The organism is Herbaspirillum rubrisubalbicans (assembly GCF_003719195.1).
Taxonomy (GTDB): domain Bacteria; phylum Pseudomonadota; class Gammaproteobacteria; order Burkholderiales; family Burkholderiaceae_D; genus Herbaspirillum; species Herbaspirillum rubrisubalbicans.
The window spans coordinates 3,105,683-3,162,173 of record NZ_CP024996.1 but is presented as its reverse complement, the minus strand read 5'-3'; the positions used below and the strand labels follow the sequence as shown (position 1 = coordinate 3,162,173).

The window sequence follows — 56,491 nt, the reverse complement described above, 5'->3', positions numbered from 1 at the left end:
CCGGCGCCAATATCCGCTCGGTGCGCATGAGCCCGGGCGTGGATTTTTTCGATGAGCTGGAACGCGCGGTGCGCGAGAGCTACCCCAAGCCCAAGATGATGATCCTGGGCTTCCCCTCCAATCCGACGGCGCAATGCGTGGAGCTGGAATTTTTCGAGCGTGTCGTCAAGCTGGCGCGTGAACACCAGATTCTGGTGGTGCATGACCTGGCCTATGCCGATATCACCTTCGATGGCTGGAAAGCGCCGTCCATCATGCAGGTGCCGGGTGCGAGGGAGGTTGCGGTGGAATTCTTCACGCTTTCCAAGAGCTACAACATGGCCGGCTGGCGGATCGGCTTCATGGTCGGCAATGCGCGCCTGGTGGCGGCACTGGCGCGCATCAAGAGCTATCACGACTATGGCAGCTTCACGCCGGTGCAGGTGGCGGCGATTGCCGCGCTGGAGGGCGACCAGTCTTGCGTGGAAGAGATCCGCGCCAATTACGAGAAGCGCCGCAACGTGCTGGTCAAGGGCTTGCACGAGGCCGGCTGGATGGTCGATGTGCCCAAGGCCTCGATGTACATCTGGGCGCGTATCCCGGAGCCGTATCGCCAGTTCGGTTCGCTGGAGTTTTCGCGCATCCTGCTGGAACAGGCCAAGGTGTGCGTTTCGCCCGGTATCGGCTTTGGTGACTACGGCGATGAATACGTGCGCTTCGCCCTGATCGAAAACGAATCCCGCATCCGCCAGGCCATTCGCGGGATCAAGACCATGTTCAAGAATGCCAAGGGCAATTGAGGCCGGCAGGCCGGGCTGGAACTGTACAGGCCCGGCTGAGGTCACAGCAATATCTTCACCTCCTGACTGCTCTATATGATGAAAAAAATAATACTCACCGGCCTGGTGGCGCTGGCGGCCTCTTCTGCCGTGTTGCCCGTTGCCCAGGCGCAAGTGTCGGTCAACATCAACATCGGCGCACCGCCGCCGCCGCGCGAGGAGATCCTGCCGCCGCCGCGCCATGGCTATGTCTGGGTACCGGGATTCTGGGATTGGGACGGCCATCGTCATCTCTGGCGCGAGGGTCACTGGTTACGCGAGCGTCCCGGTTACGTCTATGCCCAACCGGTATGGCGTCAGGGGCCGCGTGGCTGGGAGCTGGATCGTGGTGGCTGGCGCGGCGGTCCGCCTCCGGGACGCGGTCCGGGTCCGCGCGATTGGGATGATGATCGTCGCGGACCAGGCCCCGGCCCTGGACGTGATTGTCCCCCCGGTCATGCACGCAAGGGAGAATGCTGAACCGAGCAACAAGCAAAACGGCCGCAACGTGAAGACGTTGCGGCCGTTTTGCTGGGCGAGCCCGGACAGGATTCAGGTCTTGTCCATCAGCGTCGAGATCGCGAAGGAGACGATGCCGGCGGTGATGCAGATCACGGCCAGGCGGTAATGCGGAATCAGCTTGCCCACGAAGGGCAACAGGAAATACAGGACGATGGCGATCAGGATGCTGGTCAGGAGTCTTTTCATTGTCGGGGCGAAGAAGGTTGAACGCTGGTCGTTATGATAGTGCGATTTGCTCGGGCTGGCAGCTTCAGCGTGGGGCTTGGCCTTTCGTGCCGGGCGGCATCGGCGTGGGGGCAGGCGAGACCGGGGCAGTGCTTGCGGGCGTCTTGGTCGCTGCACCGGCTGCAGCCGGCAGCGGCGTCGCGCCCGGTGGCAGGTCGTCGTCTTCCGGTTCGCTCTTGCGCCCGCCGCCGTGCGCGTTGAAGAAGTTGATCACGGTGCGCGAGGTATCCAGGTTCTGCGAAGACTTGCCGCCATTGATGATGGGGACCACGCCACCGGGCCAGGCATGACCACCACCCTTGACCTCGTAGAGCACCACCGCTTGCGGGTCGCTCTTGCTGGCATAGGTGTATTGGCGGATGGTGGTGCCGTCATTGGCGGTATCGGGGATGTCGGTCACGCTCGGGCGCGGTGCGGCGCCATCGGCCTTGATGAAGGCTTCGATACTGCGCGCCACCGACAGGCGTGGCAACTGCGAGACTTCCTGCTTGCCGATGCCGCCCAGGAAGGGGATGAAAGGATCATCGCTGCCGTGGATGTGCAGCAGCGGCATGGGCGCCTTGACGGTCTCGGGCGGCACGTCCAGCACGGCGCTGACTACGGCCACCGCCTTGAACAGTTCCGGTGCCTCGGCCGCCATGCGGTAGGCCATCATGCCACCATTGGAGACCCCCACCAGATAGACCCGCTGCGGATCGGCCAAGCCATCCTTGACCAGCTTATCGATGAGCGCGCGCAGGAAGGCCACGTCATCGACCTTGTGCATCTGGGCGTAACCGCAGCAGCCGCCCGAATTCCAGGTGCGGGCATCGATGGCCAGGCCAGTGCCGTTGGGATAGACGATCATGTAGCCGGCCGCTTCGGCAATCTCGGTCAAGCCGGTGGCGCGCGCCATGAGCGAACCGCTGGAGCCGCTGGCATGAAGCGCGATGATCAGCGGGCGCGGCTCGCCAATGCTGTTGCGTTCGGAGAAATAGGCGCGTGCCAGATTGCCCACGCGGATGGTCTTCAGCGACAGGTCCACGGCGTTGGCGGGCAGGGCGCTCAAGAGAGAACACCCGCACAGCGCTGCCAGCAGGAGCCGGCGCATGGGTGCCAAGGGACGACGGCAGGAAAAGGCAGCAGGGGCGAGGGCGGGGCGCGACGGAAAACGTATCGTCATGGCAGGCTGGTTGCGTTCGCGGAGATGGGCGCCATGTTAACGCGCCGGTTACGCCGAGGCAAAATGATTTACACCCTGCATCGGCATGGCGCGTGCTGACTTAGCCGCTTAGCCGCGGGCCGGAATATTGAGTCCGCGCACCACCGCTGGCCGTGCCACGAAAGCCTCCAGTGCGCGGGCCACATGCGGGAAGTGGTGGAAACCGACCAGTTCGGCCGCTTCATAGAAGCCGATCAGGTTGCGGATCCACGGGAAGGTGGCGATGTCGGCAATCGAATAGGCATCGCCGCCCAGCCACTGGCTCTGCGCCAGGCGCTGTTCCATCACGCCCAGCAGGCGCTTGCTTTCATTGACGTAGCGGTCGCGCGGACGCTTGTCTTCGTAGTCCTTGCCGGCAAAGCGATGGAAGAAGCCCAACTGGCCGAACATCGGCCCCACGCCACCCATCTGGAACATCACCCACTGGATCACCTGGTAGCGCGCCGCCGCGTCGGCGGGCAGGAACTGGCCACTCTTTTCGGCCAGGTACAGCAGGATGGCGCCGGATTCGAACAGCGGCAGCGGCTGGCCACCGGGGCCGTTGGGGTCGATGATGGCGGGGATCTTGTTGTTCGGGTTGAGCGACAAGAACTCCGGCGACATCTGGTCATTGCTCTCGAAGCTCACCAGGTGGGCTTCGTAGGGCAGGCCGGTTTCTTCCAGCATGATCGAGACCTTCACGCCATTGGGCGTGGGCAGCGAATACAACTGGATGCGCTCGGGGTGTTGCGCCGGCCATTTCTGGTTGATCGGGAAGGCGGACAGGGCATGGCTCATGAAGGGCTCCTAGGCAACGGATAGATGAAGATCGCGGTCCTGGGTGAATTTCTCGAAGGCTTCCACCGCCACTGGCCGGCAGAAGTAGTACCCCTGGTAGGCATGGCAGCCGGCATCGGCCAGGAAACTGCGCTGGGCATCGGTTTCCACGCCCTCGGCAATGACCCCCAGCCCCAGGCTCTGGGCCAGGTTGACGATGGTCTTGGCAATCGAGGCGTCGTTGGGATCGATCAGGACATCGCGCACGAATGACTGGTCGATTTTAAGCTGATTCAAGGGCAGCCGCTTGAGGTAGGACAGCGAGGAATAACCGGTGCCGAAATCGTCCAACGAAAACTCCACGCCATAGGCCTTCAAGGCGAACATCTTCTGGATGATGTCTTCCACATTGTCCACCAGCAGGCTCTCGGTCAGTTCCAGCTTGAGGCGGCGCGGATTGGCGCCGGTGCGTTCGATGATGTCCAGCACCGTCTGCACGAAATCAGGTTCGCGCAATTGCGGCGCGCTGACGTTGACGGCGATGCTCAGTTCATCCATGCGCGCCCGCTTGGCCCATTCGGCCAGTTGCTTGCAGGCGGTTTCCAGCACCCAGTTGCCCAGCGACAGGATCAAGCCGGTTTCTTCTGCCAGCGGGATGAAGTCGCCCGGCGGCACCATGCCGCGCTGTGGGTGCTGCCAGCGCACCAGCACTTCTGCACCGGTCACGCGACCACCATCGACCACCTGCGGCTGGTAGTGCAGCAGCAACTGGTTACTCTCGATGGCCTTGCGCAGTCCGGCTTCCAGGGTAGCGCGTTCCAGCACCGCGGTCTGCATGGCCGGGTCGAAGAAGCGCAGTGAGTTGCGGCCGGTTTCCTTGGCCTTGTACATGGCCAGGTCAGCCTGCTTCATGAGTTCATCCACCGAGGCCGCACGGCCCAGGAAGACGGTGGCACCGATGCTGGCGGTGGTGCGGTATTCGACATCGTCGAGCTGATAGGTCTCGCCCAGTGCCGCCAGGATCTTCTCGCCGATGGCGCGGGTCTGGGTGGCGGCTTCCTGCTGGGTATCGTTCAGGCCTTCCAGTACCACCACGAATTCATCGCCGCCCACGCGCGCCACGGTGTCGTTTTCGCGCACGTTGGCCACGACGCGCTGGGCCACCTGTTTCAGGAGCACATCGCCCTTTTCGTGGCCGACGGTATCGTTCAAGGTCTTGAAGTGATCCAGGTCGATGAACAGCAGCGCGCCGCAGGTGCGGGTGCGCAAGGACAGGGCGATGGCTTGCTTGAGGCGGTCTAGCAGCAGGGTGCGGTTGGGCAGGCGGGTCAGGGCATCGAAGAAGGCCAGTTCGCGGATGCGTTCCTCGGCCAGCTTGCGGTCGCTGATGTCGTGATGGGTGCTCACGTAGTGGGTGATCTGGTGATCCTTGTTCTTGACCGCCGAGATGGTCAGCCATTCGGGATAGACCTCGCCATTCTTGCGGCGGTCCCAGATCTCGCCTTGCCATTTGCCGAAGCGGCGGATGCTCTCGCGCATTTCCTGGAAGAAGGCCGGGCCGTGGCGGTCCGAGCGCAGCAGGTTGGGGTGCTTGCCGACGATTTCCTCGGCGGTGTAGCCGGTGATCTCGGTGAAGGCCTTGTTGACGCGCAGGATGCGGCTGTTGGCATCGGTGATCAACATACCCTCGCGGGAATCGAAGGCCACCGCCGAGATGCGCAGTTCGGCTTCGATCTGCTTGCGGTCGGTGATGTCGCGGCTGCTGGTACGAAAGCCCGTGAAGCGTCCCTGGGCATCGGTGATCGGGGCTGAGGACAAGGCCAGCCAGAATACCGAACCGTCCTTGCGCACGCAGCGCAATTCCACGTCTTCGCGTTTCTGGCCATCCATGCAGCGCGCCAGCTCGGCGCGGATGCGGCGTTCGTCGTCGGGGTGGACGATACTGCCGATGAAGTCCGGCATGGACAGGCATTCGGTCACCGTGTAGCCGGTGTAGTCGTAGACCGCATGGTTGATCCAGCGCGGCCGCCCGTCCAGGCCCCACCAGACTTCCCAGTTGACGGTGCAGTCGGCGATGGCGCGGAACTGTTCTTCGCTGGCACGCAGCTCGGCCGTCATCTTTTCGGCCAGGCGCACCGCGCGCACGCGGCTGGACATCATCAACCAGGCCAGCAGCGCCAGGGTCACGCTCATGCCGATGCCGGTGGCGGCAATGAGGGGCTCGGCATTGCGACCGAACTGGGCGGTGAAGGCATCGGTGGTGCTCAAGGACAGGGTCCAGTTGTGATTGGCCACCACCAGGTATTCGTCGGCGTGCAGGCGCGGCGAGCGCTGCCGGAAGCTGCTGGGGGCGGAGCTGTAGAGCAGGGCATCGGGCTCCTGCACCACACCGTCATAGAGTGCAAAGCCGATGGTGTGGTTGCTCTCGCCATAGAGACTGGCGATGACGTCGCTCATGCGGAACACTGCATGGACCCAGCCCACCAGGCTGGCGCGCCGTTCGGCAATGGTCGATTGTGGCTTGCCGCGCTGGTACAGCGGCAGGTACATCATGAAGGCCGGGATGGACGGCTCCGTGTTGGACAATTGGACCTTGCCGGAGATGGTCGCCATGCCCGAGTCGCGCGCTTTTTCCATGGCCGCGCGGCGTACCGGATCGGCCCACTGGTCATTGCCGAAGGGCATACGATTGCGCCCCATGTAGGGCTCGCGCAGGATGGTGGGAGCATAGGCGTCGCGTGCACCCGAGGGGCGGATCGCGTAGTCGGCCAGACCCTGATGCGCCATGCGGGCCAGGTGCGCATCCAGTTGGGTGGCGGGAATCCACTCTTCGATGGCAATGGCCTGGATGCCGGAGAAGTTGGCGTCCAGGTTGAGCGCCTCGACATAGTCACGGAACTGGCTGCGGTCGATATTGCCGGTGGCCGAGATAAGCCCTTGCACGCCGTGCAGCATCTGTTCGTAGGACGCCATGCGCTGCTCGATGCGGCTGACCGTCTCGCGCAGCACCGAGGCGAACTGCGTATGCAATTCCTTGGCAGCGGCCTGGCGTTCATGGTCCCAGGCAGTCCAGGTCACGCCCAATCCTGTGACCAGGATGAGCAGGGGCAGCAGGATCAGGCGTATCCAGTTCACGGTTTGCTCTGGAATTGGACCATGGCCGCTGCCAGTTCCGCATTGAAGTATTTCTGGAAGATGCGCAAGACGGTGCCATCGGCCAACATGCCATTGACCAGGGCCCGCCATTTTTCCTGCTCGGTTGCAGGCAGCGCGCGCCGCGACATGATGAGCCCATGCAGCACCGATGGGTCTTCGAAGCTGATGATGGTGGTGGCGTCACGGATGCGTTTTTCTTCCACCACCGGGTAATCGAAGGGCTCCATGATCATGCCCTGGATACGGTTCTGCAGCAGGGCTTCGTAGAGCGGTTCCAGACCACCAGCCTGGGTCACGCGGTTGGCGGCGCTGAGCTGGTCCACCATGCGGTTGGCATTGTTGCTATAGCGGAAGCTGCGGATGACGCCCAACTGGAAGCGCGGGTTGCGCGCCACATCGGCCAGTTGCGCGATGCCGGCATCCTTGCGCACCAGCAGGTAGTACTTGTTGCTGAAGTACCAGGCGAAGGAGGCGAACTTGTCGCGATCGGCATTGGTGATGCCTGACAGGCTGAAGTCCAGCGCGCCGGACTCGATCAGTTGCCAGATGCGCGCACGCGACATCAGGCTGACATTGACCTTACATCCGCTGCGACGGATCAGCTCATCGGCGAAATCCTTGTCGATGCCGGTATCGGTGGCGGCCGAGTAGAGCAGGCCATGGTCGTGCAGGGCCAGGGTATAGGGGCGCGAGCAATCAGGTCCGCCCGGTACGGCGGGGCTGGCGGCGTGGACAGCAGGGCCCGCCAACAAGGTGGACAACAGCATGGCTGCGCTCGCGCAGCGGCGCACTGCGCCAATGCGAAAGAGTCGACTGAAAATACTGCCCCCTGTGAATACGCCATCTTCTGGACGCCAGCGGCGGCGCCCTGTTGCGCCAGTCATGCCAATCATGCCGGTGTCTCATCCTTTCCGAAAGCGCCGCACCCGGGGCGGCGCCCTTGCTGTTGTTCTGTTGCTGCTGCCGGACCGGTGGGTTACCAGGCGCCGAGCGATGTTACCCGAGCAGATTCCATTGCGCAACAGAATGCGAAGGATGTGATCGCGGCAGGCTGGGAGCGGGTCTGCAGCCGATGTGGCGAGGCAGACGAAAAGCCTCGGGGAGGTGATCAGGATGGCATGAAAAATCACAGACAATACCGGCATGGCAATGGACGCGAGCAGGGTTCCCACCCGCATCCATCAGCCTTATCAGCCTTAGATGAACATGCCGCCCGAGACTTCCACGCGCTGGGCATTGATCCAGCCATTGTCGGGGCGCAGCAGGGAGGCGATGGCAGCGCCGATATCATCCGGCCGGCCAGCCCGGCAGCGAGAAGCGCGCCAGGCCGCTGGAGATGTTGATGATGCGACCACCCTCGGCCAGCCGCCACGTGCCGGCACGGCTGCTGGAGTTCATGGATTGGCTACATGCGCTGATCTTCCCGCTCACGCAGGAAGGTGGATTGGTCGCGTGAATGGAGCCGGAGGCCAGGGGCCAATGGTTCAGGCCAGCATGGTCTGGCCGACCGGATCGATGGTGACGGTACCGCGCCCGATCTCGATGACCCGGCCACCCACCTGGATTGCTCCCGCTGCGCTGACATCGAGGTACAGGAGCGAAGGACGATCCACCGCCGCGCCCTGGGAGATGGCATAGCGGGCCGGTAATGCATGGCCGGTGGCCATCAGCCAACCGCCCAGGTTGGCGCAGGCCGAGCCGGTGCCCGGATCTTCGGCTACGCCGCCGCCCTGCTTGGTGAAAAAGTAGCGTGCCAGCACCTGGTCCGGTGCTTCTTCGTCGAAGGCGAACACATACGCCGTCCTGCGTCCCAGGCTGCTGGTGGGCCAGCGTTCCAGCAGTGCACTGTCGGGTTGGGCGCGGCGCACGGCCTCGGGTGAGCGCAGCGGGATCAGGAACTGGTCGGCCCCGGTATCGACCCACAGTGGATCACTGGCCAGGTCGCTGACTTGCAGGCCCAGCAAGGCGGCTACCTCGGCGCGGGTGAGCGGGGAGGGGGCGGTTTTGGCTCCACCGGGGCAGGGCGCGGTGAAGGTCCAGACATTGTCGCGTGCGTTGACCGGCACCACCCCAGCCTTGAATTCCAGCGTCAGCGCATCGCCGCAGCCGCGCAACTCGCGCACCACCTGTGCCGTACCCAGTGTGGGATGGCCGGCAAAGGGCATTTCATAACCGGTGGTGAAGATACGTACCCGCGCATCGGCCAGCGTCGAGGGAAAAATGAAGGTGGTTTCCGAAAGGTTGAATTGCAGCGCCAGCGCCTGCATGGTGGCCTCATCCAGGCCGCGTGCGTCTTCGAACACGCACAGGGGATTGCCGCCGAAGGTCGATTCGGCGAAGACGTTGAGCAGGCGGTAGGTGTAAGTAGCAGGCATGGCAGTCTCGCAGCAGTGGAGTAGGAGCGCTTGATTGTAGCCACGCTCCCCGCTGCCAGACAGATACAGTTCACTCGTCCACGGCGATACAGTTACGGCCCAGTTGCTTGGCACGGTACAGACGGCGGTCGGCCAGTTCCAGGAAGTCAATGCGCTGGTCCATGGGCGAAGGCACGATGGTGCTCACGCCCTGGCTGATGGTGATGTGTGGCGCCACCTGTGAGCCGGCATGGGGAATGGCGGCTTGCGCAATCAGGCTACGGCAGCGCTGGGCCACTTGCAGGGCGGCCTTTTCATCGCACTCCGGCAGGATCAGCACGAATTCCTCGCCACCATAGCGGGCGAAGAAATCGCGGCTGCGGGTCGCGGTCTGGCTCAGGAGCTGGGCCACCTGTTTCAAGCATTCATCGCCGCGGATGTGGCCGTAGTGGTCGTTGTATTGCTTGAAGTAATCGATGTCGAGCATGATCAGCGACAGCGGCGCGCGGGTGTTTATCGCATTGGCCCACTCCACTTCGAGTGCGGAATCGAACATGCGGCGGTTGGCCACATTGGTCAGGCCATCCCGGTAGGACAGCGCTTCCAGTTCCTTCTGCAATTCGATTAGACGCGCCTCGGTCTTCTTGCGCTCGGTGATGTCGAACATGAAGCCGATCAGCGCATTGGGGCTGCCATCGGGATTGCGTACCACGTGCACCACGTCGCGGATCCAGACGTGTTCACCATCGCGGGTCAGCGCCCGGTAGTCGGCCTCATGATCGGCACCGGCCTTGGATTGCGAGATGCAGAAATTGACCACCGCTTCACGCTCGTCGGCATGGATGCGCATGGCCCAGTCGTCGGCGCTCTTCCAGCTCTCCGGTGTCCAGCCCAGCAATTGTTCGATCTGCGGGCCGATGTAGGTGAATTGCATGGTGCTCCAGTCGATCTTCCAGGGAATCGCCTTGGTCGATTCCAGCAAGGTCTTGTAGACCGCACTATCGGGTTCCATTTGTTCTTGTGTGTGGTTGGTCATGGCTGTCGAGGGGGGGGGCGAGATAGGTTGTAAGAGGACTGCCTGGCCCGGTCAGAACGGCCATTGCAGGCAGTGTGCGCAAGCATAACGCCTCTTGCTGTCAGGCAGATGAAAAATATGCCTACGGCAGGCAAACGTTTCATTGCCTTCCGGCAATGCTGTTTGATCGGTCATCGTTTTTTCTTATATCCCTATCCTCATTCGGTATTTGTGCCTCTTCGCGCCCTGCGGATAGACTTCAGTCACAGCAGTTTTCGAGACGGAGATTGTTGTGTTGACCGCTACCACGGTCGATGTGTCTGGCAGTGATGTGCCGTACCCGGCGCAGTAATGGCAGACGCTATCTGAAACAAAAATTTTGGAGACAAGCAATGCACATCCGTTCGGCAGCTGAGCCTGCCGCAGCGGCGACGCCTACCGTAGAGGGCGATCGCAACTGCGCACAGGCTGCGACCCAAGTGAGCGCTCACTGGCCGGTCCTGCAAGAGGTATCACAGTCACAGCAGACACCCGGTTCCCCCGCGACAGACGGCTTGCCTACCGTCTGCGCACACTCTACCGATACAGTTGCTGACACTTCCGGGCTGGCGCCTGTCAGTCTGGACGACAAATACACCGCTACCGCAGGCAGCATCTATCTCTCCGGCATCCAGGCCCTGGTGCGCCTGCCCATGTTGCAGCAGATCCGTGACCGCGCCGCGGGCCTGAATACAGCCGGTTTCATTTCGGGCTATCGCGGCTCGCCCCTGGGCGGGCTGGATGAAGCACTGTGGCAGGCCCAGCCGCACCTGGCCGCGCAGCGCGTGAAGTTCCAGCCGGGCGTGAACGAAGACATGGCCGCCACGGCCGTCTGGGGCACGCAGCAGATCAAACTGATCGGGCCCTCCGACTACGACGGCGTCTATGCCATGTGGTATGGCAAGGGGCCGGGCGTGGACCGCTGCGGCGATGTGCTCAAGCACATGAACCATGCCGGCACCTCGGCCCACGGCGGCGTGCTGCTGGTGGCTGGAGACGATCATGGCGCCTATTCCTCGACGCTGCCGCACCAGTCCGATCACATCTTCTCGGCCTCGATGATCCCCATGCTCTATCCCTGCAACGTCCAGGAATACCTGGACCTGGGGCTGCATGGTTGGGCCATGTCGCGTTACTCCGGTTGCGTGGTTGGCTTCAAGGCGCTGGCCGATACGGTCGAGTCGAGTGCTTCGGTGGATGCCAATCCGTTGCGGGTCGAGATCCGCTTGCCGACCGATTTCGTCATGCCCCCGGGCGGCTTGAATGCGCGCCTGTCCACCGACACCCTGGGCGTACAGGCGCGCAAGCAGGAAGCGCTGATGCAGGACTACAAGATCTATGCCGCGCTGGCCTATGCGCGTGCCAACCAGCTCAATCGCGTGATGATCGACAGTCCCCGTGCGCGGCTGGGCATCATCGCTTCTGGCAAATCCTATCTCGACGTGTTGGAAGCGCTGTCCGAGCTGGGCATCGATGAAGCCTTTGCCGCCGAGATCGGCTTGCGGCTGTTCAAGGTCTCCATGCCCTGGCCGCTGGAACCGGAAGGCGTGCGCGAATTTGCGCAAGGCCTGGATGAAATCCTGGTGGTGGAAGAAAAACGCCAGATGGTCGAATACCAGTTGAAGGAACAGCTTTACAACTGGCGCGACGACGTGCGTCCGCGCGTGATCGGCAAGTTCGATGAAAAGGGGGAATGGGTGGCCCCGCGCGGCGAGTGGCTGCTCACTTCCAAGGCCGATTTCTCGGTGGCCCAGATCGCCCGCGTGATCGCTGCGCGCATCGCGCGCTTTCATACCAGCGACCTCATCAAGGCGCGCCTGGCCTTTCTCGATGCCAAGGATGCGGTGCTCACCAAGGCGGTCAATACGCCGCCGCGCCCGGCCTACTATTGCTCGGGCTGCCCGCACAATACCTCCACCCGCGTGCCCGAGGGCAGCTTTGCGCTGGCCGGCATCGGCTGTCACGTCATGGCTACCGCCATCTATCCCGAATTCAACAAGCTGACCACCCACATGGGCGGCGAGGGTGCGCCCTGGATCGGGCAGGCGCCTTTTTCCAAGGTGCCGCACGTGTTTGCCAACCTGGGCGATGGCACCTATTTCCATTCCGGTTACCTCGCCATTCGCGCCGCCGTGGCGGCCAAGGTCAATATCACCTACAAGATCCTCTACAACGATGCGGTGGCCATGACCGGAGGCCAGCCGGTCGACGGTACGATCTCGGTGCCGATGATTGCGCAGCAGATGGCGGCCGAAGGCGTGCAGCGTATCGCCCTGGTGTCCGAAGACATCGCGCGCTATGCCGAGCGCACCCAGTTGCCGTCCATCGTGAGCGTGCATGATCGTCAGCAGATGGATGCGGTCCAGCGCGAACTGCGCGAGTGGCCGGGCGTGAGCGTCATTATTTATGACCAGACCTGCGCGGCGGAAAAGCGTCGGCGTCGCAAGAAGGGACAATTGCCCGATCCCGATGAACGTCTCTTCATCAACTCCGCCGTCTGCGAAGGCTGCGGCGATTGCGGCACGCAATCGAACTGCACCGCTATCCTGCCGCTGGAAACCGAGCTGGGCCGCAAGCGCGTCATCGATCAATCCTCTTGCAACAAGGATTATTCCTGTGTGAAAGGCTTCTGTCCCAGCTTCGTGACGGTCACCGGCGGCAAGCTCAAGAAGTCGCGCACCGGCACCACCAGGCAGGGCGCCGAGTATGATTTCGGCCCACTGCCGCAGCCGGTCCTGCCCTCCTGCGACACGCCCTTCAACATCCTCATCAACGGCATCGGCGGCACCGGGGTCATCACCATCGGCGCCTTGATGGGCATGGCCGCACACCTGGAAGGCAAGGGCGTCTCGGTGCTGGACATGACCGGCATGTCGCAAAAGAATGGCTCGGTGACCTCGCACGTGCGCATCGCCGCCCGGCGCGAGGCCATTGGCGCGCAGCGCATCGCCACCGGCGAAGCCGACCTGGTGCTGGGCTGCGACATGCTCACCGCAGGCGCCTTCGATGCCATCTCCAAGATGCGCCCCGGTCGCACCCGCGCCGTGGTGAACCTGCACCAGCAACCCCCGGGCCAATTCGCACGCAACCCGGACTGGCAGTTCCCCCTGGAGGAGGTCAAGGCCCTGATCATCGAATCGGTGGGCCAGCAGGCCGACTTCATCGACGCCACACGCCTGGCCACGGCGCTCATGGGGGATGCCATCGCCACCAATCTCTTCATGCTGGGCTATGCCTGGCAGCGCGGTGAATTGCCGCTGACCGAAGCCGCACTGCTGCGTGCCATCGAACTCAATGGCGTGGCGGTGCAGGCCAACCAGAGCGCCTTCGGCTGGGGGCGGCGGGCTGCGGTCGATCTGCTGAAGGTGGAAAATATCGCTGTGCCGGCGCAGCCGGTGGTGTTGCACATGCCGCTCTCGCTGGAGCAATGGATCAAGCGCAGCGTGGCCTTGCTGACCGATTACCAGGATGCCGCCTATGCCGCCCAGTATGCCGAAGTGGTGGAAGCAGTACACGCCGCCGAAGCACCGCTGGGCAGCGACAAGCTGAGCATGACGGTGGCCCGACAGCTGTCCAGGTTGATGGCCTACAAGGATGAATACGAAGTGGCGCGGCTCTATACCAATGGTCAGTTCCAGCAGGCGCTGGCGCAGCAGTTCGAGGGAGATTTCACGCTCAGCTTCCACCTGGCACCGCCGGTCCTGGCGCGCAAGGATGGTCAGGGGCATCTGCTCAAGGCCCGCTATGGTGGTTGGATGATGACGGCCTTCAAGCTGCTGGCGCGCATGAAGGGCTTGCGCGGTGGTGTGCTGGACGTCTTTGGCCGCACGGCGGAGCGTCGCATGGAGCGCGCCCTGATCGTGCAATATCGCTCTCTGGTATTGGGCCTGTTGCCGCGCCTGACGACTGACAATCTGCCTACCGCCATCGAACTGGCACAGTTGCCGCAACTGGTACGCGGCTATGGTCACGTCAAGCAGCAGGCCGTGGAGCACATGCACGCCCGTCAGGCGAGCTTGCTGGCGGCCTTCGAACGGGCGGGCCAGCCCTCGGTGGAAGCGGCGGCCTGAGCCTGCTGTCTTGCTGCGCGCCAATGTCGCGCCGGTGACAACTGCCCGGCGCGAATTCCATTAAGCTATGGCGCCAATGCAATGCACGCAGAACGACAATGAACCGGAGACAAGCATGGATTTTGAACTCAACGAAGACCAACTGGCCTTCCAGCAAAGCGCCCGCGCCTTTGCTGCCGGCGAGATGGCGCCCTTTGCGGCCAAGTGGGATGAAGAGGCGCATTTCCCCCTGGACGTGATCGCCAAGGCCGGCGAACTGGGCTTTTGCGGCCTCTATACCCCCGAAAATGAGGGTGGCCTGGGGCTGTCACGGCTGGATGCGACCATCGTCTTCGAAGAACTGGCACGCGCCTGTACTTCGACTGCCGCCTATCTCACCATCCACAACATGGTCAGCTGGATGGTGGCCACCTGGGGGCAGGGCGAACTGAAGGAAGAATGGTGCGCGCAATTGGCGGCCGGGCACAAGATCGGTTCCTATTGTCTGACCGAACCGGGCTCGGGTTCGGATGCCGCCTCGCTCAAGACCACCGCGCGCCGGGTCGACGACTTCTATCTCATCAACGGTTCCAAGGCCTTCATCTCGGGCGCTGGCAGCACCGATCTGCTGGTGGTGATGGCGCGCACCGGTGGCCCCGGTGCGCGCGGCGTGTCGGCCATCGTGGTGCCCGGCGACACTCCCGGCATCAGCTATGGCAAGAAGGAAAGCAAGATGGGCTGGAACAGCCAGCCCACCCGCACCATCAGCTTCGACAACGTCAAGGTGCCGGTGGGCAACCTGCTGGGCGAGGAGGGCGAGGGCTTTGTGTTCGCCATGAAGGGGCTCGATGGCGGGCGCATCAACATCGCCACCTGTTCGGTCGGTGCGGCCCAGGCGGCGCTGGATGCGGCCCATGCCTACATCAAGGAGCGCAAGCAGTTCGGCCGTCCCATTGCCGATTTCCAGGCGCTGCAATTCAAGCTGGCCGACATGCAGACCGAGCTGGTGGCGGCCCGCCAGATGGTACGTCTGGCAGCCACCAAACTGGATGCCGGCTCACCCGAGGCCACCACCTATTGCGCCATGGCCAAGCGCCTGGCCACCGACCTGGGCTTCAACATCTGCAATGAGGCGCTGCAATTGCATGGCGGCTATGGCTACATCCGCGAATATCCGCTGGAGCGCTATTTCCGCGACGTGCGGGTACACCAGATCCTGGAAGGCACCAATGAAATCATGCGCGTCATCATCTCGCGCAATCTGTTGGGCCGCGACACGCTGGACGACATTCGCTGAGCCAACCCCTTTCAAGGAAGAACATGAGCACCTATACCAACCTGAAGCTGGAAAAACACGGCCACACCGCCGTACTGACACTGTCCAATCCACCGGCCAATACCTGGACCCGCCAGGCCCTCTCGGACCTCACGCGCCTGGTCAAGGAGCTCAATGCCGAGCGCGAAATCTACACCCTGGTGGTCACTGGCGAGGGGGAAAAATTCTTCTCCGCCGGCGCCGACCTGAAACTGTTTGCCGATGGCGACAAGGCCATGGCGCGCGAGATGGCGCGCCGCTTCGGCGAAGCCTTCGAGACGCTGTCGTCCTTCCGCGGCGTCTCCATTGCCGCCATCAATGGCTATGCCATGGGCGGCGGTCTGGAATGTGCGCTGGCTTGCGACATCCGCATCGCCGAGGAGCAAGCCCAGATGGCCTTGCCGGAGGCAGCGGTGGGCCTGTTGCCGTGTGCCGGCGGCACCCAGAACCTGCCCTGGCTGGTCGGTGAGGGGTGGGCCAAGCGCATGATCCTGTGCGGCGAGCGGGTCAATGCCGAGACGGCGCTGCGCATCGGCCTGGTGGAAGAAGTGGTGCCGCGTGGCCAGGCGCGCGAACGGGCGCTGGCGCTGGCGCAGCAGGCGCAAAAGCAGAGTCCTTCCTCGGTAGCGGCCAGCAAGAAGCTGATTCAAGGGGCGCGTCACAATCCGCTGGGCACTATCCTGCAGACCGAACGCGAACTGTTCGTCGATCTGTTCGATACCCAGGACCAGCAGGAGGGCGTCCAAGCCTTCCTCGAAAAACGTCCGCCACAGTGGAAAAACGCCTGATGCCCGATTGAACGAAGCGGCACATCGGCTGACGTTTTCTGCACCATGACCTGATGCGGCACGGATGTGGGGCTGCCTATGGCCTATTGTCTATAGGCAGCCGTTTTATGTTAACGTGGGCGGTTTCGACTGACCGACAGTGAGCCGCGCATGTCCATCGTGTACCGCACCGATCTTCGTCTTACGGCGGAGCAATTCATCGATGTCCTTTCCCGCACGTCACTGGGGCCGCGCCGTCCACTGGAGGACCGCGATTGCATGGAAGCGATGGTCAGCCATGCCAGCCTGATCGCGACCGCCTGGGACGGCGATGTGCTGGTCGGCGTGGCGCGTTGCGTGACCGATTTCGTCTACGCTTGCTACATGTCGGAACTGGCCGTGGATGAGCGCTACCAGCGCCAGGGCATCGGCAAGGAACTCATCCGCGCTGCTCGCAGCCGCCTCGGGCCGCGTTGCCGCCTGCGCCTGCTGGCCGCACCCGATGCCACCGACTACTACAGTCATATCGGCTTCGCCCACAGCCCGCGTTGCTGGGAGCTTACGCCCGGGCATGAACTGAAATAATGCTATAAATCATTTATCAAGATACGCCATGATCGAAATACTCGCCTTTGCCCCGCAACACGCCCAGGGCGTGGTCGACCTCATCCTGCCCATCCAGCAACAGGAGTTCGACATTCCCATCACGCTGGAGGGCCAGCCGGATCTGAAGGATATCGCCGGCTTCTACCAGAAGGGCTTGGGCAATTTCTGGGTGGCGCTCGATGCCGGCAAGGTGGTGGGAAGCATTTCCCTGCTCGACATCGGCAACCAGCAGGTGGCGCTGCGCAAGATGTTCGTGGCCGCCAGCCATCGCGGCAAGGAGCATGGCACCGCCGTGCGCCTGCTGGAGGGGGCGCTGGCCTGGGCCAGGGAACAGGGCGTGCGCCAGGTCTTTCTCGGCACTACCGCCAAGTTCCTGGCGGCACATCGCTTCTATGAAAAGAATGGCTTCCGCTTGATCGAAAAGAGCGACCTGCCCGCCGCCTTCCCGGTGATGACGGTCGACACGCGCTTCTACGCGTTGGATTGCTGAAGCCCGTTCAAAGCTTGCGCTGACTGTCTTCTCCGAAGTAGAACCATTCATTTCCCGGCAGGGCGCGCGGGTTGGGGAAGACAATATAGCCGGCAGCAGGCGCGATGACAGCCTGGCCGTCATGCCGATGGCCGATCACTTCACCCTGCTGCACGCGGTCGAAGCTGGACCAGTCGCGGCTGAAGCGGTCTTGCGGGTGCTCCATGTCGATCACGTCGACCAGCCGGATAAGCTGGATATCGGCCACCGGGGGCTGCAGCGGCAGGTCGATCATGTCATGCAGGGCCAGCGTCTGCAGGATGGCCCGGTAGGCCACCTCGGGGGCTTGCGGGTCATCGTGCTGGCCGCATTCCAGTGTTACACCATACAAGCCCTTGCTGCGCGCATATTCGGTGGTGCCCACGCCATACTGGCGGTCCAGCAGGTCGGGGGACATGGCGCGACCCTGCTGGCGGCGCCGTTCCACGCCGCGCACATAGGCGCCCATCCATCCTTCCACCACGCGCTGGCAACCCAGGTGGGCCACCATGCGCTGTTCGGCTGCGGCATGGGCGAAGGGTTCGATGTCATCGTGGTTGTCTTCCGGTCCCAGCATGGCGAAGGGCTGGCCGCCGGTGTGGAAGGAGTGCAGGTCCAGCAGGACGTCATGCTCATCGATCCAGGGACAGAGCAGGTTGCAGAGCTGGTCTTCGAAATTGGCGGGGGCCGGATGCGCACGCAGATTGCGATTCAGATTGCGTTCCCCTTGGCGCTGCTGCAATTGGTAGGCCAGCGGATTGGTGACCGGCACCAGCGTGAGCAAGCCGCGCTGGATGCGCAGCCGGCCGCTGTCGAGTTCGCGTTGCAGGCGGCCGATGGCCTGGGTGCCGCAGGTTTCATTGCCATGCACCGCCCCCAGGATCAGCAGGCGCGGACCGGGGGCGAAGGCGGCATATTGCAGGCGTTGCAGGGAAGAAGGAAAGGGAGCGGACATGATGGGCAGCTTGGATACACAAGAACACGAAAGCGGCAACGATACCCCGGTTCGGGGTAGCCTGCCACTGCCCTCCCGCACCATGGACAAGTTTCGTCTGCCGCATTAACGCACGCGGTCTTGCCAGCCTGGCGTGGCAGTGGCTGCCACGGCGTCATGGGCATGAAGGCTTTCCAAGTGTGCCACCCGTACCGCGCAAGCGCCAAAGCGGGTTTCCAGCGCCTGCCGCAGGCGCCGCGCGGCATCTTCCACGTACATCAGGTTGGCGCCATTGGCCAGCGCGAAGGCTTGTTCATCGGCACGCCGCACCGCCGTCTGCACTGCCGTGCCCAGGGCCGCTTCGGCGGTATCGATCAGGGCGGCAATGGGTAGCTGCTCGGCCTTGGGCGACACATTGATGCTGAGTTCGGCTTGGCTGCGCTGGCTATGCGGCGTGGCCAGGCTGGCGTTGCGCTGCAGCCAGGCCAGGGCGGCTTCGCGCTCGATGGCCGGTTGCCCGGCGAAAGCCTGGGCGAAGGCATCCTGCAGCGCCTGGCGCGACAAGGCGGCCGAACAGGGGCAGGTGGAGGAATAGGCGATGCTCACCCGCAGACTGATCTCCAGCACATCGTCATGCAATTCGGCGGAGAGGGTGACTGGATAGCTCTTCCAGCCGTCGAGGTCAGGGGTGACCAGTGCCGCGCGTTGCTGCAGCAAGGCAAAGTCCAGTCGTAGCGCGGCGGCGCGGGAATGGCAATCGGCATGGCTTTCGCGCAGTTGGCGCAGCAGTTCGTGCAGGGCGACGGGTGTGAGTCGCGCGCGGCTGGCGAAGGTGTCCAGCAGCAGGTACAGGCGCGACATGTGGATGCCCTTGGCGTGCGGATCAGGCAGATCCACCGCTACCTCGGCGCTGGCCGCTACCGTCTTGCCGCTGTCCAGTTGCAGCGGCAGGGCGATGCCGCGCATTCCGACCCATTCCAGCGGCAGCGCGATGGCCGGGCGCTCCTCGCGGGCCACGTCAGGCAGCGGGCGCTTGTTGAACTCGGCCATGCGCATCACTCCCAGGCGGGGAAGGGGTCGGCCATGCGCGACCAGCCCAGCGGGCCTTGCGCCATCTCGGCATCCGACAGCAGGCAGGCGTCGAGACGGGCGCGCAGGGCTTGCTGGTCCATCTCGATGCCGATCAAGACCAGCTCCTGGCGGGCATCGCCCACGTTCTCATCCCATTGCTGCAGGATGAAATCGATGGATTCCTGTTCCTGCGGCCATTGCTCACGTGGCACTGCGGCCCACCACTTGCCGGCCAGTCCATGGCGGCACACGGCCCCGGCCTGCGACCAGGAGCCGGCATGGGCTGGTCGCGTCGCCAGCCAGAAAAAGCCCTTGGAGCGCACCACCCCCGGCCATTCACGGTTGACCAGGTCAAAGAAACGCTGTGGATGCATGGGTCGACGCGCACGCCAGGCGAAGCTGGTAATACCGTACTGTTCGGTCTCCGGCACGTGCTCGCCGCGCAATTCCTGCAGCCAGCCGGGGGCCTGGCTGGCTTGCTCGAAGTCGAACAGACCGGTGTTCAACACCTGGTCCAGCGCAACCTTGCCGAATTGCGCCGTGACCATGCGCGCGCGCGGGTTGAGCTTGTGCAGGATGGCGTGCAGGCGTTCCAGGTCGGCCGGCGCGACCAGGTCAAGCTTGTTGAGGACGATCACGTCGCAGAATTCGATCTGCTCGATGAGCAGATCGACCACCGTGCGGCCATCTTCCTCGCCCATCGATTCGCCACGCTCCTGCAGGCTGTCCTGGGAGCTGTAGTCCTTGAGGAAGTTGAAGGCATCGACCACCGTCACCATGGTGTCCAGGCGTGCCACATCCGACAGGCTGGCGCCCTCTTCATCGGTGAACGTGAACGTTTCGGCCACCGGCAGCGGCTCCGAGATGCCGGTCGATTCGATCACCAACTGGTCGAAGCGGCGCTCGCGGGCCAGCTTGCGCACTTCCATGAGCAAGTCTTCGCGCAGGGTGCAACAGATGCAGCCATTGCTCATCTCCACCAGTTTTTCCTCGGTGCGCGAGAGGTCGGCGCCACCGTCGCGTACCAGCGCGGCATCGATGTTGACCTCTGACATGTCATTGACGATCACCGCCACGCGGCGGCCTTCGCGGTTGTTCAGGATGTGGTTGAGCAAGGTGGTCTTGCCGGCACCGAGGAAGCCGGAAAGCACCGTCACGGGAAGCCGGCGATCGCCGGGCTGGCGTTGGGTGGTGGTCATGAAAAGAGTGGAAATGGTGGGCTGGGGGAAGTCCGGGCAATATGTACATGCGGTCGCAAAAAATGCAACTTGGTTGCAAATATCGCACAAATGCAACAATGTTGCAAATTTGTGCGGACCAGGTGCTCATTGATGGGCCTCGCTGCAGGGGGGCGCTCCGGTGCGAAAGCCCGGCTTGTGCTAGCATTGCGCCTCGCAACAAGGAGGTTTCATCACATGTCCCAGATCTTCCCGTACAAGGGAAATGCCGTCATTCCAGAGATCAAGACGCTCGATAACGGTAAATTCATGGCTTGCTTCGTGATCCACGAGGGCAAGGATGGCAGCGGCAAGCTGCGCTACCAGCGCAAGGCGCCTACCAATGAATTCGATACCGAAGACGAGGCCATTGCCTACATCCTCGATTTTTCGGGCGACTGGATCGACGAAAACCCCATGTGATCCGCTGGATGCAGCCTACCGGCAGTCGGGCTGCGCTGCCAAGCACCTGGTATAGAAGAGCCGCACGGTCACTACCGTCGGCTCTTTTTTCATGGGCGCCTGGCTGCGACAAATTGCCACATTCGCAGCCGCGGCTGCGCAGCCTACAATCGCGCACCTGATGATCCTTTGCGTCCGCCTTGCGCGTCGACCTTGCCTGCATGACTACCCACTCCCTCCAGCCCGCCGCTGATGGCGCTGCCGTCACCGCTGCCAGCCGCGCCCGTCCAGCGGTCTCTGCCGTGCAGGCGGTGCTGCTGCGCCTGCATTTCTACATCGGCCTGTTCGTCGGCCCCTTCATCCTGGTGGCCGCGCTCACCGGCACGCTGTATGTCCTTACGCCGCAGATCGAGTCGCACCTGTATGCGCAGCAGCTCTACAATCGCACCTCCGGCGTGGTCCGACCGCTGGCCGACCAGGTGGCAGCAGCCCAAGCCTTTCTGGGGCCGGATGCGCGCCTGTTCGCGGTGCGTCCGGCCAGAGCAGCCGGCTGGAATACGCGGGTCATGTTCAGCCAGAGCGGACTGGGTGACTCGGAAAGCCGCGCCATCTTCGTCGATCCTGTGAGCCTGCAGGTCAGGGGCGACCTGATCGTCTATGGCACCAGCGGCGTGCTACCGCTGCGCACCACCCTGGACTACCTGCACCGCAATCTGATGCTGGGCTCACTGGGCCGCAACTACAGCGAACTGGCCGCCTCCTGGTTGTGGCTGGGGGCGCTGGGCGGTGTGTGGCTGTGGTGGCGGGGACGCCGGCCACAGCGCGCGCTGCGGGTAGCGCGCCCTCTGAACGTGCGCCGCCTGCATACGCTGCTGGGATTGTGGATCGTGATCGGGTTGGTGTTCTTCTCGGCCACCGGGTTGACTTGGTCGCGCTGGGCCGGCGAGCGGGTCAGCCAGATGCGCGCGCAATTGGGCTGGATCACGCCGTCGGTCTCGACCCAGTTGCAGCCGGGCGCACCGGCCATGAACATGGGCGAGCACGCCGACCACATGGCCGCGCATGGCATGAGCATGTCCATGCCACAGGTGGGTGACCCGGCGCGCTTCGACATGGTGCAGCACATCGCCCGCGCCGGTGGCATCGATGCCGCCGACATCGAGATCCGTCCACCGCGCGCGGCCGATCAGGCCTGGGTGGTGCGCGAGGTGGACCGTTCTTGGCCGACCCAGGTCGATACGGTGGCGATCGATGCCGATCGCATGGTCATCACCAGCCGCGCCGATTTCGCCAACTTCCCGCTGGTCGCCAAGCTGGTGCGCTGGGGCGTGGATGCGCATATGGGCGTGCTGTTCGGGGTGGCCAACCAGATCCTGATGGCGCTTTTTGGGTTCGCCCTGAGCGGCTTGATCGTGCTGGGTTACCTGATGTGGTGGCGCCGCCGTCCGGCTGCCGGTGCCAGCCTGGCGCCGTTGATGGAAGCGGTCATGCGCTTGCCACCCCTGCAGCGCATCACATTGGCCGTGCTGGCCTTGCTGCTGGGCTGGAATCTGCCGCTGATGGGCGTGAGCCTGCTGGTGTTCCTGCTGGTCGATGTGATCCGCTATCGGCGCAGCCTGCGTTGACGTGCCGCCATTGACGGTGGCTTATTCGGCGAGCTGGCCATCCGGTTTTTGCTCGAACCATTCACTGCCGCGTTGCACGAAGGTCTGCGACGCGGCCAGTGCAAAGCTGTTCTGCTCCGATTCCCAACCCAGTCTATGCACCACGATCTGGTGCGCTTCCACCTGCAGCACATTGAAGGAATTATTTTCTCCCCGGCCACGGGTGGAGGTGGCCGTGCCGGCCTGCACCACCAGGGCCGAATAGCCGGGGATGTGATAACGCCCGGCACTGCTGGCGGCCGAGCTGGTATGCACGTGCCCGGCCAGCAGCAGGTCGGCGCCGCACAGCGCAAAGGCGCGCATGGCCGGCACCGCCTGACCGACCAGGCCGTGATGCTGCGGTCCCGCTGGCAGGTCGAAGGGGTGATGGGTGACGATGATCTTGACCAGATGCTCGCCCACGGCGGCCAGCTCGCGCCGCGCCAGCTCGATCTGGCGATCATTGACGCGGCCATCCTTGATGGTCAGTGAACGGGCGGTATTGATGCCGACCACTGCGATCTCTTCATCCACGTACTTCGGTTGCAGGTCCGGGGTGATATGGCGCTTGTACTGGCGTAGCGGTTGCAGCAGCCGGGCGGCGACATTGAACAGCGGCACGTCATGATTGCCCGGCACCACCAGTTGCGGCTGGGGCAGGGCATCGAGGAACTGGCGTGCCTGCTTGAACTGCTTGCTGCGCGCACGCTGGGTGAGGTCGCCGGAAACCACGATGAGATCCGGGCGCAATTCGTGGATCTGGGCGATCAGGGGCTCGATGATATGCGCATCGATACGGCCGAAATGCAGGTCCGACAGGTGGATGAGCTTGCGCATCACGGTTCTCCCAGCAACTTGTCCAACAGGCCGGCCTGGCCATTGCGCGGTTGCGCGGCCACCTGCGGCACGATCACTTCCAGCGAGGCCGGGCGGATGCGATAGTGCAGCGGCGTGGCCATCAGGTTGACTTCGCCATCGGTGGCTACGCGCATCCGTTTCCTGTGGGTTTCGATGAGGATCTCGGTGGCGGTCAGCACATCGAAGTCGTGCGCCTCGTGCAGGCGTCCGAACAGCGCGTGCAAGGCCAGGCGCAGCAAGCCCCAGCGCCCTGTGTGGTGGCAGGCATAGAGGCTCAGGCGGCCCTCGGTCAGGGTGGAACGCTTGCCGATGTCCAGCCCGCGCATCAGATACGCGTTATTGCCGATGAACACGAAGGGTGTGCGCCGCCAGTGCTCCTGGCCATCGATGGACAACCGCACGCGCAGGAAGGGATAGCGCCGCAAGGCCCCCATCGCAGCCCAGGTAAAGGCCAGCCATTTGCCGCGGCCCAGGCGCGCCTGCTGTTTTTCGCGCTCGCGCACGATGTCTGGATACAGGCCCAGGCTGGAATTGTTGATGAAGGCTGCGCCATTGACTTCACCACTATCGACCTTGATACGCCGTCCGCTGGCGATGTTGGCAATCGCTTCTTCCAGTGCCAAAGGGATATTCAGATCCTTGGCGAAGTGGTTCAGCGTGCCCAGCGGCAACACGCCCAGCGCGCTTTGGCACTGCGGTTCGGCCAGCAGGATCGAAGCCACGGCATTGATACTGCCATCGCCGCCGCCAGCGGCCACCACCGGCACCTTCTCGCGCACCGCCTGGCGTGCCACTTGCAGCATGTCCTGGCCGCTGTGTGCCAGGTGTACGCGGGCGCGCAGGCCATGGCTGGCGAATTGGTCGGTGATGTGGTTGGCCAGTTTCTCGGCGTGTCCGCCACCGGCCTTGGCATTGATGACGGCAACTACGTCCGGGCGGCCATTGTTGGCGGGAAAGTCCGTGGTCGGGTGTTGGTCTGGCATCCGCAGGCGAGGGTGGATTCAAAGCCTGTTGGAGCGCGGCAGGCCGTAATAGTGCCGCTGCCACGTGAAAACCAGCGTGCTCCACAGCGCAAACCAGGCCGTGCCCAGCAGCATGGCGCCCAGCACGTCGCTCAGGAAATGCGCGCCCAGATAGACCCGGCTGAACCCGGTCAGCACCACCAGCAGCAGGGCCACGCCGATCACGCTCAGGCGCACACCGGACTCACCGGTCTTGAGGCGCGCACCGATGGCTGCCAAGATGCTCGGCTGATTGAGCAGATAGGCCGCCAGCATGGCATAGAGCAGGGTGGCGCCGATGGTGTGGCCGCTGGGGAAGCTGTAGCTGTGCAGCACCAGGATGGGATCGTCGAAGCTGGGACGCAGGCGCGCAAACAGATGCTTGAGGATGAAATTGCACAACATGCCGCCCGGCAGCACCAGCAACAGGTCGATCACCCAGGCCCAGCGCCGCTGTTGCAGCATATGCCAGAGCAGCGCCAGGCCCATCACCAGCACCCCGATGGTGCCATGCAGATGGGTATAGCCCAGCACCAGTTCGGTCAGCGGCGAGAAGGCGTGCTGGTTGAACCAGTCGGCCAGTTGCTGGTCCAGGCGCGTGAGAGCGCCGTGGGTGCTGACTTCGTAGGCAATCAGGGCGAACAGCAGGACGGTGGAGACGACCGCCATCAGGCCCGTGGTTAGCGGCAGGCCAAGATGATGGTCGCGTGCCAGGCGAGCGCGCAGGAAGCGAGTGAGCGTGGCAGAGGGGGCAAGCGTGCGATCTGGACGATCAGTTGGGTGGGGTCGGTCTGTCATCCGGGCATTCTACCCTCAGCTACCCCGGCGCCGGCAAGGCGCGCTAAGGGGGCAGCAGGGGTCAACTGTACGGGCCGCCTCAGGCGCAGGGATCGTTGCCCAGCGCAATGGCGCGCAAGGCTACCAGGTCGCACAGTTCGACGTCGCGGTGGCTGACTTCGATCACGCCGGTCTTCTTGAAGTTGGTCAGCAGGCGGCTCACGCTTTCCACCGCCAGGCCCAGATAGTTGCCGATTTCTTCGCGCGTCATGCGCAACTGGAAGCGGGTGCTCGAATAGCCCCGGCTGGCGTAGCGCGAGGACAGGTTGAGCAGGAAGGCGGCCATCTTCTGCTGGACCGTCATGCTGCCCAGGGTCAGCATGACGCGCTGTTCGCGCGAGATTTCCAGGCTCATCATGCGATGGAACTGGCGCAGCAGGGTGGGCATGTCGCGGAACAGGTCTTCCAGGCGGGCGAAGGGGATTTCACAGACTTCACTGTCTTCCAGCGCTACCGCCTCGCACAGGTGGTGACCGGCGCCGATGGCATCCATGCCCAGCAGTTCGCCGGCCATCTGGAAGCCGGTAATCTGCTGGCCGCCGTTGGGGTTGCCCTGGAAGGTCTTGAAATGCCCCAGGCGGATCGCGTAGAGCATGTCGAACTTGTCATTGAGCCGGTACAGGCTTTCATCGCGCTTGACCTTGCGGCGGCGGTTGATGACCTGTTCCAGCCGCTGCATGTCACCCTGGTCCAGTCCCATCGGCAGGCAGAGCTGGTGCATACTGCAGGCCGAACAACTGGCACGCAGCGCGTGCAAGGTGAGCGGAGGTGGGGCATGGACGGGGCTGTGGGCGGGTAGACTGGACATAAGCGTTTGGTTTTCCTCTTTGTTGTGGCGGCGTCGGCTGGCCAGGTTATTGGCGTAATGATCTGTGAATGCGCCACATTGTCATGCGGCCACGCAGCTATTTTTTCCAGTACTTTTACCACAGTTTCGCTTGCGGAATGCATTCAGCAGACGGGCGAGCAAAAACTTTCATCAGTTTCAGTGCTGGTGTGCTTTTTAGTTACGTAAGGATTTTCCTATCATTTTTTTCATTTCTTTTATTTCCTTCATTTTTTCTTCATTTCTGCCCGCCGAATGGCTATTTGATCAGCTTCAACACCGCCCGGAACTGCGGATGTTGGCTCTCGCGCAACCATTCATAGGCCACCATTTCCAGCGTGACCGGGGTGGCACCGGCGGCTCGCAGGCGCTCGAAGGCAGCGTCGCGGTCTACGGCCCGGCGCGAGCCACAGGCTTCCAGTAGCGGTAGCACCCGATAGCCTTGTTGTAACAGGGAAAGTGCGGTTTGCAGCACGCAGATATGGGCTTCGCACCCCGCCACCACGATCTGCCGCACGCTAGCGGGGATGAGCGGCAGCAAACCTGCGGCGCAGGCATCGAAATGGTGCTTGGAGAGCGTTACCTCGCACAGCGGGCGGATGTCGGGGTGATTGGGGCCGAGCTTGTCAGGCATTTGCTCGGTGCCAATCACGGGGATGCCGAGCAGGCGGGCAATCGTCGCCATGCGCACGGTCTGGGCCAGGACAGCCTGGCCGTCATGGATGGCGGGCAAGAGTCGTTCCTGGGGATCGATGACCAGCAGGGCGGATTCGTTGGCCTGGATCAGCATGGGTTTGTCCTATCGTCGAGGCTTGGCAGGAATTGACGGTGTTGTGTCATTGACGCCAAGCGGGTGGGAATTCGACAATTTTCTCCTCAAATGACCGCCAGGAGCAAATCTCATGCGTCACACTCCCGCCATCCCCTCCACCATCCCGCCCGGCAGCCGCAACGCCGCTATCCTGGCCCTGTGCCAGGGCTTGTTCACCTGCGCCATCTCGATCGACCTGACCCTGACCGCGCTGACCGGCTGGCAACTGGCCCCTGACAAGGCGCTGGCCACCTTGCCGTTTGCCCTCATCACGGTGGCCGGGGCCGTGGTGACCTGGTTTGCCGCCTTCCTGATCCAGCGCCTGGGACGACGCTGGGCCTTCGTGCTGGGCGCGGCCAGTTGCTGTGTGGGCGGGCTGATTTCGGTGTGGTCGGTGTTTCATGCCCAGTTCTGGAGCTTTTGCGCCGGTACCGCCCTGGTCGGGGTGTTCCAGGCCTTCGCCCAGTATTACCGGCTGGCCGCCGCCGATGCCGTCAGTGAGGCCGCCAAGAGCCGCGCCATCTCCACCGTGCTGGCCGGGGGCGTGATTGCGGCCCTGGTCGGCCCGGCCTTGGCCGCCTGGAGCAAGGACTGGTTCCCGACGGCCTTGTTTGCCGGCGCCTACCTGGTGGTTGCAAGCATGGGCCTGCTGTCGGTGCTGGTGCTGCTGCTGTTCTACCGCGACCAGGAGCAGCCGGGTGCTGCGGCAGCGATGACCAGCGCCGAGGCGGCCCCGCCCCGACCCTTGACGCGTATTGCGCGTACGCCGGTCTTTCTGGCCTCGGTGGCCAATAACGTGGCCGGCTCGATGGTGATGATGTTCATCATGACCGCCGCACCGCTGGCCGCTGTGGCCTGCCATCACGGTATCGACGATGGCGCGGCCATCATCCAGTGGCACCTGATAGGGATGTATGCCCCATCCTTCTTTGCCGGTCGGCTGATCCAGCGCTTCGGCCTGGGTTCGGTATTGCTGGCCGGGCTGGGGATGAACCTGGGGTGCGCGCTCATCGCCATGTGCTCCACCACGCTGCCGGCGTTCTATGTGGCCTTGCTGCTGCTGGGCGTGGGTTGGAATTTCATGTTCGTCGGTGGCACGACCTTGCTGGCGCAGTCTTACACCCCCAGCGAGCGCGCCAAGACCCAGGGCCTGGCCGAACTGATGCGCTATGCCGCCACCGCCCTGGCCACGCTCGGGGCCGGGCCCTTGCTGGCGCGCTTTGGCTGGGAAAGCTTGAACGCAGCGATCCTGCCGGTGCTGTTGTTATCAGCTTTGTTCACCTTGCGCTGGATGTTGGCGCAGCGTACCCAGGGGGCGGCGCTGGCAGGCGGCCTGCGCTAAGATCGGAATAATCTTTCATATCGGTCTTCCATGTCATCGAGCCACCCCCCACGCCACGTCGTTCTGCTCGCCTATGAGGGCATGAACCTGCTGGACCTGGCCGGCCCCATGCAGGCACTGGCCACCACCAACCGCCTGCAAGCCCAGGACATCTACCGGCTGCACGTGGCCTCGGCCCAGGGCGGCGCCATCGTCACCAGTGCCGGCCTGCCGGTACTCACCCAATCGCTGGCCGAGCTGGACCAGGCGCTGGCCGGCGCGCCCTTGCATACCCTGGTTTCGCCCGGTGGCAGCCAGGGTGACCAGTTCCGCCTTGATCCGGCGCTGGTGGCGTGGATACGGCAAAGAGCACCGCAGGCGCAACGCATCTGTTCGGTCTGCAGCGGCGCCTTCCACCTGGCCGAGGCCGGTCTGCTGGATGGCTTGCGGGTGACCACCCACTGGGATTCGGTAGCGCAGTTGCAGCGCCGCTATCCGGCTCTGCAGGTGGATGGCGAGCCGATCTACATCCGCCAGGGACGCATCTGGACCTCGGCGGGGGTGACGGCTGGCATCGACCTCACGTTGGCCCTGGTGGAGCAGGATCTCGGTCATGCCGCTGCCATTGCCACGGCGCGCCAGTTGGTGATGTTCATCAAGCGTCCGGGCGGACAATCCCAGTTCAGCGCGCCGCTGGCCTCGCAGTCGGCCGGAGTCGGGCGTTTCGTGGAGCTGCACGCCTGGATTGCCGGCCATCTGGAGGCGGATTTGCGGGTCGAGAACCTGGCCCGCCAAGTCAATATGAGCCCGCGCACCTTTGCCCGCCTGTATGTCGCCGAGACTGGCCGTACCCCGGCCCGCACGGTGGAATTGATGCGATTGGAAGCGGCCAGGCGCGCCCTGGAAGAAACCCGTCTGCCCCTCAAGCGCATCGCCAGCCAGTCCGGTTACGGCGAGGAACAGAACCTGCGCCGGGTCTTCCTGCGCCAGTTGGGCGTCAGTCCAGGGCAGTATCGCGAACGCTTTGCCGCGGCCTGAGCCTCATTGCCCGGCGCCGACGCAATCGTGTCCCAGCGCCTGCTGCAAGTCAAAGACTTCGATGGAGGCCAGCCGATAGCGCTGGCGCAGGCGGCCCTCTGGCATGAATAGGGGATAAGAGCGATAAATGCACAATACAAGAAATCTCTTGTTTTTGTAATTTATCGCTTTTATCTTATAAATTCGATTTATCGCCCTTGGCTTGTATTTCGCCTGCAGCTGCTCCTGGTGCCAGTGCGGTCAGCGCCGCCAGCGAATCCAGCCACCACGACAGCGCCGGGCCGGCCGGATGGTCGGGCTTGTAGACACACTGGATGGGCAACTCCGCCCCTTGCGGCGGGTGGTGGATGGTACTGATGCTCACCAGCCTTCCGTGGTCCAGGTCGTCCTGCACCACATGCCGTGGCATGTTGCCCCAGCCCATGCCGGCGCGCAGCAGGGCGTGCTTGGTTCCGAGGTCGCTCATGCGCCAGGTCAGGCGCGAGTGCACCGAGAAATCCTGGCGCGCCGTCAATTCGCTGCGGTCGGAAAGTACCAGTTGGGTCTGCTGCTGCAACAGCTTTTCCGAAATCCGCCCCCGCACCTTGGCCAGCGGATGATCCGGCGCCACCACCGCCACCAGTTGCACGCTGGGCAGGGTAATACGCAGCAGGTTGGGCGGCGTGGTGGGCAACGTGCCCAGGATGCCCAGCATGGAACGCCCATCGATGACGCGCTCGGCCACCGCCCCCAGGGCTTCCACCTCCAGCCGCACCGTCACCTCCGGGAAGGCCAGGCGGAAGCGCTGCAGCAGGTCCACCAGGCAATCGGTAGGAAAGAACACGTCCACCGCCAGCGATACTTCCAGTTCCTGCCCGCGCGCATAGGAGCTGGCCCGCACCTGCAAGGAATCCACATGGTCCAGCACCTGGCGCGCATCGGCCAGCAAGGCCACCCCTGGCGCGGTCAACTGCGGCCGGTAGCCGCTGCGGTCGAACAGCAGCACGCCGAGCTGCTCTTCCAGCGTGGCGATGGCGTAGCTGACCGCGGACTGGGCGCGCGCCAGCTTGCGGGCGGCGGCCAGGAAGCTGCCGCTGTCGGCTACCTGGACGAAGACACGCAACTGATCCAGCGACAGGCGCTCAATATTCATACTGACCTCGATATCTGATGAAGTGCCAACTATATCTAAAATTTAGATCATGATTATAAAAAGATAATCAGTTTTTTCCGAGGGCGAACTTGCCTATTCTGTCGTCACTGGCTGCAGCGAAGCAGTAGCAAGCAGATCAGGCAAGACATTGATATCAGGCAACCGCAGCAACGACTGCAAGAAAAAACAAACCAACATAGTTCACCCAACACAGAGAGGCTTACCATGATCACCAACTTCACCACCTTCCGCATTGGCCGCGTCCTGCTGGCTTCCTTGTTCGTCATTTCCGGGATCTTCAAGATCATCGGCTTCGCCGGCACGGTCGGCTATTTTTCCAGCCTGGGCCTGCCTGCCCCGACCCTGGTGGTGCTGCTCACCATCCTGGTCGAAGTCGGCGGTGGCCTGTTGTTGATGACTGGCCGTGGCGTGCGCCCGGTGTCGCTGGTGATTGCCCTGTTTACCGTCGGCGCCACCTTGTCGGCCCATCACTTCTGGACCATGGAAGGCGCCGCCGCACAAGCTCAGATGATCCACTTCCTCAAGAACGTGGCCCTGATCGGTGCGCTGCTGCTGGTGTCTTCCATCGACCCGCAAGCGCAGCCGGAAGAGCGTCGCTGATCGTCGCTGATCGTCGTTGATCGCCGCAGCCCAAGCGTACCTATCGCATAACGCATGACCCGCCCGCAGCCATGAGAATGGGCTGCGGACCTTTCCAAGGAGAGAACATGAGCACCCCCTACACCCGCCAGATCGAACGCCTGGTCAAGGGCATCGCCACCCAGGACGGCGCCGGCGTGAGTCTGACCCGCGTGCTGACCCATGACCTGCAACGCCGCCTGGATCCGTTCCTGATGTTGGACGCCTTCCATTCCGACGAACCCAGCGATTACCTGGCCGGCTTCCCCGACCATCCGCATCGTGGTTTCGAAACCGTGACCTACATGCTGGCCGGCCGGATGCGCCACCGCGACAATGCCGGCAACGAAGGTTTGCTGGAACCGGGCGGGATGCAATGGATGACTGCCGGGCGCGGCCTGGTCCACTCGGAATTGCCGGAACAGGAAGATGGCCTGATGAGCGGTTTCCAGCTCTGGGTCAACCTGGCCGCCAAGGACAAGATGACTACGCCCGGCTACCAGGACATTCCGGCCGCCGGTATTCCCGAGACCTCGCCGCAACCGGGCGTGAAGGTACGCGTGTTGGCCGGCAGCGCCTTCGGGGTGGATGGCGCGATCCGTCGCGAGACCACCGAACCACTGTATCTGGACCTGCACCTGGAAGCCGGCGTCACCCTGGATCTGCCGATTGCGGCGACCCACAATGCCTTCCTCTATGTCTATGAAGGCAGGCTGGCCGTCGGCCCGCAAGGCAGCGAAGCGCGCCTGGCCGAGGCGGGACGCATGGCGCTGCTGTCCAATGTGGCCGATGCCGCAGGGGTGACGCTCAGGGCCGAGCAGGCCAGCCGCTTCCTGCTGATCGCTGGTCGGCCCTTGAACGAGCCGATCGCCCAATGGGGGCCGTTCGTGATGAATACCCGCGAGCAGGTCGAAGAAGCCATCGACGATTTCCGCGCCGGCCGCTTCTGAGCTCAATTGCTAGCCAACCTTATTCTGGAGAACCGCATGAGTAACATCCTTCATAAGATCCAGGGCCTGACCCGCGACATCGGTTTCCCGGTCCGTCGCCTGCTACCAGCGGCGGCTGCGCGTACCGTCGGTCCCTTCGTCTTTTTCGATCATATGGGCCCGGTGGAATTCGATGCCGGCACCACCGAGGGCGATGTCCGCCCGCATCCGCACATCGGCCTGGCCACCGTGACTTACCTGTTCTCCGGCGCCATGATGCATCGTGACAGCCTGGGCGTGGTCCAGCGCATCACCCCCGGGGCGGTCAACTGGATGGCGGCGGGGCGCGGCATCGTGCACTCCGAGCGCATTCCCGACGATATCCGCGAGCAGAAGGTGCCGGTGCATGGCTTGCAGATGTGGGTAGCGCTGCCCGCCGAGCAGGAAGAGGGCGAACCCCTGTTCCGTCATTACTCCGCCCAGGAGATGCCCGAGACCACCGTGGGCGGCGCCCGCCTGCATGTGCTGGCCGGTTCGGCCTTCGGCGTGAGTTCCCCGGTGATCACGGCCAGCCCGACGCTGTACGTGGCCGGCAGCACCACCGATGGTGCCGAACTGGAGATTGCCGCCGAGGTCCAGGAGCGCGCCCTCTATGTGGTGCGTGGCGATGTGACACTCGACGGCGAGCGCCTGGAAGCCGGCACCCTGGCCATCCTGCAACCTGGGGCGAGCGTGGCGTTCAAGGCCGTGGGCGAATCGGTGTTCATGATCCTGGGCGGTGCGCCGCTGGATGGCCCGCGCTTCGTGTGGTGGAATTTCGTCGCCACCTCGCGCGACAAGATCGAGGCCGCCAAAGAGGCCTGGAACAGCCGCAACAAGCAGGTCTTCCCCGACATCCCGGGCGAGACCGAGTGGATTCCGCTGCCGGCCCACTGACGCTGAACGGCTCAACGGGGGTGAGGCAAAACAAAACCGCCTGCCGCAATCGATGCGGCAGGCGGTTTTGTATGGGCCGGCTAATCATCCACCAGCCACCGGCCTCGGAACGGCTTTACAGCAGACCGATGATACGACCGATCTCGGTGATGTAGGGGCTATCCTTGAGAACCTGGTTTTCCAGGTTGTCGGCGGCGCGGCGCAGCGATTGCCAGGTATCGTTGACCTGGCCGGCGTGCGGCTGCGGTTGGCTCAGGTGTTGCCGCAGGCGCGCGATGTCTTCGCGCAGTTGGTCGGCTTCGCTGCTGCCGGCGGGCAGTTTCTGCAGTTCCGCCTCGAACTGGCCGACCATGTCCAGCAGGCGCTGGTGATCGAAACCTGGGGTTTGCATTTGCTCGCTCATGGATTCTCCTTGGGTGATTGACCGGCTCCATCATAGGCGCATTGCCGCTCGGCCGGCGAAAAAAGCTCTTTGGGTTTGCCCCGCGTCAAGTTCTCGTGTTTGGTTGCGATGCTGCGAACTAAGTTCCGGCGCACGTTACCGCCCCATGGCCTCATGCTTTGTTACACTGGCGGCTGTTTTGGCGCACGGCCCTCCCTGGCCCGCCTTGTTGATCCTGATTCATGACCTCACACGACGATTCCCTGGCCGCTGCCGTTGCCTATTTGAACTGGCAGGACGGCCACACCCAGCAGCAACTGCGCTGGCATTCCGAAGCCGGCAACCCAGCCCCCAAGCGGGTCGTGCTGGCCGATGACCAGATCGCTGCCGATACCGCCTATCGCCTGGCGTGCGAAGGCACAGGTCTGCTCTGGCGCGGCGACTTCCAGAATGCGCGCCAACTGTTGCAGGCGCTGGGGCGCCGCGTGGACCGCGCGCGCGAACGGGCCAGTACCAAGAGCCGGGGCCAGCCGGCGACCAGCGACAGCCCGGCGCAGGCTTTCCATCATCATCGCCAGATGCAGGCGCAGCGCGCACGCATCCTGGGGATGCTGCTGATCCCGCTCGATCCCGGTTTCGTGGTGCCGCTGCGGCGCGCGCCGGATGTGCAGGCCGCGTGCCACCAGACCTATGGCGCGGCGCTGGCCGGCGAGGCCTTCGCGGTCTCGCTGCGCGAACTGCAAGGCTTGATCGGTGCGCACGAATGGCGCAAGAAGGGGGTCGAGATCGGCGCGCTGGGCGCGCGCATCCATCCCTGGTATGGCGTCTTTTCTCCGGTGCGCGGCGAATACGTGGACCTGGTGGCGCAAGCGCCGTTGCCCGCCACCGAACTGGCCTTCGATATCGGCGTGGGCAGTGGCGTGCTCTCGGCGGTACTGGCGCAGCGTGGCGTGCGCAAGATCGTCGCCACCGACATGGACCCGCGCGCCCTGGCTTGCGCCCGCGAAAACCTGCAAGCCCTGGGGGTGCTGGAGCAGGTGGAGTTGCAGCAGGCCGACCTGTTCCCGCCGGGGCGTGCGCCGCTGATCGTCTGCAATCCACCCTGGCTGCCGGCCCGCCCGAGCTCGCCCATCGAGCAGGCCGTCTACGACCCGGAAAGCCGGATGCTGCTGGGCTTTCTCAATGGCCTGGCAGCTCATCTCACGCCCCAGGGTGAAGGCTGGCTCATCATGTCGGACTTCGCCGAGCATCTGGGCTTGCGCGCCCCCGGCATGTTGGCCGAGGCCATCGCGCAGGCTGGCCTGACGGTGGTGGCGCGTCATGACATCAAGCCGCGCCACGGCAAGGCCGCCGATCGCGAGGATCCGCTGCACGCTGCCCGCAGCAAGGAAACCACCACCCTGTGGCGCCTGCGCGCACGGGGCTAAGTCCCCTCACAACCGGGCAGAAAGGCGCATCCCATGAAACCGACCCAGCTTCTCGCGCTGCTCTTGTGCGCATCGATATGGCCGGCCACGGCCCAGGTCACCACGCGCGACCTGGGTGGGCACTATGGGCCGCAACAGGCGCTACCTGTTCCGGTCCCGGTTCCCGTTCCGGTGCCGGATGTACTGAACCGCAATGCGCCCCTGAGCGAACCCATCACCACCTCCGGCAATAGCTGCACTTGTCAGGTGGCCGAGACCAGCGGCGGCGCCTGCATGATCTTCCTGCGCACCAACGCGGCTGACTGGATCGCTCGCAATGCGCCGCAGACCGCGCTGCGTTCCTCGGCCAGCGGGCGCTACTATGACGCCCCGTTTGCGCTGGCCGCCAGTGCCTGTGCCGGCCGCAAGGTGGCGCCGAGTGGCGTGAAGGTGCATTGGCTGGATCGCCGCAATGCCATCCTGGAATGGAAGTAAGCTGCTGCTGAATCAGACCGCTTCCTGCCAGGCAGGAAAGTCCAGCACGACCGAGAAATACCCGTTGGGCAGATAGGCAAAGCGCATCTCGGCGCCATGGGCGCGCATCACCTCTTCGACGATGGACAGCCCCAGGCTGGCGCCCATGCGGTTTTCGCTGCGGGGAGCGAAGGGCTTGCGCAGTCGCTCCCAATCCTTGGCCGCAATGCCCGGTCCATCATCGATGAAACGCAGTTGGTGGCGCTGGCCATCGCTGTCCAGCCTGACCTGCAGCAAGCCCGGTGCGCCGTATTGCAGGGCATTGTCGAGGATGTTCTTGATCGCTTCGCCCAGCGCGATGGTGTCGCCCCGGATCAGGCAGGGCAGGGGCGGCACGTCCAGCGCCAGGTCGTGCGGGGTGCGACTGCGATTGGACAGTACCTCGGTCATCTGCGAGCGCACCAGCTCGCCCAAGTCGATGGGGGCTTGCAGGCTGCTGTCATTGCGATGCTGGACCATCGCATGATTGATGAGCTGATTGACCAGCGCGCCCAGGTTGCCGGTACGTTCGCGCAACAGGGCCAGGTGGCGCTGGCGCTTGTCTTCATTGCTTTCATTGGCCAGCAGTTCCATCTGCGCCACCAGCGCCGTCACCGGCGTGCGCAACTGGTGGGCAGCGTCACCGATGACGCGGCGCATGGTGGCGCGATGCACTTCCAGGCGCTGCATGAAGGCATTGATGGCCGACACCAGGGCATGGGTCTCGGCGGGCACGGTTAAGGACAGAGGTGAAAGATCGTTCAGGTCGCGTTCGCGGATGGCCGCCTCGATACGCTTCAAGGGCGCCAGTGCCTGGTACAAGGTGAACATTGCTGCCACCAAGGTGAGCACGCTCATGGCCACGATCACCATCAGCGCCTTGCTGCCCAGGCTCTGGGCAAAGGACATGCGGGCATTGTTGGTCTGCGCCAGCACGATCACGGCCCAGGGATGGGGACTGTTGACCGGCATACGGCGGCCGATGATGGCCATGCGCACGGGCGTACCCAGGTATTGACCATCGCGCAGCAACGGGCCTTGCTCCAGCTCGCTCCAGGGAATCTCGGGCCGGAATTCGGCATCGCCCGCAATCACCCGGCCGCGCGGGTCGAATACCACATAGATCGCATGGTCGCCGGTGCCCAGCATCGACAGCGCCGCCAGTGGCACATCGACGTTGACTTCGCCATGGTCGTACCAGGTATTCTCGGCGATCTGCAGGGCGCTGCCGGCCAGGATGCGGTCATAGGCCTGGCGCGCCGCCAGTTGGGTGGAAATCCAGATGGCGATCAGCAGGGCCGCGGCACTCACCAGCAGCACTGCGCCCACCCGCACCACCAGCCGGGTATAGAGCGAAGGCCCGGCGAGCACCTGCTGGGGACGGTCGTGCATCAGGACCGCGCGCCTGAATTCAGGCCCGCCGGGGCCACCAGCGCCACTTCAGCGGCAGCCTGCTGTAGCACCAACTGGTAACCCAGGCCGCGCAGGGTGCGGATCTCGAAACCCGCCCCGGCCAGCTTCTTGCGCAGGCGCGCCACGTATTGCTCGACGGTGTTGGCGTTGGGCGTGTCATCGACCGTGAAGAGCCGGTCCATCAACTCATCCTTGTTGAAGATGCGCCCCGGCCGGGCCGCGATGATTTCCAGCAGAGTCACCTCGCGCCGGGTCAATTCAATGGGTTGGCCGTCCAGCGTGGCGGTGCGGCTCTTGCGGTCGATGCACAGGTTGGCACAGTGCAGCAGGTTGGTCGATTCCCCGCCGCTACGGCGCAACAGCACGCGGATGCGCGCCTCCAGCTCACGGAAATCGAACGGCTTGACCAGGTAATCGTCGGCGCCCAGGTCGAGTGCGCGTACCCGCTCTTCAATCTCGCCGCAGGCGGTCAGCATCAGCACGGGCGTGTGCTGGCCCCGGGCGCGCAACTGTTGCAGCAAGCCAAAGCCATCGGTATGCGGCAGCATCACGTCCAGGATCAGCAGGTCGAAGGCTTCGCCCAGGCGGCCACTGGCATGGGCGCCGTGGCTTTCCCATTCCACGGTATGACCGATGCGGGTGAGATGGGAAACGATGGCCTCGGCCACGTCGGCGGTGTCTTCGACCAGCAGGATGCGCATGGGGGTCTCCAGTATTTGACGATGCCGCAACTGTTGGGCGTTGCTTGGGCAGGGCGCCATTGTATGCCCGAACCGGCATCCCACCACCATGGCCGTCAGGATTTAGTCAGATTGGTTACAGCTTCGCGGCCTAGCATCGCCGTCAGTATAAAAAATCCTATAAATCATTTGGAGACTTGCATGAGCGACCATGCCCCTGGCACATCGGCCATCGACCCGTCACGTCCATTGCTGGAAATCGACCGTGTCACCCTGCAATACAAGACCAGCGATTCGCTGGTGACGGCCACCCAGAGCGTGAGTTTCAACGTCCATCCGGGCGACCGCTACATCTTGCTGGGCCCCTCGGGATGCGGCAAATCTACGCTCTTGAAGGCCATCGGCGGCTACCTGCAACCGACCTCCGGGGCGATCCGCTTGAAGGGACGGGAAGTGCATGAACCGGGCCCGGACCGCATGATGGTGTTCCAGGAGTTCGACCAGTTGCTGCCCTGGAAGACCGTGCGCCAGAACGTCGAATTCGCCCTGCACGCCAGTGGCCGCCTGCACGGCCGTGCCGCCGCCGAGCGCGCCGAGTACTACATCGGCAAGGTCGGCCTGGCCAAGTTCATCGACAGTTATCCGCACATGCTCTCCGGCGGCATGAAGCAGCGCGTCTCGATTGCCCGTGGCATGGCCATGGAGCCCGATGTACTGCTGATGGATGAACCCTTCGCCGCGCTGGATGCACTGACCCGTCGCAAGATGCAGGACGAACTGCTGCGCCTGTGGGATGACACCCAATTCACGGTCCTCTTCGTGACCCACTCGATCGAGGAAGCCATCCGGGTCGGCACCCGCATCCTGCTCCTGACGCCCCATCCGGGCCAGGTCCGCGCCGAACTCAACAGCATTGATCCGAGCCAGCTTGGCACGGCCGCCCAGGCCGAGCTGGAAACCCGCATCAACGACATGCTGTTCGCCCACCACTGATTTCGCGCCGGAGACTTTCACATGCAAACCAATCTGCCCTTTGTCCGCCCGGAAATCCTGGTGGACCCCAATCCCCATGCCACCGCCGAAGTCCAGCGCCCGCTGTCGGCCTTTGAATCGCTCTATCGCCTGGGCTGGCTGCGCAAGACCGTGATCCTGCTGGTACTGGCGGCGATCTGGGAAGTCTATGGCCGCTGGCTGGACAATGCTTTGCTGTTCCCCAGCTTCAGCGAAACGGTGCAAGCCTTCCTCTCCGGCATCGGCAGCGGCGTACTGCTGCAACGCGCCGCCGTGTCGATGCAGACCCTGCTGGTGGGCTATGGCCTGGGCATCCTGTTGGCCGGCTTGCTGACCACGGTGGCCATCAGTTCGCGCATCGGCAACGACTTGCTGGAAACCCTGACCTCCATGTTCAACCCGCTGCCGGCCATTGCGCTCTTGCCGCTGGCACTGATCTGGTTCGGCCTGGGCACCGGCAGCATCATCTTCGTGCTGGTGCACTCGGTGCTGTGGGCGGTGGCCTTGAATACCCATGGCGGCTTCCGTGCGGTCTCCAATACCTTGCGCATGGTGGGCCAGAACTATGGATTGCGCCGCTTCTCGCTGGTGAAATCCATCCTCATTCCCGCTGCCTTCCCGAGCATCCTCACGGGTCTCAAGGTGGGCTGGGCCTTTGCCTGGCGTACCTTGATCGCCGCCGAACTGGTCTTTGGCGTGTCTTCCGGCGCCGGCGGCCTGGGCTGGTACATCTTCGAAAACCGTAACCAGCTGGAAACGGCCAATGTGTTCTCTGGCCTGTTCTTCGTCATCATCATCGGCCTGGTGGTGGAGAACCTGATCTTTGCCCAGATCGAAAAACGCACCATCCGTCGCTGGGGGATGCAGCACTGATGGATGCTTGACCTTGCGACTCCCTACAAACTTATAAACTGACGACCTTCAGGAGACCAATATGAAACGACGTAGCTTTACCAGCCTCATGATCGCCAGCGCCCTGGCGTTGTCCGGCGCCTCCGGTGCCGCCCGCGCCGAAGCCCAGGAAGTACGCATCTCGCACGGCTATGGCCTGCTGTACCTGCCGCTGATGGTGATGCGCGACCAGGGCCTGGTGGAGAAGCACGCCAAGGCGATGGGCCTGGGCGATGTGAAAACCAAGTGGGTGCTGCTTGATGGTGGCAACGTCATCAATGACGCCATGCTGGCCGGCAATCTGGATATCGCCGGTACCGGCGCGCCAGGCTTCGTGACGCTGTGGTCCAAGGCGCACGGCATCCCGCGTTCGGAAGTGGTGGGGCTGGGCGCGCTGTCGACCTCGCCCTTGTGGCTCAACACCAATAACCCCAACGTCAAGTCGCTCAAGGATTTCACGCCCAAGGACAAGATCGCCATCCCCGGCATCAAGACTTCGCTGTCGGCGGTGCTGTTGCAGATGGCGGCCGCCAAGACCTTCGGCATCGAGAACTACGCCAAGCTGGACCCCTTGACGGTGAGCCTGTCGCACCCGGAAGCGATGGCCTCGCTGGTCTCGGGCAAGACCGAGATCACTGCCCACTTCACCTCGCCGCCGTTCTCCTACCAGGAAGCCAAGGCGCCCGGCATCACCCGCGTGCTGAACTCCACGGACGTGCTGGGCCACATCACCATCGACGTGGTCTTTGCGCTCAAGTCCTTCACCGACAAGAACCCCAAGCTGACCCAGGCCGTCATGGCCGCGCAGGAAGAAGCCAACGCCTACATCGCCAAGAACCGCAAGGGCGCCGCCGAGATATTCCTGCGCGTGTCCAAGCTGAAGTTGCCGCAGGAAGAAGTGGAGCAGATGCTGGCTGACCCTGGTACCGAGTTTTCGACTACCCCGGTGGACATCATGCAGTACGTGGTCTTCATGAGCAAAGCCGGCACCATCAAGACCAAGCCGGCGGTGTGGAATGAGATGTTCGTGCCGGCGTTCAAGGAGCGCAAGGGGAGTTGAACCACCTGCAACCACCTACAACAAGCACCGAGTCGCTGAGCTGAGATCATTGTTGAAGAGTCTGCATGTTTTATATTAAACTTGCAGACTCTTAATCATTAATGACTTCCTCGCGGGGTGGCTTCATGCAAAGCTGGACTCTTGAGCAGTTGCGTACTGCGACCGAGGCAGGTGGTGTGGCTGCCGTCAAGTTGCGGGCCGAAGGCGGTGGTTTCTATGTCCAGATCACCACCAAGAATAACGGCCAAGCCGTGCTGTCCCATGCGCGCAGCGATGAGCCACGTACTTTTCCCAATCCGCTTCCGGCAATTACCTTGTTGCGCAAGCTTGGCTTGATGGTAGGTACGTTTGATATTTCCAATTGGAACCCCGAACTCAAGCCCTTGGCACGGACCCGGCCTGATCGGGCTGTGGCCATGAAGAATGCCCATGAAGCCGTCGAGCACGACCGCTGGTTTCGCTCGCAAGTAGAGCAGGCATTGACACAAGCCGATGATCCCGCCACGCAGTGGGTCACGCAGGAGCAAGCGCAGGCAAGCTGGGCCAAGAAACGGGCCAAGCTGTTGAAGCAGATGAAGAGGGGAAGTGATTGATCCTGCGCTGGCTTCCCACGGCGCTGCATGATCGCGATGCATTGATCGATTACATCGCGCAGCATAGCCTGCGCGCTGCGATTGATCAGGGTGACAAAATTGAGGATCAGCTCCTGCATCTGGTTGCTCATCCCCTGTTGGGGCGAGCGGGACGGATCCACGGCACGCGTGAGCTGGTCATCGGTGGCACGCCCTTTATTGCCGTTTATCGTTACCGGCCACGTCAACGGGTCATTGAGGTGATGCGTCTGCTGCATGGCGCGCAACAGTGGCCTCCGGTTGAGGACTGAATGCCGCCGTATCTTCGTAGCAGGTGCAAGTCATTTGAATCCGTTCGACGTATAGCCTTCGCTTCCTCATGCCTGAAATCACCGCCCTCCACTGGATCATCGATGAAGACCGCCTCTTCACCGACATGGCCGACGCCCCCGACAACCCCTGTACCGCCTGCGGTGGCTGCTGCGCGCATTTCCGCGTGTCCTTCTATTGCGGCGAGCTCAGCGATGGACTCGGCGGCATGGTGCCGGTGGAGCTGACCAGCAAGGTCAATGACACCCTGGCCTGCATGAAGGGCACAGAACATGGCCATGGCCGCTGCATTGCGCTCATCGGCGAACTTGGTCAGCGTGGCGTGGCTTGCAGCATCTACGATCGGCGGCCCAGTCCCTGTCGCGAGTTTTCTCCCTGGGAGGCCGATGGCCAGCCCAATCCAGAATGCCAGCAACGGCGCCACGCGTTGGGTTTGCCGGCGTTGGAGGCCCTGCCACCGCAGCAGGCTGCTCCTATCATCGCCGCCTGACGCCTTACTGCGCCGGCTCTGCGGCACACAGCGCAGCCAGGGCATCGCCCAGTGCTTCCGGTCTTCCCTCGAACAGTCGTTGCATGGCCTGCGGCTGGGCCAGTTGCGCATACAGAGCGCTGCGCGTCGGATAGTCGGTGGCCATGCGCACGGCTGCCAGGATGTAGTCGTCCAGGGTGGCCGCGATGGTCCAGTCGGGCAGACCGACGCGGCGGAACAGCCCCTCGTCGATGTGTTCGAAGACTTCCGGCCCGGTCTTGCACACGCCCGGCAAGCCCACCGTGAAGGCATCGATGATGCCATTGGTATTGCCGAAGGGCAGCGGTGAGAGGAACATGTCGCACTGGTTGAACAGCGACAGGTATTGCTGGTAAGGCTGGTGCGCATAGACCTGGGCGCTGGGCACGTAGCGCAGGATCAGGCGTTGCAGCTGCGGATACAGCAGCCCCTGGGCCTGGCCCACCAGGAAATGCAGCTGCACTTGCCGGGCGACGCCCTGCGGCGCTTGCGCGGCCAGTTCGACGATCTTCTGGCACGCCGCCAGGAAGCGCGGATTGAGCTTCATGGTGGTGGCGGCAATGGCGACGTTGACCACGGCCTGGTCGCGCCGTTCCAGGCGCGGTACGGCAAAGGGAATGGCGGTGGGGCGATAGGGCTGGCCATCGGCCGGCAGGCGCAGCAGTGCTTCGGTGAAGCAGGCGGCGTCGCCTACGAAATCCTCTTCCACACTGATGTAGTCGATGCGCGGCGAGCAGGTGGTGGCCGGGTGACCGAGTGCGGCGACCTGCAAGGGCGCCACCCGCAGATTGGCGGCAAACATGGTGATGGGGAACATGCCTACGCTGGGCATGTAGAACACCCGCGGCTGGCGTGTCAGGGCAGTCTGGCGCAGGGTGCGCAGGCAGCCTGGCAGGTCGGCCGGGTGGTCCAGGGTGATGAATTCATCGAAGACGGCCCGCCCCAGTTCATCGGTATTGGCGGCGTAGCCCATGGCCACCACATGGAAATGACGGCGTGCCGCCTCCAGGGTCTTGGAATGCGTGCGGTAGATCGAATGGCCGCCGGAAAACCATTCCAGCAACACCAGCATGACCGGTTTGCCAGCGACCCGGCCGCTTCCTTCATGTTGCAGGTCGCCCAGTCCATCGGCCTGCAGCTTCTTGAGGATCAACTGGTTGATGGCTCCCTTGATGCGGTGACGCTGCGGCAGGTCGGCGTAGCTGCAATGCATGTAGACGTCGTGCAGCACTCCCACCGGCAAGCCTTCCAGCGAATCCAGTTCCTGCAGCCGGTCGGGCAGCCAGTTGAGCAGCGCCTCGCGCTTGGAGTGGGCGGCGGGGGTGCCGAGGAAGCGCGGCGACATCAACGCCAGGAACAGGGCGGCGGCCAGTGGTTTGTTCTGCGCCCAGAGTGCTTCCACGTCCAGCGGCAATTCGGATTCGGGGGAGTAGAGCAGGCAGAATTTCACCAGGTCCAGCGGCTTGACCTCGAACACTTCGGCTTGCGGTCCGCCTAGCTTGAGCGAACGCAGGATGTGGTCGGCATTGATGAAGTGGCTGGCACCGAACAGGGCGGCCAGCCAGCGCTGGAAGTTGATGAGTTGGCCGAAACCGTTGGGGCTGATGTGGAAGCTGGGGTCCGACAGCAGGGCCGAGATGGCACTGGTGATGCGTGTCAGCATGTGCTGTTCCAGTTCGGCCTGGGTGACGGCGGGCGAGACCTGTAGCGAGAAATTGCCGGCCAGTTGCCCGTAGTGGCGATCGATCAGCATCAAGAGCCGCACCAGTTCGCGCGCCGCCGCTTCCTGCTGGCGTCCGTAGCAGAGGTACTCGAATTTTTCCAGGGAGAAAATATCGTCTTGGCTGGCCGTCATCGCGGGGTCTCTTCATCAAGAAAGGCAGCCGGCATTGTGCCGTCTCTACCGCGTGAGGGCCAGTGCTTTAGCGCTGGCCGGGCTGACGATCAAGCAGCTCGGGGAAGATCAGCCCCAGGGCCAATGGCGAGCGGTACAGCCTGGCCGGATCATGGGTGGCATCCGGGATCACCTGCTGTGGGTGCTTGACCGGGCTCTGCCATTGCCGTGCCAGGAACTGTTCGTAGCTCACGTAAGCCAGTTGCCTGGCCAGGCGTGTGGTTCCCTGTAGGGCGGCGCCGCAGGAGCGGTCAAGGAAGCGGTGCTGCGGGTCGACATCGCGCCCGCCGACCAGGTAGCGCACGTCGCGCGCGGCATAGCGGGCGAACAACTGGTGTCCATCCAGATGCTGTTGCGCCAGGTAGGCTGGCGGCTGGCCCAGCCCATAGCGATAGTCGTCGTAGCGCGGGCAACTGGTGCCGGGTGGCACCGCAAAGTCCCCGTCCGTGGGGCGTTCGGGACTCAGGTAGAGGTAGGAGGAGGGGCTGGAGATGATGTAACGCAGGTGGATGCCGCCTTGCTGCAAGGTTTCCGTGAGGTCATTGAGCAGGGCATAGCGCTGCATCAACTGCGCACCGGCCGAGTGGCCGATCAGCACGATCTCGCGCAGGTCGGGAAAGCGACCGGGGTCGGCCAGCCAACGCAGCAGGTCGTCCAATGCCTGGAAGCTGGTAATGCCGGTCACTCCCCTGGTCGAGGCTTTGCCCTGCATCCAGGCAGCGCCGCCCCAGATCGGCATGTCCGGCAGCAGGCCGGCATCTTTCCTGGCCATGAAGTTGGGCGCCAGCAGGAGTGTATCGGACGCTGTCAGTTGGGCCATCTGCAGCAAGTGCTGGCCGATGGCGAAATAATTCATGGCATTGCGTTTGACCCCATGCACGATGACGACTGCCCGTTGCACATGGCTGGGCAATTGGTTCAGATCGGCATTGGCATAGACGGCCATGGTGTAGGGCGTGGCGCCGCCCAAGGATAGGGGCTGGCGGGCCTGGGCGGCAACCTGGGCCGGCAACAGGGGCAAGGACAGCAAGGCAGTCAGAAGCAGGGCGGATAAACGAGCCATAGGTTCAGGTGAAGGTTGGCATGTCGATGCATACGCCTGAAATATAGCGCGTCAACGCATCACCGGCACGGCAAGTGCCGCGGGTGATCAATGCCGGGTGCGTGCCTGCAACATGGCCGAGGGCGTCTGGCCGAACAGTTTCTTGTAATCACACGAGAACTGGCTGAAATTGGCAAAGCCCCAGGCTGCAGCGATGTCACCGATGCTGCCCATGGCCTGGCTACCGTCACCCTGGCATAGCGCGCGGCGCACACCGTTGAGGCGTAGCGAGCGCAGGTAGCTGATCGGACTCATGCCCAGCACGTCCTCGAAACAGTATTGCAGCGTGCGCCGGCTCACATGCACCGCCTCGCACAGCATGGGGACCGTGACCGGGCTTTCCTGGTGGGCCAGAGCGAATTCGCGGGCATCGTTGACGATGCGGCGGCGGCGCAGGAAGCTGGACCCCGCTTCGGCCTCTATCTCGCTGTCATCAAGCAGGGCCAGCAGCGACACCAGCACCGCTTCCTGTCGCAACTGCAGCGCCGCATGGGCGTGCGCGCCTCTGGCCTGGTCGGCCAGGGCCAGCAGGGCGCTGATGTGCTGGCGGCAATCCTGCAGGCCGCCATGCTCCACCTTCAACAGTTCAGCCTGGCCCAGGCGGCCCCAGTCGGGCTGGCAGCCAAGTCGTGCCGCGCTGGCCTGCAAGGCGTCGCGCTGGACCACGATGCCGAAGATCTCATGGGCGTCGGGCGTGACCAGTTCGAATTCGCAGGTGCCGGGGCGGGTCATTACCATATCCTCAGCCACCGGGCGGCCATTGATGCGCATCCCGCTGGTGCGCACCTCGATGCCGAACCAGTACGCATCCGGCCACACTTGGCAGGACTGGCGTACGGCGCGGCTGCTGGCTTCGCGGAAGATCTGCAGGCCACTGCTCTGCCACTCCTGCAGTACGCCTTCGAAACGGCCGCAGGTGATCTGGTCGTAGCGCTGTTCCCAATTGGTCAGGTTGTGGGCGTGCTCATCCACGTCGCGCGCAATGGCGGTGCGCAATGCCCGCTGGGTGGGCGTGGCAGCTGTGTCAGCCTGGGACAGTGAAAGAAAAGACATAAGGCCACTCCTTGATCGACTGCCGGCCCGCAGGCCGCGCAGTTTTGCCGAATTTCGATAACGCCGCCAATTTCGCCGTTGCTATATTGCGTCGCTAGGGCAGCGTGTTGACGAAAATCAAGCAAGCGCCATGCCCGCAAGTTTTGCCAATCCTGCCAGTCCTATAACAATGGCCGTCATGTCGCGGCCCTACCTCTCGCGCCAACAGGAGAATCCGATGAATGCACGCTCTTCCGGGCAAGACCACACGCTCAAGCCTGTCCTCTCCACCCTGCAGCTCTGGGCCATTGCGGTCGGGCTGGTGATCTCCGGGGAATACTTCGGCTGGAGCTATGGCTGGGCCAGCGCTGGCACGCTGGGCTTTACGGTGACGGCGCTGTTCATCGCGGCCATGTATGCCACCTTCATCTTCAGCTTCACCGAACTGACCACTTCCATTCCGCACGCGGGCGGGCCGTTTGCCTACAGCAAGCGCGCTTTCGGGCCGGTGGGCGGCTATCTGGCCGGGGCTGCCACGCTGATCGAATTCGTCTTCGCACCTCCGGCCATCGCCCTGGCCATTGGCGCCTATCTGAACGTGCAGTTCCCGCAGCTCGACCCCAAGCTGGCGGCGCTGGGCGCCTATTTGCTCTTCATGACGCTCAACATCGTGGGGGTGCAGATTGCCGCCACCTTCGAACTGTTCGTGACGCTGTTGGCGATCTTCGAGTTGCTGGTCTTCATGGGGGTGGTGGCGCCGGGCTTTTCGGTTGCCAATTTCACCAAGGGCGGCTGGTCCGGCAGTGATGGTTTCAGCCTGGCGGCGGTGCCCGGCATGTTCGCCGCGATTCCCTTTGCGATCTGGTTCTTCCTGGCCATCGAAGGCGTGGCCATGGCGGCCGAAGAGGCCAAGGATCCCAAGCGCTCCATTCCGATTGCCTACATCACCGGCATCCTCACGCTGGTGGTGCTGGCCATCGGTGTGATGCTCTTTGCCGGTGGCGCGGGCGACTGGACCAAGTTGGCCAACATCAATGATCCGCTGCCGCAGGCCATGAAACTGATCGTCGGCAATAACAGCAACTGGTTGCACATGCTGGTGTGGCTGGGTCTGTTCGGGCTGGTGGCGTCGTTCCACGGCATCATCCTGGGCTATTCGCGCCAGATCTTCGCACTGGCGCGCGAGGGCTACCTGCCGAAGTATTTCGCGCGTGTCCATCCGCGCTTCAAGACTCCGCATCGCGCCATCCTGGCCGGAGGCGTGGTGGGCATCGCCGCCATCTACAGCGATGAATGGATCACGCTGGGTGGTCAGACGCTCACGGCCAACATCGTGACCATGTCGGTGTTTGGCGCGATCCTGATGTACATCCTGTCGATGCTGGCGCTGTTCCGCCTGCGCCGCGCCGAGGCAGGGCTGGAGCGGCCGTTCCGTGCGCCGCTGTATCCTTACTTCCCGGCCTTTGCCTTGTTTGGCGCGCTGGTATGCATGGCCACGATGATCTACTACAACCCGCTTATTTTCGGTATTTTCGTGGCACTGCTGGCATTGGGTTATGTGTGCTACCTTGCCTTGGCGCGTCAACGCTCGGGGCGCGGCCTGCTGGCCTGATGCCAATGGTTGCGACGGAGCGCTTTTCAGGGAGCAAGCGACCATGGTGACACATCGTTTTCGCCACAGCGTGGGTAGCGCCAGCTACGTGTTTCGCAATCTGAAGGAGTTAATGGCCAAGGCCAGCCCGGCGCGTTCGGGCGACCTGCTGGCCGGGGTCGCGGCGGCCAGTGCCGAGGAGCGTGCCATTGCCCAGATGGCGCTGGCCGAGCTACCGCTGAAGATATTCCTGGAAGAACCCTTGATCCCCTACGAAGACGATGAGGTCACCCGCCTCATCATCGACAGCCACGACCGCGCCGCCTTCGCCCCGATTGCGCATCTGACCGTGGGCGATCTGCGCAACTGGCTGTTGAAGGACGACACCGACAGCACGGTGCTGGCGGCCGTGGCGCCCGGTATCACGCCCGAGATGGCCGCCGCCGTCTCCAAGATCATGCGCAACCAGGACCTGATCCTGGTGGGCAAGAAGTGCCGCGTGGTCACCGCCTTTCGCAATACCATCGGCTTGCCGGGGCGGCTCTCGACGCGCCTGCAACCCAATCATCCGACCGATGATGCCAGCGGCATTGCCGCCAGCATTCTCGATGGCCTGATGTATGGCAATGGCGATGCGGTCATCGGTATCAATCCAGCCACCGACAATGTGCCGCAGGTGGTCAAGCTGGTCGGTATGATGGCCGATGTCATCGCGCGTTACGAGATCCCCACCCAATCCTGCGTGCTGACCCACGTCACCAATACGATCGCCGCCATCGAGCGCGGCGCGCCGGTGGACCTGGTGTTCCAGTCCATTGCCGGCACCGAGGCGGCCAATCGGGGCTTTGGCATCGACCTGGCGATCCTGGGCGAGGCACGTGAGGCGGCGCTGTCCTTGCAACGCGGTACGGTGGGCGAGAACGTCATGTATTTCGAAACCGGGCAGGGCAGTGCGCTCTCGGCCAATGCCCATCACGGCATCGACCAGCAGACCTGCGAGGCGCGCGCCTACGCGGTGGCGCGCGCTTTCAAGCCGCTGTTGGTCAATACCGTGGTCGGCTTCATCGGGCCGGAATATCTCTACGATGGCAAGCAGATCATCCGCGCCGGGCTGGAAGATCATTTCTGCGCCAAGCTGCTGGGCCTGCCCATGGGTTGCGACGTTTGCTACACCAATCACGCCGAGGCCGACCAGAACGACATGGACGTGCTGCTGACCCTGTTGGGCGTGGCCGGTTGTACCTTCGTCATGGGCATTCCCGGATCGGACGATATCATGCTGAACTATCAGACCACCTCCTTCCACGATGCCCTCTATGCCCGCCGTGTGCTGGGCTCCCGGCCCGCGCCGGAATTCGAAGCCTGGCTGCACCGGATGCAGATCTTCAACCCAGGCGGCGATGAGACGACTTTCCGTCTTCATGCCGACATGGCTCCCGGTTTTCGCGATACCTTGCTGCGGCTGCAATGAGCATGGGCGATCAAGACATCGCACCGCAAGGTGCAGAAAACGTCAGCCCTGGTGCAGAAACGGTCACCGCCAATCCATGGGAAGCGCTGCGCCGTTTTACCGCTGCACGCATCGCCCTGGGACGCAGCGGCGTGAGCCTGCCGACCGCGCCACAACTGGCTTTCCAACTGGCCCATGCACAGGCACGCGATGCGGTGCATCTGCCGTTGGAGGTGGAGGCGCTGAAGAATCAATTGCAGCAGCATGGCATCTGTCGCGCCGAGGATGTGCTGCAGGTGCAGAGCGCGGCAGCGGACCGGCTGGTGTATCTGCAGCGACCGGACCTGGGGCGCAGATTGTCCGATGCCTCGCGCCAGCAATTGCTTGAGCGTTTCGGCACCGTGGGCGAACGTCGCTACGATGTCGGCTTCGTCATCGCCGATGGCTTGTCGGCCCTGGCCATCGTGCGTAATGCTGCGCCATTCCTGGCCGAGGTGATGCACAGGATCGCCCCTCAAGGCTGGTCGCTGGCGCCTCCGGTGATCGTGCAGCAGGGGCGCGTAGCGGTGGCCGATGAGATCGGTGAGTTGCTGGGCGTGAAGCTGGTGGTGATCCTGATCGGTGAGCGACCAGGCTTGAGTTCGCCCGATAGCATGGGCTTGTACCTGACCTGGATGCCTGCGCGCGGACTGACCGATGCCAGCCGCAACTGTATCTCCAATGTGCGACCGGAAGGCTTGTCCTACCCGGAGGCAGCCTACAAGCTGCATTACCTGATGGCGCAGGCGCACCAGCGCAGCCTGTCGGGCGTGGCCTTGAAGGATGAGACCGCCAGCGAGGGGCAGGAACTGGATGTGCGGCGTAATTTCCTATTGGGTGATCGCTAGCGAATTGGAGCCAGGCCGCACTCGGACAGCCCAAACAGAAAAGGCCGCGAACGCAAGTTCGCGGCCTCAGGTTGATGACGAACCCCGTGTTTTCGAACACGGGGTTTTGTTTTTCAGGCGCAGGTAATTTGCAGATGGTCGATGGCGCAGAAGCCAAGCAAGGCGCTCATTTTTCGCTGTAGCCACTTTTGTACGCTGGCAGAGGCGCTCAAGCCGTGTAAAAGCGCGCGCAAGCGCGCCACCAACAGGGCAATCTTCTTCATGTTCTGGGCCGCCGCCGCCAACAAGCACTGCTCGGCGACCTTGCGCAATCCCCGCATACGGGCATAACGATGTCCGTGCAATTGCTTGGCGTCGGCGAAGCTGCGTTCTACCGTTTCCTTGCGTCGGGCATAGATGCGCTTGCCCCATTCGGTACGACGCCGATCATCCACCTTCTCCTTGGAACGCTCCCACACATGGCGCGTCACCACCTTGACCGCATTGGCGCTATTGGTGCATTGCTCGCGTACCTTGCAGCCTCGGCATTGCTCAGGGTTGGATTTGTATTCCCGATACCCCAGTCGATTGGTCGTGCTGTAGCGCAAGGGTTGACCCTGCGGGCAGATGTATTCGTCACGGTAGGCATCGTACTCATACGCCCGTTTAAAGAATGTCCCCGGCTTGTGGTTGGGTGTGCGGTAGCCCATCACGCCGCTGATCTCGCGATTCTCCAGTCCCTGGCAGACGGCCGGTGTGAAGTAGCCCGCATCCAGGCCAACGGCCTGTACATCAAATCCGAACGTCTGGCGCTGACGATCCAGGCGCGCCAGATAAGGCTGACTGTCATGGACTGAGGCGGGCGTGACATGGGTATCGGTAATGATGGAATGCTTGGCATCGACGGTGCGGTGATCCAGGTAGAAGAAGCCCTTGGGCTTGTCGTCGCGCACCATGTAGCCACTCTCGGGATCGGTGCGACTGACCTTGATCTCTTTGGTGGGCGGCTCATCATCGTCGTCACGCTTGAGCGGTTTCTTGCCATGCTCGGCACGGTCGATATCCACAGCGGCATCCAATTCGGCCAGATAGGCCGAGGGGGTCTGGGTAACTTGAACGTAGTCGAACTTGTTCTTGTTGGCGTTGGCCTTGAGGTGGGTGCTGTCGCTGTAGAGCACACGGCCATCGACCATGCCGCGTCCAATGGCCTGGCGCACGATCTCGTCGAAGATCTCTTGATAGACGGTGGTATCAATGAAGCGGCGGCGCCGGTTCTGGGAGAAGGTGGAGGAGTCCGGTACCTTGTCGGTCAAACGGAATCCGGCAAACCAGCGATAGGCCACATTGACCTGGACCTCGCGGATGAGCTGGCGCTCGCTGCGGATACCGAAGAGGTAACCGATGAACAAGAGCTTGAAGAGTACCACCGGGTCCAGTGCCGGGCGGCCATTGTCGGCGCAATACAGATGCGCCACCTTCTCTCGGATGAACTCGAAATCCACCGCCGCGTCGATCTTGCGCAGCAGGTGGTCCTTGGGCACGAGCATCTCGATGGTCACCATCTCTAACTCGTGCTGGGCGGCTGTCGGTTTTTTGAGCATGACCGATTAAACAACAAAGCCTTGGCTCTCGCCAAGGCTTTGTCATCAATCTGAGGCCGCGAACGCAAGTTCGCGGCCTTTTCTTTGCGCTGCGGAGGAGGGCGAAGCATCCACCCTCCTGCAAGCGTCAACGCCTTACACCGATTCCAGCGCCTGGTTCAGGGTGGCGCTCGGACGCATCACGGCGAAGGTCTTCTCGCGGTCCGGCAGGTAGTAACCGCCGATATCCACTTGCTTGCCCTGCACCGAGTTCAGCTCTTCGACAATCTTCTGCTCATTGTCAGCCAGTGCCTTGGCCAGCGGGGCGAACTGCTTGGCCAGTTCGGCGTCGTCCTTCTGTGCGGCCAGTTCCTGGGCCCAGTACAGGGCCAGGTAGAAGTGGCTGCCGCGGTTGTCCAGTTCGCCGGTCTTGGGCGAGGGCGACTTGTTGTTGTCCAGCAGCTTGCCGGTGGCCGCGTCCAGGGTCTTGGCCAGGATCTTGGCCTTGTTGTTGCCGGTCTTGATGCCCACTTCTTCGATGGACACCGCCAGGGCCAGGAACTCGCCCAGCGAATCCCAACGCAGGTGGTTTTCACCGACCAGCTGTTGCACGTGCTTCGGAGCCGAACCGCCGGCACCGGTTTCAAACATGCCGCCACCGGCCATCAGCGGGACGATCGACAGCATCTTGGCCGAGGTGCCCAGTTCCATGATGGGGAACAGGTCGGTCAGGTAGTCGCGCAGGATGTTGCCGGTCACCGAGATGGTGTCCAGGCCGCGGATGACGCGTTCCAGGGTGTAACGCATGGCACGTACTTGCGACATGATCTGGATGTCGGCACCAGTCAGGTCGTGATCCTTCAGGTAGGTGTTGACCTTCTTGATCAGTTCGGCTTCGTGCGGACGGTACGGGTCCAGCCAGAACACGGCCGGCATCCCGGACAGGCGGGCACGGGTCACGGCCAGCTTGACCCAGTCACGGACCGCGGCGTCCTTGACCTGGCACATGCGCCAGATGTCGCCTTCTTCCACGTTCTGCTCCAGCAGCACCTGGCCGTCCAGGGTGACGATGCGGGCCACGCCGGCTTGCGCGATTTCGAAGGTCTTGTCGTGCGAACCGTATTCCTCGGCCTTCTGGGCCATCAGGCCGACGTTGGGCACGGTGCCCATGGTGGTCGGGTCGAAGGCGCCGTTGGTCTTGCAGAAGTTGATCATCTCCTGGTAGATACGGGCAAAGGTCGATTCCGGCAGCAGGGCCTTGGTGTCTTCGGTCTTGCCGGCCGCGTTCCACATCTTGCCGCCGGCGCGGATCATGGCCGGCATGGAAGCATCGACGATCACGTCGTTGGGGGCGTGCAGGTTGGTGATGCCCTTGGCGGAGTCCACCATGGCCAGGCGCGGACGCTTGGCTTCATCGGCCTTAAGGTCAGCCAGCACTTCGGCCTTCTTGTCTTCGGGCAGGGTGTTGATCTTTTCGTAGACGCCGGACATGCCGTTGTTCGGGTTCACGCCGATCTCGGCGAACAGCTTGGCGTGCTTGGTGAAGGTGTCCTTGTAGTAGGTACGCACGGCGTGGCCGAAGACGATCGGGTGCGAGACCTTCATCATGGTGGCCTTGACGTGCACCGACAGCAGCAGGTCGGTCTCGAAGGCGTCTTGCATCTGTTCTTCGTAGTAGGCGCACAGGGCCTTCTTGCTCATGAACATGCTGTCGATGATTTCACCGGCTTGCAGGGACAGCTTGGGCTTCAAGACGATGGTTTCACCCGACTTGGTGACCAGGTCCATCTTGACGTCGACCGCCTTGTCCAGGGTCAGGCTTTTTTCGCCGGCGTAGAAGTCGCCGCCGTGCATGTGCGCCACGTGGGTGCGCGAGGCCATGGACCACTTGGCCATCGAGTGCGGGTGCTTGCGGGCGTAGTTCTTGACGGCGTTGGGGGCGCGGCGATCCGAGTTGCCTTCGCGCAGGACCGGGTTGACGGCGCTGCCGGTGATCTTGGCGTAGCGCTTTTGCAGGGCCTTTTCTTCTTCGGTGCTCGGGTTTTCCGGGTAGTCGGGCAGCTTGTAGCCACGTGCCTGCAGTTCGCGGATGGCCGCCTGCAGTTGCAGGATGGAGGCGCTGATGTTGGGCAGCTTGATGATGTTGGCGTTGGGGTCCTGGGTCAGGGCGCCCAGTGCGGCCAGGTTATCGGGGACTTTCTGCTCATCGGTAAGGAACTCCGGGAATTCAGCCAGGATACGCGCAGCCACAGAGATATCGCTTTCGACGACGTCGATGCCAGCCGGAGCGGTGAACTTCTTGACGATGGGCAAGAGCGAGTGGGTCGCCAGATAGGGTGCCTCGTCGGTCAGCGTATAGATGATGGTCGGGTTGCCAGTAGTCACGATGATGTCCTTGCGTTGGTGTGTTGATGTGCTTTGGTGCGATCCTCGCAGCGCCGGATGGGCTGTCCTGGCTCTGTCGGCCTGGACTGGGCGCCATCTCCTTGCGGCTTGCTACGCGGAAATTCGTCTCCCGGGGCGGCGTTCCCGGCGTATTGCTGCCAGGGAGCCACGGCAAAAAACAGCGGTAGTTTACTCCTAAGCGGGAGGAAATGCTTCAACTCTTATATAAGACTTGAAGAAATTTTTCTATTTGGCTTGATTCAGCCCGGACCGATTTGCTGCTTTACCGTGATCGATTAGTTTTTTTGGTTTAATGGCAAGACAAAGCCGCCAGTGGCCTTGGTCAAGCTGCTCAGGTTGTTGGATCGGCATCCTGACCTGTTGGAAGAAATTCGCACAGCGTAATATCGTCGATATGAAAAAAGGGCCGCATCAGCGGCCCGTTCAATAGCTATTGCGAAATCCTGCTTCAGGCCGTCACTGCCTGCCGTGCCGCCTTGTTGCGATACAGGATCAGGGTGGCGATCAGGCCGCACACCGCGGCCGTGCTCATCCAGATGCCTGGGGCCGCCTTGTCACCGGTGGCCTGGATCAGGCCAGTGGCGATGGCCGGGGTGAAGCCGCCGAAGACCGCGGTGGCCAGGCTGTAGGCCAGCGAGAAGCCAGCGGTGCGCACATCGGCCGGCATCACTTCGGTCAGTGCGACCACCATGGCGCCGTTATAGCTGGCGTACAGGAAGGACAGCCACAGTTCGACCATCAGCATCTTGGCGAAGGTGGCGTCATGCACCAGCCAGTTCACGGCCGGGTAGGCGGTCAGAATGGTCAGCACGGTGAACACCACCAGGATCGGGCGACGGCCGATGCGGTCCGACAACGCGCCCATGATGGGCAGCCAAATGAAGTTGGACAGGCCCACGCACAGGGTCACGATCAGGCTGGCCTCGGTGGAGAGCTTCAGGACGTTCTTGCCGAAGGTCGGGGTGTAGACCGTGATCAGGTAGAACGACACGGTGGTCATCGACACCAGCATCATGCCGGCAATCACCAGCTTCCAGTTCTCGATCATGGAGCGGAAGATCTGACCAGTGCTCGGACGATGCTTGCGGCGCATGAATTCTTCGGTTTCCTGCAGCGAGCGGCGAATCACGAACAGCACCGGCACGATCAGGCAGCCGATGAAGAAGGGAATGCGCCAGCCCCAGTCACCGACCTGGGCCGGGGTCAGGGTGGTCGAGAGGGCGTAGCCGATGGCCGCTGCCACGATGATGGCCACCTGTTGGCTGGCCGATTGCCAGCTCACATAGAAGCCCTTGTTGCCAGGCGTAGCCATTTCGGCCAGGTAGACCGACACGCCGCCCAGTTCCACGCCGGCCGAGAAGCCTTGCAGCAGGCGGCCGATCAGTACCAGCATCGGTGCCAGTGCGCCGATGCTGGCGTAGGAGGGGACAAAGGCGATGAGCATGGTGCCCAGCGCCATCAGGGCCAGGGTCACGATCAGGCCCTGGCGGCGGCCCACGCGGTCCACGTAGGCGCCCAGGATGATGGCGCCCAGCGGACGCATCAGGAAGCCAGCGCCGAAGGTCATGAAGGTCAGCATCAGCGAGGCGAAGTCGTTATCGCTGGGGAAGAAAGCCTTCGAGATGTGCGTCGCGTAGAAACCGAACAGGAAGAAATCGAACATTTCCATGAAGTTGCCGCTGGTAACGCGCAGCACGGTGGAAAACTTCGATTGCGAAGAAGTGGATGTCGTCATGATATGTGCCTCGTTATCTATTGGGCGGACCGTGTTGATTCCGGTCTTGCGCCTGTCTCGTACTGCCGTGCGGCAGCTTGTGTCAGGATCTTTTTTTGTGGGACAGCTATTGCGCCGCCGATTCTATGCCCGAAATCGCGTGTGCGCACCGCCTTGGGCGGCAATGGATGCAAATATCGGTTTTTTCGATAGCTGGATGAAAGCTTCGCGCCGTATTTGCGCCAGAATCGCGCAAAAAAGTCTGGTGGACGATGCAAGCTGAGATGCGTCAAGGCAGTCCTGCACCGGATATGGTGCAATGCGCCACTCCCTCTCTCATCTTCTCCTGCTGAAAGGCCTCCATGAAAACTGCCGTCTACAGCGCCCGCCGCTACGACCAGACCCTGCTGCAGCGGGCCAATGCCGCCGCCGGCAATACCCACGAACTGGTGTTCCTGCAAGACCGGCTCGATAGCAGCAGCGCACAACTGGCCCAGGGCTGTGACGCCGTGGCGGCTTTCGTCAACGATGACCTGGGCGCGGCCGTGCTGGAGCGGCTAGCGGCCCAGGGCGTGCGTTTCATCACCACGCGCTCGACCGGCTTCAACCACATCGATACCCAGGCCGCGCGGCGACTGGGCATCAGCGTGGCGCGGGTGGCGGATTATTCACCTTATTCGGTCGCTGAATTCGCCGTCGGCCTGCTGCTGGCGGTCAACCGCAAGATCGCGCGCGCCAGTATGCGCACCCGGGAAGGCAATTTCGAACTGGAAGGCTTGATGGGTTTCGACTTGCATGGCAAGACGGTCGGCGTGATCGGCACCGGCAAGATTGGCGCACTGTTTGCCCGCATCATGGCCGGTTTCGGTTGCACGCTGCTGGGCAGCGACATGTATCAAAATCCCGTCTTCGAAGCGCTGGGTGGACGTTACGTCGACAAGCAGGCGCTCTTTGCCGCCAGTGATGTGATTTCGCTGCATTGTCCGCTCACCGAGGCTACCCGCTACATCGTCAATGCCGAGAGCCTGGCCGCTACCAAGCCCGGCTGCATCCTGGTCAATACCAGCCGTGGCGGTCTGGTCGATACGGAAGCCGTGATTGCGGCCTTGAAGAGTGGCCAGCTGCGCGGCCTGGCCATCGATGTCTATGAACAGGAAGCCAGCCTGTTCTTTCAGGACCTGTCTT

The 56,491-nt window shown here is 63.1% G+C and carries 52 protein-coding genes and 2 pseudogenes (2 of these 54 cut by a window edge); 27 read left to right on the top strand and 27 right to left on the bottom strand.

The annotated features are described in order from the left end of the window. Both alaC and RC54_RS14135 read left to right on the top strand, forming a co-directional pair. Positions 1-779 carry the 3' portion of an alanine transaminase gene (alaC, locus tag RC54_RS14140; protein ID WP_061790137.1) on the top strand. The gene continues 499 nt to the left of window position 1, outside the view, so only the last 779 of its 1,278 coding nucleotides appear in the window; its start codon lies beyond the left edge, outside the window; its stop codon occupies positions 777-779. Positions 780-854: 75 nt separating this feature from the next. Next, positions 855-1,277 carry a YXWGXW repeat-containing protein gene (locus RC54_RS14135; RefSeq protein ID WP_061790138.1) on the top strand — a complete coding sequence of 141 codons (423 nt, stop codon included), beginning with the start codon at positions 855-857 and terminating at the stop codon, positions 1,275-1,277. A 72-nt stretch (positions 1,278-1,349) separates the two neighbouring features. Here the strand turns inward: RC54_RS14135 and RC54_RS25300 are convergent, their stop codons facing one another. The 9 genes and pseudogenes from RC54_RS25300 to RC54_RS14095 form a co-directional block, all read right to left on the bottom strand. Next, positions 1,350-1,505 (bottom strand): hypothetical protein, encoded by a 156-nt coding sequence (locus RC54_RS25300; protein WP_017450510.1) that lies wholly within the window; start codon positions 1,503-1,505, stop codon positions 1,350-1,352. A 64-nt stretch (positions 1,506-1,569) separates the two neighbouring features. After that, positions 1,570-2,592 (bottom strand): CE1 family esterase, encoded by a 1,023-nt coding sequence (locus RC54_RS14130; protein WP_061790139.1) that lies wholly within the window; start codon positions 2,590-2,592, stop codon positions 1,570-1,572. A gap of 222 nt (positions 2,593-2,814) precedes the next feature. Further along, complete coding sequence (locus RC54_RS14125) at positions 2,815-3,522, bottom strand: glutathione S-transferase N-terminal domain-containing protein (protein WP_058895768.1); 708 nt, start codon at positions 3,520-3,522, stop codon at positions 2,815-2,817. Between the two features lie 9 nt (positions 3,523-3,531). After that, on the bottom strand, positions 3,532-6,636 hold the full coding sequence (locus RC54_RS14120; protein WP_061790140.1) for a bifunctional diguanylate cyclase/phosphodiesterase: 3,105 nt from the start codon (positions 6,634-6,636) through the stop codon (positions 3,532-3,534). Beyond that, on the bottom strand, positions 6,633-7,424 hold the full coding sequence (locus tag RC54_RS14115; RefSeq protein WP_373281453.1) for a substrate-binding periplasmic protein: 792 nt from the start codon (positions 7,422-7,424) through the stop codon (positions 6,633-6,635). The genes RC54_RS14120 and RC54_RS14115 overlap by 4 nt, the downstream gene beginning before the upstream one ends. Before the next feature lie 429 nt (positions 7,425-7,853). Then, positions 7,854-7,964 (bottom strand): annotated as a pseudogene (locus RC54_RS25750) (short-chain dehydrogenase); the annotation flags it as partial. Further along, entirely contained in the window at positions 7,945-8,055 is a 111-nt protein-coding gene (locus tag RC54_RS25745; RefSeq protein ID WP_218008303.1) for an SDR family oxidoreductase, read from the bottom strand. The gene RC54_RS25745 and the pseudogene RC54_RS25750, both read right to left, overlap by 20 nt. Positions 8,056-8,141: 86 nt before the next feature. Continuing rightward, positions 8,142-9,032 carry a PhzF family phenazine biosynthesis protein gene (locus tag RC54_RS14100; protein ID WP_061790141.1) on the bottom strand — a complete coding sequence of 297 codons (891 nt, stop codon included), beginning with the start codon at positions 9,030-9,032 and terminating at the stop codon, positions 8,142-8,144. Between the two features lie 70 nt (positions 9,033-9,102). Continuing rightward, positions 9,103-10,023: a GGDEF domain-containing protein gene (locus RC54_RS14095; RefSeq protein ID WP_061790142.1), complete on the bottom strand. Its 921-nt coding sequence runs from the start codon at positions 10,021-10,023 to the stop codon at positions 9,103-9,105. A 557-nt stretch (positions 10,024-10,580) separates the two neighbouring features. Between RC54_RS14095 and RC54_RS14090 the strand changes: the two genes are divergently transcribed. The 5 genes from RC54_RS14090 to RC54_RS14070 all read left to right on the top strand — a co-directional run bounded on the left by RC54_RS14090 (position 10,581) and on the right by RC54_RS14070 (position 17,292). Continuing rightward, complete coding sequence (locus RC54_RS14090) at positions 10,581-14,135, top strand: indolepyruvate ferredoxin oxidoreductase family protein (protein WP_061790143.1); 3,555 nt, start codon at positions 10,581-10,583, stop codon at positions 14,133-14,135. 115 nt (positions 14,136-14,250) lie between these two features. Beyond that, complete coding sequence (locus RC54_RS14085; RefSeq protein WP_058895762.1) at positions 14,251-15,411, top strand: acyl-CoA dehydrogenase family protein; 1,161 nt, start codon at positions 14,251-14,253, stop codon at positions 15,409-15,411. A 23-nt stretch (positions 15,412-15,434) separates the two neighbouring features. Further along, on the top strand, positions 15,435-16,217 hold the full coding sequence (locus RC54_RS14080) for an enoyl-CoA hydratase (RefSeq protein ID WP_058895761.1): 783 nt from the start codon (positions 15,435-15,437) through the stop codon (positions 16,215-16,217). A 150-nt stretch (positions 16,218-16,367) separates the two neighbouring features. After that, complete coding sequence (locus tag RC54_RS14075; RefSeq protein ID WP_061790144.1) at positions 16,368-16,781, top strand: GNAT family N-acetyltransferase; 414 nt, start codon at positions 16,368-16,370, stop codon at positions 16,779-16,781. A 28-nt stretch (positions 16,782-16,809) separates the two neighbouring features. Then, complete coding sequence (locus RC54_RS14070) at positions 16,810-17,292, top strand: GNAT family N-acetyltransferase (RefSeq protein ID WP_058895759.1); 483 nt, start codon at positions 16,810-16,812, stop codon at positions 17,290-17,292. A gap of 7 nt (positions 17,293-17,299) precedes the next feature. Here RC54_RS14070 and RC54_RS14065 read toward each other — a convergent pair whose 3' ends face one another. From RC54_RS14065 to zigA, 3 genes are all read right to left on the bottom strand, one after another. Beyond that, on the bottom strand, positions 17,300-18,265 hold the full coding sequence (locus RC54_RS14065; protein WP_061790145.1) for a M14 family metallopeptidase: 966 nt from the start codon (positions 18,263-18,265) through the stop codon (positions 17,300-17,302). A gap of 105 nt (positions 18,266-18,370) precedes the next feature. Further along, a complete protein-coding gene (gene folE2 / locus RC54_RS14060; protein ID WP_058895757.1) occupies positions 18,371-19,300 on the bottom strand; it encodes a GTP cyclohydrolase FolE2 in 930 nt (309 codons plus the stop codon). Continuing rightward, entirely contained in the window at positions 19,300-20,514 is a 1,215-nt protein-coding gene (gene zigA, locus RC54_RS14055; RefSeq protein WP_058895756.1) for a zinc metallochaperone GTPase ZigA, read from the bottom strand. The genes folE2 and zigA overlap by 1 nt, the downstream gene beginning before the upstream one ends. A gap of 216 nt (positions 20,515-20,730) precedes the next feature. Between zigA and RC54_RS14050 the strand changes: the two genes are divergently transcribed. Further along, the gene (locus RC54_RS14050) at positions 20,731-20,955 is read left to right on the top strand and encodes a hypothetical protein (RefSeq protein ID WP_026051919.1); all 225 of its coding nucleotides are present in this window, start codon (positions 20,731-20,733) and stop codon (positions 20,953-20,955) included. A gap of 200 nt (positions 20,956-21,155) precedes the next feature. Beyond that, positions 21,156-22,559, top strand: a complete 1,404-nt coding sequence (locus RC54_RS14045) for a PepSY-associated TM helix domain-containing protein (RefSeq protein WP_174526126.1) — start codon at positions 21,156-21,158, stop codon at positions 22,557-22,559. Between the two features lie 21 nt (positions 22,560-22,580). Here the strand turns inward: RC54_RS14045 and RC54_RS14040 are convergent, their stop codons facing one another. The 5 genes from RC54_RS14040 to RC54_RS14020 form a co-directional block, all read right to left on the bottom strand. Next, a complete protein-coding gene (locus tag RC54_RS14040; protein ID WP_061790147.1) occupies positions 22,581-23,414 on the bottom strand; it encodes a metallophosphoesterase family protein in 834 nt (277 codons plus the stop codon). Beyond that, positions 23,414-24,418, bottom strand: coding sequence for a diacylglycerol/lipid kinase family protein (locus RC54_RS14035; RefSeq protein ID WP_061790148.1), 1,005 nt, complete (start codon positions 24,416-24,418; stop codon positions 23,414-23,416). Before RC54_RS14035 ends, RC54_RS14040 begins: the two co-directional genes overlap by 1 nt. A gap of 18 nt (positions 24,419-24,436) precedes the next feature. Continuing rightward, positions 24,437-25,234 carry a phosphatase PAP2 family protein gene (locus RC54_RS14030; RefSeq protein WP_061790149.1) on the bottom strand — a complete coding sequence of 266 codons (798 nt, stop codon included), beginning with the start codon at positions 25,232-25,234 and terminating at the stop codon, positions 24,437-24,439. A 79-nt stretch (positions 25,235-25,313) separates the two neighbouring features. Further along, positions 25,314-26,081, bottom strand: coding sequence for a fumarate/nitrate reduction transcriptional regulator Fnr (gene fnr / locus RC54_RS14025; protein WP_061790150.1), 768 nt, complete (start codon positions 26,079-26,081; stop codon positions 25,314-25,316). Positions 26,082-26,358: 277 nt separating this feature from the next. Continuing rightward, complete coding sequence (locus RC54_RS14020; protein ID WP_061790151.1) at positions 26,359-26,889, bottom strand: isochorismatase family protein; 531 nt, start codon at positions 26,887-26,889, stop codon at positions 26,359-26,361. A 112-nt stretch (positions 26,890-27,001) separates the two neighbouring features. Between RC54_RS14020 and RC54_RS14015 the strand changes: the two genes are divergently transcribed. Together RC54_RS14015 and RC54_RS14010 are read left to right on the top strand one after the other, a co-directional pair. Continuing rightward, on the top strand, positions 27,002-28,252 hold the full coding sequence (locus tag RC54_RS14015) for an MFS transporter (protein WP_061790152.1): 1,251 nt from the start codon (positions 27,002-27,004) through the stop codon (positions 28,250-28,252). Between the two features lie 30 nt (positions 28,253-28,282). Beyond that, a complete protein-coding gene (locus RC54_RS14010; protein WP_061790153.1) occupies positions 28,283-29,269 on the top strand; it encodes a GlxA family transcriptional regulator in 987 nt (328 codons plus the stop codon). A 175-nt stretch (positions 29,270-29,444) separates the two neighbouring features. Here RC54_RS14010 and RC54_RS14005 read toward each other — a convergent pair whose 3' ends face one another. Continuing rightward, positions 29,445-30,401, bottom strand: a complete 957-nt coding sequence (locus tag RC54_RS14005; protein WP_058895747.1) for a LysR family transcriptional regulator — start codon at positions 30,399-30,401, stop codon at positions 29,445-29,447. Between the two features lie 225 nt (positions 30,402-30,626). On the opposite strand from RC54_RS14005, the gene RC54_RS14000 reads away from it, so the two are divergent. From RC54_RS14000 to RC54_RS13990, 3 genes are all read left to right on the top strand, one after another. Continuing rightward, positions 30,627-31,022 (top strand): DoxX family protein, encoded by a 396-nt coding sequence (locus RC54_RS14000; protein ID WP_058895746.1) that lies wholly within the window; start codon positions 30,627-30,629, stop codon positions 31,020-31,022. A gap of 107 nt (positions 31,023-31,129) precedes the next feature. Then, positions 31,130-31,990: a pirin family protein gene (locus RC54_RS13995; RefSeq protein WP_174526127.1), complete on the top strand. Its 861-nt coding sequence runs from the start codon at positions 31,130-31,132 to the stop codon at positions 31,988-31,990. 36 nt (positions 31,991-32,026) lie between these two features. Next, complete coding sequence (locus tag RC54_RS13990) at positions 32,027-32,905, top strand: pirin family protein (RefSeq protein WP_061790155.1); 879 nt, start codon at positions 32,027-32,029, stop codon at positions 32,903-32,905. A 115-nt stretch (positions 32,906-33,020) separates the two neighbouring features. Here RC54_RS13990 and RC54_RS13985 read toward each other — a convergent pair whose 3' ends face one another. Further along, complete coding sequence (locus RC54_RS13985) at positions 33,021-33,308, bottom strand: hypothetical protein (RefSeq protein WP_058895743.1); 288 nt, start codon at positions 33,306-33,308, stop codon at positions 33,021-33,023. A gap of 221 nt (positions 33,309-33,529) precedes the next feature. On the opposite strand from RC54_RS13985, the gene RC54_RS13980 reads away from it, so the two are divergent. Together RC54_RS13980 and RC54_RS13975 are read left to right on the top strand one after the other, a co-directional pair. Beyond that, a complete protein-coding gene (locus RC54_RS13980) occupies positions 33,530-34,714 on the top strand; it encodes a 50S ribosomal protein L11 methyltransferase (protein ID WP_082803164.1) in 1,185 nt (394 codons plus the stop codon). A gap of 33 nt (positions 34,715-34,747) precedes the next feature. Further along, complete coding sequence (locus RC54_RS13975) at positions 34,748-35,188, top strand: hypothetical protein (RefSeq protein WP_058895742.1); 441 nt, start codon at positions 34,748-34,750, stop codon at positions 35,186-35,188. A 12-nt stretch (positions 35,189-35,200) separates the two neighbouring features. Here the strand turns inward: RC54_RS13975 and RC54_RS13970 are convergent, their stop codons facing one another. Next, positions 35,201-36,598 carry a sensor histidine kinase gene (locus RC54_RS13970; RefSeq protein WP_061790156.1) on the bottom strand — a complete coding sequence of 466 codons (1,398 nt, stop codon included), beginning with the start codon at positions 36,596-36,598 and terminating at the stop codon, positions 35,201-35,203. Then, a complete protein-coding gene (locus RC54_RS13965) occupies positions 36,598-37,320 on the bottom strand; it encodes a response regulator transcription factor (RefSeq protein ID WP_058895740.1) in 723 nt (240 codons plus the stop codon). The genes RC54_RS13970 and RC54_RS13965 overlap by 1 nt, the downstream gene beginning before the upstream one ends. Before the next feature lie 180 nt (positions 37,321-37,500). Here RC54_RS13965 and RC54_RS13960 point away from each other — a divergent pair, with 180 nt between their 5' ends. The 6 genes from RC54_RS13960 to RC54_RS13935 all read left to right on the top strand — a co-directional run bounded on the left by RC54_RS13960 (position 37,501) and on the right by RC54_RS13935 (position 41,653). After that, on the top strand, positions 37,501-38,292 hold the full coding sequence (locus tag RC54_RS13960) for an ABC transporter ATP-binding protein (protein ID WP_044528460.1): 792 nt from the start codon (positions 37,501-37,503) through the stop codon (positions 38,290-38,292). A 21-nt stretch (positions 38,293-38,313) separates the two neighbouring features. After that, on the top strand, positions 38,314-39,183 hold the full coding sequence (locus RC54_RS13955) for an ABC transporter permease (protein WP_058895739.1): 870 nt from the start codon (positions 38,314-38,316) through the stop codon (positions 39,181-39,183). A 61-nt stretch (positions 39,184-39,244) separates the two neighbouring features. Next, entirely contained in the window at positions 39,245-40,261 is a 1,017-nt protein-coding gene (locus tag RC54_RS13950) for an ABC transporter substrate-binding protein (protein WP_058895738.1), read from the top strand. 125 nt (positions 40,262-40,386) lie between these two features. Continuing rightward, positions 40,387-40,854, top strand: coding sequence for a hypothetical protein (locus RC54_RS13945; protein ID WP_061790163.1), 468 nt, complete (start codon positions 40,387-40,389; stop codon positions 40,852-40,854). Next, positions 40,851-41,144: a type II toxin-antitoxin system RelE/ParE family toxin gene (locus RC54_RS13940; protein ID WP_017450550.1), complete on the top strand. Its 294-nt coding sequence runs from the start codon at positions 40,851-40,853 to the stop codon at positions 41,142-41,144. The genes RC54_RS13945 and RC54_RS13940 overlap by 4 nt, the downstream gene beginning before the upstream one ends. 68 nt (positions 41,145-41,212) lie before the next feature. Then, positions 41,213-41,653, top strand: coding sequence for a YkgJ family cysteine cluster protein (locus RC54_RS13935; RefSeq protein ID WP_061790157.1), 441 nt, complete (start codon positions 41,213-41,215; stop codon positions 41,651-41,653). 4 nt (positions 41,654-41,657) lie between these two features. Here RC54_RS13935 and RC54_RS13930 read toward each other — a convergent pair whose 3' ends face one another. The 3 genes from RC54_RS13930 to RC54_RS13920 all read right to left on the bottom strand — a co-directional run bounded on the left by RC54_RS13930 (position 41,658) and on the right by RC54_RS13920 (position 45,720). Beyond that, positions 41,658-43,526, bottom strand: a complete 1,869-nt coding sequence (locus tag RC54_RS13930; RefSeq protein WP_058895736.1) for a hypothetical protein — start codon at positions 43,524-43,526, stop codon at positions 41,658-41,660. Between the two features lie 67 nt (positions 43,527-43,593). After that, on the bottom strand, positions 43,594-44,628 hold the full coding sequence (locus tag RC54_RS13925; RefSeq protein ID WP_061790158.1) for an alpha/beta fold hydrolase: 1,035 nt from the start codon (positions 44,626-44,628) through the stop codon (positions 43,594-43,596). 87 nt (positions 44,629-44,715) lie between these two features. Then, a complete protein-coding gene (locus RC54_RS13920; RefSeq protein ID WP_061790159.1) occupies positions 44,716-45,720 on the bottom strand; it encodes a helix-turn-helix domain-containing protein in 1,005 nt (334 codons plus the stop codon). A gap of 217 nt (positions 45,721-45,937) precedes the next feature. Here RC54_RS13920 and eat point away from each other — a divergent pair, with 217 nt between their 5' ends. Genes eat through eutC form a run of 3 tightly spaced genes read left to right on the top strand, consistent with a single transcriptional unit; the run spans position 45,938 to position 49,627 of the window. After that, complete coding sequence (gene eat, locus RC54_RS13915) at positions 45,938-47,311, top strand: ethanolamine permease (RefSeq protein WP_058895733.1); 1,374 nt, start codon at positions 45,938-45,940, stop codon at positions 47,309-47,311. A 43-nt stretch (positions 47,312-47,354) separates the two neighbouring features. Beyond that, positions 47,355-48,761 carry an ethanolamine ammonia-lyase subunit EutB gene (locus tag RC54_RS13910; protein ID WP_058895732.1) on the top strand — a complete coding sequence of 469 codons (1,407 nt, stop codon included), beginning with the start codon at positions 47,355-47,357 and terminating at the stop codon, positions 48,759-48,761. Further along, positions 48,758-49,627 (top strand): ethanolamine ammonia-lyase subunit EutC, encoded by an 870-nt coding sequence (gene eutC / locus RC54_RS13905; protein ID WP_061790160.1) that lies wholly within the window; start codon positions 48,758-48,760, stop codon positions 49,625-49,627. The genes RC54_RS13910 and eutC overlap by 4 nt, the downstream gene beginning before the upstream one ends. A 113-nt stretch (positions 49,628-49,740) precedes the next feature. On the opposite strand, the gene RC54_RS13900 is transcribed toward eutC, so the two are convergent. Both RC54_RS13900 and RC54_RS13895 read right to left on the bottom strand, forming a co-directional pair. Continuing rightward, positions 49,741-51,207, bottom strand: coding sequence for an IS1182 family transposase (locus tag RC54_RS13900; RefSeq protein ID WP_058896034.1), 1,467 nt, complete (start codon positions 51,205-51,207; stop codon positions 49,741-49,743). Between the two features lie 135 nt (positions 51,208-51,342). Next, complete coding sequence (locus RC54_RS13895; RefSeq protein WP_058895730.1) at positions 51,343-53,571, bottom strand: NADP-dependent isocitrate dehydrogenase; 2,229 nt, start codon at positions 53,569-53,571, stop codon at positions 51,343-51,345. Between the two features lie 312 nt (positions 53,572-53,883). Between RC54_RS13895 and RC54_RS13890 the strand changes: the two are divergent. Further along, positions 53,884-53,976: pseudogene (locus tag RC54_RS13890) on the top strand (type II toxin-antitoxin system MqsA family antitoxin); the annotation flags it as partial. A 64-nt stretch (positions 53,977-54,040) separates the two neighbouring features. Here RC54_RS13890 and tcuC read toward each other — a convergent pair. Further along, positions 54,041-55,327: an MFS transporter gene (gene tcuC, locus RC54_RS13885; RefSeq protein WP_058895729.1), complete on the bottom strand. Its 1,287-nt coding sequence runs from the start codon at positions 55,325-55,327 to the stop codon at positions 54,041-54,043. Positions 55,328-55,668: 341 nt separating this feature from the next. Between tcuC and RC54_RS13880 the strand changes: the two genes are divergently transcribed. Next, on the top strand, positions 55,669-56,491 hold the 5' portion of the coding sequence (locus RC54_RS13880; RefSeq protein WP_061790499.1) for a 2-hydroxyacid dehydrogenase. 176 nt of this gene lie beyond the right edge of the window; the window shows 823 of its 999 coding nt (coding positions 1-823); it begins with the start codon at positions 55,669-55,671; its stop codon lies beyond the right edge, outside the window.

Excerpts from the sequence above, each read along its gene's own strand:
- RC54_RS13960 (WP_044528460.1), top strand. The coding sequence starts at position 37,501 with ATGAGCGACCATGCCCCTGGCACATCGGCCATCGACCCGTCACGTCCA.
- RC54_RS13950 (WP_058895738.1), top strand. The coding sequence starts at position 39,245 with ATGAAACGACGTAGCTTTACCAGCCTCATGATCGCCAGCGCCCTGGCG.
- RC54_RS14125 (WP_058895768.1), bottom strand. The coding sequence starts at position 3,522 with ATGAGCCATGCCCTGTCCGCCTTCCCGATCAACCAGAAATGGCCGGCG.
- RC54_RS13925 (WP_061790158.1), bottom strand. The coding sequence starts at position 44,628 with ATGGCTCGTTTATCCGCCCTGCTTCTGACTGCCTTGCTGTCCTTGCCC.
- RC54_RS14035 (WP_061790148.1), bottom strand. The coding sequence starts at position 24,418 with ATGCCAGACCAACACCCGACCACGGACTTTCCCGCCAACAATGGCCGC.
- folE2 (WP_058895757.1), bottom strand. The coding sequence starts at position 19,300 with ATGCGCATGGCCGAGTTCAACAAGCGCCCGCTGCCTGACGTGGCCCGC.
- RC54_RS25300 (WP_017450510.1), bottom strand. The coding sequence starts at position 1,505 with ATGAAAAGACTCCTGACCAGCATCCTGATCGCCATCGTCCTGTATTTC.
- RC54_RS13985 (WP_058895743.1), bottom strand. The coding sequence starts at position 33,308 with ATGAGCGAGCAAATGCAAACCCCAGGTTTCGATCACCAGCGCCTGCTG.
- RC54_RS14045 (WP_174526126.1), top strand. The coding sequence starts at position 21,156 with ATGACTACCCACTCCCTCCAGCCCGCCGCTGATGGCGCTGCCGTCACC.
- fnr (WP_061790150.1), bottom strand. The coding sequence starts at position 26,081 with ATGTCCAGTCTACCCGCCCACAGCCCCGTCCATGCCCCACCTCCGCTC.
- RC54_RS13935 (WP_061790157.1), top strand. The coding sequence starts at position 41,213 with ATGCCTGAAATCACCGCCCTCCACTGGATCATCGATGAAGACCGCCTC.
- RC54_RS13930 (WP_058895736.1), bottom strand. The coding sequence starts at position 43,526 with ATGACGGCCAGCCAAGACGATATTTTCTCCCTGGAAAAATTCGAGTAC.
- RC54_RS14010 (WP_061790153.1), top strand. The coding sequence starts at position 28,283 with ATGTCATCGAGCCACCCCCCACGCCACGTCGTTCTGCTCGCCTATGAG.
- RC54_RS14070 (WP_058895759.1), top strand. The coding sequence starts at position 16,810 with ATGATCGAAATACTCGCCTTTGCCCCGCAACACGCCCAGGGCGTGGTC.
- RC54_RS14095 (WP_061790142.1), bottom strand. The coding sequence starts at position 10,023 with ATGGAACCCGATAGTGCGGTCTACAAGACCTTGCTGGAATCGACCAAG.
- RC54_RS14050 (WP_026051919.1), top strand. The coding sequence starts at position 20,731 with ATGTCCCAGATCTTCCCGTACAAGGGAAATGCCGTCATTCCAGAGATC.
- RC54_RS14015 (WP_061790152.1), top strand. The coding sequence starts at position 27,002 with ATGCGTCACACTCCCGCCATCCCCTCCACCATCCCGCCCGGCAGCCGC.
- RC54_RS13995 (WP_174526127.1), top strand. The coding sequence starts at position 31,130 with ATGAGCACCCCCTACACCCGCCAGATCGAACGCCTGGTCAAGGGCATC.
- RC54_RS14075 (WP_061790144.1), top strand. The coding sequence starts at position 16,368 with ATGTCCATCGTGTACCGCACCGATCTTCGTCTTACGGCGGAGCAATTC.
- RC54_RS14085 (WP_058895762.1), top strand. The coding sequence starts at position 14,251 with ATGGATTTTGAACTCAACGAAGACCAACTGGCCTTCCAGCAAAGCGCC.
- RC54_RS13980 (WP_082803164.1), top strand. The coding sequence starts at position 33,530 with ATGACCTCACACGACGATTCCCTGGCCGCTGCCGTTGCCTATTTGAAC.
- RC54_RS13965 (WP_058895740.1), bottom strand. The coding sequence starts at position 37,320 with ATGCGCATCCTGCTGGTCGAAGACACCGCCGACGTGGCCGAGGCCATC.
- RC54_RS14040 (WP_061790147.1), bottom strand. The coding sequence starts at position 23,414 with ATGCGCAAGCTCATCCACCTGTCGGACCTGCATTTCGGCCGTATCGAT.
- RC54_RS14000 (WP_058895746.1), top strand. The coding sequence starts at position 30,627 with ATGATCACCAACTTCACCACCTTCCGCATTGGCCGCGTCCTGCTGGCT.
- RC54_RS13945 (WP_061790163.1), top strand. The coding sequence starts at position 40,387 with ATGCAAAGCTGGACTCTTGAGCAGTTGCGTACTGCGACCGAGGCAGGT.
- RC54_RS14135 (WP_061790138.1), top strand. The coding sequence starts at position 855 with ATGATGAAAAAAATAATACTCACCGGCCTGGTGGCGCTGGCGGCCTCT.
- RC54_RS14065 (WP_061790145.1), bottom strand. The coding sequence starts at position 18,265 with ATGTCCGCTCCCTTTCCTTCTTCCCTGCAACGCCTGCAATATGCCGCC.
- RC54_RS13990 (WP_061790155.1), top strand. The coding sequence starts at position 32,027 with ATGAGTAACATCCTTCATAAGATCCAGGGCCTGACCCGCGACATCGGT.
- RC54_RS14115 (WP_373281453.1), bottom strand. The coding sequence starts at position 7,424 with ATGCTGTTGTCCACCTTGTTGGCGGGCCCTGCTGTCCACGCCGCCAGC.
- RC54_RS14005 (WP_058895747.1), bottom strand. The coding sequence starts at position 30,401 with ATGAATATTGAGCGCCTGTCGCTGGATCAGTTGCGTGTCTTCGTCCAG.
- RC54_RS14100 (WP_061790141.1), bottom strand. The coding sequence starts at position 9,032 with ATGCCTGCTACTTACACCTACCGCCTGCTCAACGTCTTCGCCGAATCG.
- zigA (WP_058895756.1), bottom strand. The coding sequence starts at position 20,514 with ATGACCACCACCCAACGCCAGCCCGGCGATCGCCGGCTTCCCGTGACG.
- eutC (WP_061790160.1), top strand. The coding sequence starts at position 48,758 with ATGAGCATGGGCGATCAAGACATCGCACCGCAAGGTGCAGAAAACGTC.
- tcuC (WP_058895729.1), bottom strand. The coding sequence starts at position 55,327 with ATGACGACATCCACTTCTTCGCAATCGAAGTTTTCCACCGTGCTGCGC.
- RC54_RS25745 (WP_218008303.1), bottom strand. The coding sequence starts at position 8,055 with ATGAACTCCAGCAGCCGTGCCGGCACGTGGCGGCTGGCCGAGGGTGGT.
- RC54_RS14020 (WP_061790151.1), bottom strand. The coding sequence starts at position 26,889 with ATGCTGATCCAGGCCAACGAATCCGCCCTGCTGGTCATCGATCCCCAG.
- RC54_RS14030 (WP_061790149.1), bottom strand. The coding sequence starts at position 25,234 with ATGACAGACCGACCCCACCCAACTGATCGTCCAGATCGCACGCTTGCC.
- RC54_RS13910 (WP_058895732.1), top strand. The coding sequence starts at position 47,355 with ATGGTGACACATCGTTTTCGCCACAGCGTGGGTAGCGCCAGCTACGTG.
- RC54_RS13975 (WP_058895742.1), top strand. The coding sequence starts at position 34,748 with ATGAAACCGACCCAGCTTCTCGCGCTGCTCTTGTGCGCATCGATATGG.
- RC54_RS13970 (WP_061790156.1), bottom strand. The coding sequence starts at position 36,598 with ATGCACGACCGTCCCCAGCAGGTGCTCGCCGGGCCTTCGCTCTATACC.
- eat (WP_058895733.1), top strand. The coding sequence starts at position 45,938 with ATGAATGCACGCTCTTCCGGGCAAGACCACACGCTCAAGCCTGTCCTC.
- RC54_RS13900 (WP_058896034.1), bottom strand. The coding sequence starts at position 51,207 with ATGCTCAAAAAACCGACAGCCGCCCAGCACGAGTTAGAGATGGTGACC.
- RC54_RS14080 (WP_058895761.1), top strand. The coding sequence starts at position 15,435 with ATGAGCACCTATACCAACCTGAAGCTGGAAAAACACGGCCACACCGCC.
- RC54_RS13955 (WP_058895739.1), top strand. The coding sequence starts at position 38,314 with ATGCAAACCAATCTGCCCTTTGTCCGCCCGGAAATCCTGGTGGACCCC.
- RC54_RS13920 (WP_061790159.1), bottom strand. The coding sequence starts at position 45,720 with ATGTCTTTTCTTTCACTGTCCCAGGCTGACACAGCTGCCACGCCCACC.